This is a genomic window from Rothia sp. P5764, assembly GCF_048512965.1.
Classification (GTDB): domain Bacteria; phylum Actinomycetota; class Actinomycetes; order Actinomycetales; family Micrococcaceae; genus Rothia.
Window position 1 is genome coordinate 1 of the sequence record NZ_JBLXXQ010000002.1, and the last position, 57,671, is coordinate 57,671.

Below are 57,671 nucleotides of genomic sequence, written 5' to 3' on the forward strand. Positions count from 1 at the left end.
CGCAATTTTAGTTGCAGCTATCCTGGTCGTCGCTCAGGATGCCTTGATCAGCATGTTTAATAATGCTATGGCCATGATGAATCGCTAAGGCCGCGCCTACCATGCCATCACTAGCTCGAGAGAAGGAAAGAGGGAACGCCCCTGCTGAATTCGTGATGGTTTCAGCTATGGTGCTCATGCTCTTTTTGGGTGTTCTGCAAATAGCTTTTGCAATGTTTACCAAAAACGTGGTGCAGGACGCGGCCTCTCAGGGCGCACGGTATGGTGCCATGCTAGACCGCACCCCAGGTGATGGCGAAGAAAGAACTCGCGAGCTTCTCTATAGCGTTTTACCGGAGAGCTATTCCACAAGCGTGACTAGCTCTGTGACCCAGTGGCAGGGGGCAGAGGCTGTAGAAATCAGAGTTGCTGCGCCAATTCCTGTGATTGGACCTTTCGGTTTGGGCGGGACATGGGAGGTGACCGGACATGCTGTTCTTCAGGGTGACTGAATGTAGGCGCCGTGTGGAGCGAAGGTTAGGCCTGCTAAGAGAGGGCTGTTGTGCTTCTGGAACTGAGCGCTCCCATGAAGCCGGCAATGCACTGATCGAGTTCATCATGCTCGGTGCCCTGCTCATGGTTCCTACTGTGTATTTTCTACTGTCTGTTTTTGCCATGCAGTCAGCAGCTTTTGCGGCCTCTAATGCCAGCGCCCAAGCACTTCAGGTCATTCAGCAACTGCCTCCTGACCAAAGAAGTCAGGGCACCGCTAGCTCAGTTGCCGTCATGGCAGCAAGTGACTTTGGGCTGGACGGTAACCACATCACTACTAGGCTGGGCTGCGAAAACACCTGTGCGCAGGGCGAACGAGTCACGGTTGATGTTACGGTTCAAGTTGATCTGCCCTTGATTCCTTGGGCAGGGGCACCGACTATGGCTAATATGACCTCTCGGGCCATTAGCTGGGGAGGAAACTACTCATGATCGCTCTGCGCACTGTCAAAGTCTTGACCAGGGCAGCTTTCTGCTCAGGTAAGACCGGGGGCTTAGAAGAGGTGCATAGGGCACTAGCTCAGTATTTTCCATTTGTCAGATGCACCAAATCGGAATCTGAGCGGGGGAGTGTTCTCATCTTTATCGTGGGTTTATGCTTGGTGCTGCTCCTGGTGGCCTCAACTGTGGTGGGGGTAAGTTCTGTCTATTTGGAGCGGCATAGACTTCAGTCTTTGGCAGATCAGGCTGCAACGTCGGCGGCTCAGAGGGTTGAAGGGATCTCTGCGGCCTCGGAATCCGAGGCGCTTATCCACCTTAACAGCGCTACTGTCACCAGCACTACTCAGACCTTCCTCACCGAGAGCGGAGCGGCCGGTGATTTTTCTAATCTGGCGCTGAGCCCCGGTACCGGTGTATCGGGTAACAACACAGCTGTGGTGGTTCTCTCCGCAAGTGCCCACCCACCCTTGCTCTCCATTGTTGTACCCGACGGAGTGAATATAACGGTAACTGGTAAAGCGCGGGCAAGAGCTACCCAAGGGCAATAATCTATGAGGACTACTCATAAGGTATACCGGGCTTATGCTCTTTCTTGACCCTCTCCTCTGGTACGCTGGTGCTCACAAGGCACACCAGTCCTAAGCCAGCAACTTGGCTGTGTGACTGTCTGACCTACCCTGATGAATAAGCACCAATAAGTAGTAGACCGGGAGATAAATACCATCTGACCCCGCCGGCAGATATGCAGGATAAATTCATTCTCATATCATGTCTTAGAGAGAGATTATGGTTAAGGAAAATAATCCAATCCCATACAAGCTCAGGCTCAAGGAACTATTTTTCGACTATTTATTGATAGTTACTTACCTAGCCTTACTGTTGGCTGTGGCAATGACAGGCTACCTGCTGGTGTCTGGGGGCTTGCCCAGTAGGGGAGAGCTTGCATCTCAAGTCATCGCCTTTTTGAGCTCGGTTCTCCCGCTGATCCTCATTTTTTCCTACCTTGACTATTCCTCAGCTGGCAGCTGTGGTAAGCGAAAAGTCGGATTAAAGCTGGTTTACTGTAAAAAATCATTCAAGGCCAGTCTTATAAGGAACAGCGTGAAATTTCTACCCTGGCAAGTTGCCCATATGGGCATAATTCACGGAACATATTCAGAATTTGATGCTTTGTCAATCATCCTCATGGAGGCCAGCATAATTGGGGCGGCGGTGCTGTTCTTTATGGCCCTGTTCAGAAAAGATAAACGGCATCTGGGAGATTTTCTGGCAAAAACACAAGTTCAAATGGGCGTTGAATAAGCTTTGGCTCACCCTACCTAACAGCAGATAAATTCTAGGAACAGTGATCAAGTTCGGGGGCGGTATGACAGTCAGCTGGGGTTGTGACTTTTGGTATAAGCCTCGTACTACTGAGCCAAAGCAAGGGCAAAGAACCAAAAGCCTAGTTGAACACCCAGACTGGTTAAGGCAATGGAAAAGGAGCCGGAAGGTTCAGAGTAGCTGATAAGAGGTAGCAGCTGATAGGTTTTAGGTTCTGAGAAAGCTAGCCTTTTGCTACAAACTAGCCCCAAACCAAGCACCCGTTCAGGGTTTCCGATATTGTTAATAGCCATGGCTACTTTAGACTTCTCTGCCCAGATCAAAACCTTGCGCTCAACATACGCCTCCATCGAAGAGGTCAGCGATGTTGAGCACTTGCGTGCAAGCATCGCAGAACTCTCCCAAGCCGCCGGCGCACCCGAACTCTGGGACAACCCAGAAAGCGCCCAAAAAATCACCTCAGCCCTATCCCACAAACAGGCCGAACTCGATAAACTCATCAACCTCAAACAAGCCATTGACGACCTAGAAATCATGGTCGGCCTAGGCCAAGACGAAGAAGACGCCGAAGTCCTGGCCGAAGCCGAAACAGAGCTGCGCGCCATTGAAAAGAAGCTCAAAGAGCTCGAAGTTATCACCCTGCTATCGGGGGAGTACGACCAGCGCGAAGCCGTTATTACAATCCGCGCAGGAGCTGGCGGAGTTGATGCCGCAGACTTCGCTGAAATGCTCATGCGCATGTACCTGCGCTGGGCGGAGAAGAACGGCTTTGAAACAGCAATCATGGATACCTCCTACGCTGAAGAAGCCGGCCTGAAATCAGCGACCTTTGAGGTCAAAGCTCCCTACGCTTTTGGGCGGCTATCGGTTGAGGCAGGAACCCACCGACTGGTTCGTATCTCGCCCTTTAATAGCCAGGGCAAGCGTATGACTTCCTTTGCCGCCGTTGAGGTTATCCCGCTGATTGTCCAGACCGACCACATCGACATCCCTGACTCTGAAATCAAGGTTGATGTGTTCCGGTCATCGGGCCCAGGCGGCCAATCGGTGAACACCACAGACTCGGCTGTGCGCCTGACACACATTCCCACCGGAATCGTGGTCTCCATGCAGAATGAAAAATCACAGCTCCAAAACAGAGCCGCGGCTCTACGGGTGCTGCAGTCCCGCTTGCTCCTGCTCCGCAAAGAGCAAGAAGACGCCCAGAAAAAAGAAATGGCAGGGGATGTGAAAGCAAGCTGGGGCGACCAGATGCGCTCCTATGTGCTCAACCCCTACCAGATGGTCAAAGACCTCCGCACCAGCTACGAAGAAGGCAACCCCAGCGCTGTTTTTGATGGTGCCTTAGACGGTTTTATCGATGCCGGAGTGCGCTGGCGCGCCGGGCAACGACAGACACGAAAGAACGAAGAGTAAGACGTGGCAAAAAAGAAAAAAGTAACCAAAGAAGACCCCAATAACCATACCGTTGCCTCCAACCGCCGGGCCCGCCATAACTACAACATCGTAGAAACTTGGGAAGCTGGCCTAGTGCTCATGGGCACCGAGGTTAAATCTCTACGCGATGGCGGCGCATCAATCACCGACGGCTTTTGCCAGATGTACGGTGATGAGCTGTGGCTTGAAGGCATCCATATTGCCGAGTACGGGCGGGGCTCTTGGACCAATCACGCAGCCCGCCGCCGCCGCAAGCTCCTGCTTCACCGCAGCGAGATTAACAAGATTGCCCAAAAATTGCGCGAGAGCGGCTATACCGTGGTACCCCTCAAACTCTATTTCAGCAAGGGGCGGGCTAAAGTAGAAATAGCTCTAGCCACCGGTAAGCGCGACTACGACAAGCGCCAGGCTCTCAAGGAACGCCAGGATAACCTGGAAGCCCAGCGGGCTATGCGCTATAAAAACCTCGGCTAAAGAAAACATATTGGAGAGAACACCATGACAACCGGAAACAACAACAATTACAACCCCTACGGCCAGTACGGCAACAGCCAAGGCACCAACGGAGCTGACGCTGAACTCAATCAGCAAGCTACCAGCCAGCCCGCAACTGACTATGGTCAGCAAGCCAGCGGGGGGCAAACCTCCTCAGATAGTTATGGCCAAGCTCAGGCCAATGCACAGGGGGACACCGGCTACGGATCTTCCCAGCCCCAGTACGGTAATACCTCGGCAGCCAACCAGCAGCAGCCCAATTATTCTGCTCCGGGGTATGGCTATTCACAGTACCCTGCCGGTGGCTATCCTACGTACGCTGCTGCTGAGACCAACAAGCCAAAAGGGCTAGCTATCGCCTCTATGGTGCTGGGTATCATCGGCTTTATCTCAGGGTGGGCAGTAATCGGTGGCATTTTTGCTTTGGTGGCTATTGTCTTGGGTATTGTGGCCTTGGTCAAAACCAAGACCGGGGGTGGAGGAAAAGGGTTTGCAATTACCGGTATTGTTACCGGAGCCCTAGGTCTTCTCATCTCTATTCTCATGCTTATTCTTTTTGGATGGATGTTCGCTGCCATCGGACCAGCTATGGAGAATTGCTCGCAGTACACAGATAATGAGACCCAGCTAGAGCAATGCCTCAATGAACAGCTGGGTCTTGAATTCGACTATTCTAGCGGTGAATATCAGAACTCCTAGCATCTATCGAACCTTTACAGCCAGGTAATACCAGTGATAGTATGAGGACCCTGAGATTGGTGGCCTGTCATCGCTCATATGGGCTGCGGCCCGAGCGAAGAGCGGGAACATCAAACTTAGGGTTCTTTGATAAAAGAATATGGGGATGATCGGTTTCGACGATGTGAGTTGAGATGGATGAAGCGTGCCGAGGACGCAGGGTTATCTCGTAAACGCCCTCTGCAAAAAAATAAGTGCAGAATCTAAGCGCACTGACTTCGCACTCGCTGCCTAATTAACCCAGCGATGCAGTCTGGTAGCCTGAGCCTGCCTTTAGCTCAGCCCCTACCATCAGTTTAAAAGGCCACTGCTGGTAACTCTCTTCGTAGGGGTTGCCGGGACTTTTATACGAATAGGTTAGGCCTTGTAAGTGTTTGCGCAAGCAAGGTAGCCGAAAACACCGATTTCACAAACTGCGCACGGAGAAGACCCGTTGACGCCACATCGGACCGGGGTTCGATTCCCCGCATCTCCACCATTTGTACTACAAGCAAAAAAGTTTGGGTACAGCTGAAGCCCTTGAGCTAGGTTTTATGCTGACAAGCATTTGCCTAGCTTGAGGGCTTTTCTGCCCTGTGCTAGCGCCCGGTGCTAGATTTTTACCTTCATTTCTAAACTGTCATGATAGCCAGGGTCTCAGCCTAGCTGGCCGCTACAAAAGACCGCTGTTATAAACTGCAGAGCTGATAAGCTAAGTATGCCGGTATAACCAACCCGCGAAAGCGAGAAGCAAGCTGTGACTACTCAGAACCCTGCACCGAACTTGCCCCCTCAGCCGGGAGCAGTAGGGAACCTTCCTCCACAGGTACCGCTTGTGCCCGCTTTCGATATTGTGACCCCCGGCGAACCCCAAGAGTTTTTGGTACCACCCCAATTCCGCAAGCCCTACGGTGCTCTCGTCCGGGACAAGAGAGGCAAAGGCTACTACCTTGCGGTGATGTCTTTTTCTGCTGCCGTTACCAGCTATCTGGTTGTTTTCCTTGCCGGGATCCTGGCTCTTGCTGCCCTGATTCCGGCTGTGGGCGCTATCGTCCTGGGGATCCAGGCCCTGCGGTCTAAATCCCGCTCACCCCAGACGCAGTTAGCGGGCCAGACCTCCGGTTTTGCATGGGGCGGTATCGCCCTGGGTGCTCTTTGCCTGCCACTTACCGTGGGCATGTTCCTGCTTAATTCCTGGTTCCTGAGCTCAGCTGAGGCCGCTAACTGTGAATACCTCTACCGAGGCGACGAAGCAGCTATCCAGCGTTGTATAGAAGCTAACACCTATTAGAGGTTAAGCCATCTTGACAAGGGCCTGCGCGGTCCATTGCCCCAGGGGCGCTAGGGAAAAGATTTGAGCCTGTGTGATAGAACTCATTCGGGTTAGTATAGGAGATAAGCTGGCCCTATGACAGCGGGGCTAGAAGCTGACATGTACCCACCAGGAGCGCCCCATGACTACCAGCAGTGGCTTTACCCCTCTTGACCCTGAGCACCCTACCACCGATGAGATCCCCTTCATCTACCCGGCACACTGGGAAGCGGATGTGGTGTTGCGGGACGGTGCCACAGCTAACCTCCGGCCCGTGCTACCCACAGACCGTGCTGCCCTTGAGAAGATGTACGCAGGGCAGTCTGAGCGTACCATCTACCTTCGCTTCTTTACCCATAAGCCCAAACTCAGCGACAAAGAACTTACCCGCTTCACCACGGTAGATCACAATAACCGGGTCGCTTTTGTGATGATGCTGGGCGAGGAGATGATAGGTATCGGGCGGTACGACCGCACCAACGACCCAGCTGAGGCTGAAGTTGCCTTTATGATTTCCGATGCTCACCAAGGCCGGGGGATCGGGTCAATCCTCTTGGAACACCTGGCCGCTGCGGCTCACGAACGCGGGATTGATAGGTTCAGCGCGGAGGTCTTGCCGCAAAACCGTAAGATGCTTAACGTCTTTACGGATGCTGGTTACGAGATTACTCGCGAGTTTGAAGATGGCCTGGTCATGGTTCACTTCAATATTGACCCCACAGACCGTTCACGAGGTGTCATGGAAGCCCGTGAACACCGTGCAGAAGCCAAATCCATTGCTGAGCTTTTAGCACCCCAAGTTCTTGCTGTTGTGGGTTCTGCCGATAACTGGGAAAGAACCGGGCACAAAGTTCTTAAGACGCTGGTCAAAGGGGGCTTCAAGGGCAAAATTTACGGGGTCAACGAAGCCGCACACCCCGCCGGAGATATCCCTGTTCTGGAGAGTATCACCCAGGTACCTGAGCACGTGGACCTAGCCATTATTGCTGTGCCCATCAAAGATGTTCCGGCCGTAGTTGAGGCCTGTGGCCAGGCAGGAGCCAGGGGCGTTCTCATCTACACTACTGGCTATGCAGATGATGGCGTGCGTGGCCGTGCCCGCCAAAAAGCCCTGGTCAAACTGGCTAGGAGCCACGGGATGCGGGTTATTGGGCCTGCTTCATTTGGTCTGCTCAACAACAACCCCGCTGTTCAGCTAGATGCCACTATCAGTTCACAAGACCCTGGCCCGGGGAGCCTGGGGCTCTTTAGCCAGTCCTCAGCTATCGGTGCCGTTCTTTCTAACTCCGCAGTGCGGCGTAACATCGGTGTCTCGTCACTGATTTCTGCAGGCAACCGGGCAGATGTTTCTGGCAATGACATTATGCAGTACTGGGAAGATGACGACGCCACCGGCGTATGTGCGCTCTACCTTGAATCCATTGGCAACCCCCGAAAGTTCTCGCGTATTGCCCGAAGGCTCTCACGGGCCAAGCCGGTTGTGCTCGCCAAAAATGCGGTAACCGGCCAGCAACTGCCGCCCGGTCACTCCGGACGCACCGCCATAACACCACCCTCCGCCTTGGACTCTATGTTCAAGCAGGCCGGTGTTATCCGCGCTGAAACCATTGAGCGGGCGCTCGACGTCACCCAGATTCTGGTCTCTCAGCCTTTACCTGCTGGCAGGCGGCTAGCTATTCTTTCGAATGCCTCAGCCCTGGGGCAGATTGTCGCTGACCGGGCCGAAGAGCTGCGTATCGAGGTTACTCTCACCGAAACTATGCTCAGGCTAACCGATGAGGCAGAGGATGGCCTTGAGATTTTGGAGGCCGTGGCAACCAGCGCCCTTGAATCTGCTGAGGTTGATGCTGTCATCGGCGTGTTTATTACGGGTGAATCAATTGACCCGCAGGACGTGGCGAGAGTACTTCATCGGGCAGGTCAGCAGAGCGGTAAACCTATCCTGGCTTCTTTCCCTGGAGCACTGAGCGATCAATCGACGCTACGCGGTATTTGGAGTGAAACAGACCACAGCCAAGAGCAAGAGTCCGAAGGGGAGGGTGGCGCCTGCCTGCAGGAAGGGCTTGCCTGCTTTGAATCACCGGGTGAATCAATTCTGGCGCTCGGTGCGGTTATGGATTATGTGGAATGGCGAGATAAAGAAACCGGTGCTCTGGCGGTGCCCGAAGGTATCAGCCCCAAAGCCGCCGCCGCAGATATTGCCACCCACCTACAAGCTGAAGCTGGGGCAGGCAGCTCCGGACCGGTAACACTTGATGACCTTGCTGTTACCCGTTTACTCGGGCACTACGGGATTAGCGTTCTTCCGGAATACCGCTTTGATACCCCAGAGCAAGCAATTGCTGCTGCGGCCCAAGCCGGCGGCTACCCCGTAGTCCTCAAAACAACCGATAGCTTCCTGCGCCACCGGATTGACCTGGGAGGGGTAAGACTCGGCATAGAAAGCGACGAAGACCTGGTAAGCGAAATCGCCCAGATGCACAGAACACTTGAACCCTACGGACATTTTGACCTAGCCCTCCAAAAGCAGGTACCCGCAGGCCAAACTGCCGTCCTCAAAGCTGTGGAAGACCCGCTGATTGGCCCGGTTGTTTCTTTTGGTATGGCTGGTGATGCCACCGCCCTTCTCGATGACTGGGCCCACCGTATCCCGCCTTTGACCGAGCGGGACGTCTACAAGATGGTTCGATCGCCCAAAGCCGCCAGTAAGCTATTTGACCCCGAGAACAGGCACACCGCGAGAACCGACTTGCTAGAGGACCTATGCGCACGGGTAGCGCTACTCAAAGACAACCACCCAGAAATTGCGCACCTTGAACTCAACCCAATTCTGCTGTCACCCGATACGATGACGGTAGTGGGTGCCAGCATACAGCTTGCCCAGTCTGCCCAGCGTACCGACTCAGTACGGCGTGCCATGAGTAGCTAAAAACGGTCAGCCCTCCGACGACTGTATAGCTGGCATACCCTAGAATAGGGGGAGCAGGAACTAGGCTCACTGGAATAAGGACCACCGTGAATGATATGAGGGGTGCAACCGCGCTCACCCAAGATATTCAGAAGGCAGGGTTTTACCCCGAGCTTGTACTCGATACTGTTTCTGAAGCACTTGACGGACTAGAACCTACCGCCCACCTGGTGCAGGTGGAAACCCACTTCGATCAGAACGAAGTCCACCGGCATATTACGGTCTTAGTGGTTGCGGGGGAGCACCTACTTGTTGCGCATCTTGATGATCAAAACCTCGATGATGAGGGGCAACAGGTACTCGCCCACGTTTCGGTTGAGACCCTTCACATCAGCAAACTGACCACCTTGACGGTCAGCTACAGCTACCCCCAGCCCCAAGACTATGCACCTGGGCACCCTGTCTCGGAGGTATCACTCTTAATTGCATGGACGGGGTCGCACAGGCTGGATATCCAACCCGCCGAATGCGCCGAGCCGAGCTGCGACGCTAACCACGGCTACACAGGTTTAGTGCCTCGAGAAGATATGCTCATCCGCATCAGCACTTCAGCAGATGGGGCAGAAGCCACCGAAAAGGCTCGGCGCTTCGCGCGTACCCTGCGTTCAGCCCACCTGAACCTGGGAAGGGGGCGCTAAGGTGAAAGATTTTTGCGGCTATGAGTTACCCCCCACACCGGGCTACAAAAGCCACAACGTGGGCGACCTCTTCGAATCATGCGGCAGCCTCACAGGCCAGGGCTCCTTGCAACCTGATGACCACCCCCTCTACGGTCCGGGACGTCATGACTTATTGGGCCTTGCTGACCGCCTCAAAGCTGCAGGGGCAGACCCAAACCGTTACCGGAGCGTCTGCCTGGTTATGGTTGATGGGTTGGGGCAATCCCTGCTGAACCGGTATGGTTCTTACGCTCCCTTCCTTAAAAGTGCTAGGCAACTTGGGCCTCTTCACTCAGCGGTTCCCTCAACAACGGTGGCTTCGCTGACCAGCTTAGGCACCGCATGCCCACCTGGCTACCACGGTATGGCAGGCTATGAGGTCAAGAACCCCGCAAGCGGAAGGGTGATGAACCAGCTTTCTGGCTGGGATAAAGCTGTTTCACCCCGCGACTGGCAACCCTACCCCACAGTTTTTGAGCGCTACCAGAACCACCTTGACGTTGCTACGGTATCACTCAGCAAATACGCCGGATCGGGCCTGAGCGAGGCGGGGCTACGCGGTGGGCGCTTTGTGCATGCCGCCGGTTACGCGGCCCGCACCACCCTAGCGGCAAGCCTGCTGAACTCTCGCAAGCCGTCCTTGGTCTACCTCTACTGGGGAGAAATAGACCAGGCCGGTCACAAATACGGTACAGACTCTACCCAATGGCTTGAACAGCTTGAAGAGCTGAATCTAGCACTCAAATCCTTAGCCCGCCGCCTGCCACCCCACGTCCTGCTCTTACTCACAGCAGATCACGGCATGGTTGATATAGCACCAGAAGCGCGCATCGATTACTCGGGGGACAGCCAGCTCCTTGAGAATATTGAACTGACGGCGGGGGAGCCTCGCATGGTTCAGCTCTATCTCAAAGATAAGAGCCCAGCTGCAATCCAAGATACACTCGGGCGTTGGGGGGAATCTTGGGGAGAAAAAGCCTGGGTGGTTGAGACAGAAGAGATGTTCCAAGCCGGTTACTTTGGTGAGACTATCAGCGACACCGCGCGGGCACGTATTGGGGATATTGTGGTAGCAGCCCGGGAGCCCATTGCTCTCTACGATATGCGGCACTATAAGCCACACGCCCTGCAGATGGTAGGGCAACACGGGTCACTTACAGCAGAGGAAACACAGGTGCCTCTGCTTATGCTCCCCACCGGCTAAAGCTCCTACCAGAGCACAGTAAAGCCCCGTCCACCCCTAGCGAGAGGACGGGGCTTAATTCTTTTGGCTTTACACACTAAGGACTAGCAATCACAGTAGGTTCTTCCAAAGACGCCGCTGCAGTGGGGGCTTCAATAGGTGCGGTGGAGGGAGGCGGTAGCGGTGTCTCATCAATGACCTTGCCAGCGTCTGGGCCCGGCACCGTGGTCTCGATGGGGCGTTTGGGCTCATCGATAGGCGAAGCGTCGGCCGGAGGAGTAATCTCCGCTGGATTACTGGGGGACTCAGTAGGCTCTAAGGTAGCCTCTTCCGCCTCGGTGGGATCTGGCTCAAGCGTAACAGGGGGTTCAGGCGCGGTCTCCTGCACTGTAGCCTCGGCTACAGGCTCGGTGGTTGCGTACTGGACGGTACCGGGAGGGACAGCGTTTTCCTGAGCTTGCTGCTCAGTGACGGTTGGTTCCTGAGTATTAAAACTGGGGGTCGGTGCCGGGTAAGTACTGGTAGGAGTTGCGGGTGCCGAGGTCGTGGGGCTGTCACCGCTGGGAGCAACCGAGGTGCCTGAAGCCGGCTGCGAGCTGCTACCCTGGCCTGGCAACAGCAAAGCAAAAGCAAGGACCGCGGCGGCAGCGGTGAGAACCGCAGAACCTACAAAGAAAACCTTGGAACCAAGCTTTCGCTGAGCGGGCTCCTGAATCAGAGGGCCCACCGGGGCTAAACGGTCCCGCTCGGCGGCAAAGGCAAGCTTCTGCTGTTCCTTCTCAGCCTGCTCAAGGGCCGCTGCGCGCTCAGCAGAGCGGTCAGCACGGCGCTCGCGCCGGGTTAGCTTCTCGAACTCATCACCGTTCTTCATGAGGCCGAGGGCCAGTGAGTCGTCTTCAATATCAATTTCTGTACGCTGTGAGCCGCTGTCGGCCGTGACGTATTCGTAGCCATTGGCTAGGGTTAAGACATCAGTAGCGTCACCCGATGCAGCTGGCGGCTCAGAATCAAGACTCGGGGTAGTCTCACCAGGGTTTTCAACCTTGGGCAGAGGTTCGGTGATGCTATCGGGCTCACCGGCAGTGCTGGAATCTTTAGGATATGAGTTAGGCAAATTTTCCTCATCAAATATTTATGCCCCACCGAGCGCCTAAGTTGGGGTATGGGTGGCGTCGGGCGAACTCTGGGTACGGGTGTCTGTATAAGTCTACGTTGTCTTACGGGTTTTTGGGGCAGTGGCGCTTGTAACCCTTCACGAGCCATGCCGGGGTGGGAAACTATAAGTCAGCACAAAAAAGTCCTTGTGCCCTGATATTTAGGGCACAAGGACCATGCAAGATAAGGGTGACCTGGGCTAGCGGCGCTGGTTACCGAAGATAATGTCATCCCAGCTTGGAACGCTGGTCCTCTTACCGCGTGCAGGCTTAGCCTTAGGGCCAGAATCTGCATCGCTTTCATCGCTTGATTGCTCCGAACCTTCAGGGAGCGCCTGAGGGTCATCGCTTACTGCCTGAGAAGCATGGTCGGTATCTTCTGAATCAGCATTAGATTGGTGCTCGGAGGTAGCGCTCAGATCCGCCTCAGCCGATTGTTCTTCAGCAGCTGTATCCTGCTCCAAAGCTTCAAGATTCTCCTGCCCGTTTTCTTCTGGGGCACCGTTTTGAGGCTCAGCCACAGACTCATCTGCTATAGAAACTGCAGTGTGGTCTTTAGGTACCTTAGTTTCAGCGGCTTCCTGGGCATCGGGGGCAGGCAGGTCATGGAGCTCACCTACCGACTGAGAACCGCGTCGGGCTCGTTCCAACAAGTCTGCCAGCTTGCGCTCACTGGCTGGGTCAAAGGAACGGACACCACGGCGCGACGATAGCTCGTCAAGGAGCTCGTTCTGCTCCTTGTTCTGGGGCACACGAACAGGGGTGACCTTAGGAGGTGCTACCTGAACACCCAAACCGGGAGCCTTCTTCTCGTCTTCCTGAGCTGTAGTAGCGTCCGGTGCCTGAGGTGAAGAAGGGGTGAGTCCGGGAATGGGGGAGTCGTGCGAGTGGTCACGGCCCATGAGGAAGTAAGCGGCCTCGTTGGAGGCATAGATACTCTGGTTAGCAGGGTTAAAGTTCCAGCGTGCCGGGAACATAACGGCCCTCGGAAGCTCAGACAAAATATCATCGCTGAGTGAAATATCGAGGGAGACAGTCCACTGACCTGATTCCTGCTGCCAGGTGGACCAATCCATGGGTGCTTCTTCAAAGCCAAAGCGTGCCGAGACTTCTTCAATGTGCTGGTTAAGGCTCTGAGCGTTCTTGCCCTGGCCCGGAGCCGGCGAAATCATGACAGAGCGGGCTGTATGAATGATATTGGCACGTTCAGCCACAATAGGCCACTCGTAACGACGAACCCTGTTAGGTTCCCATCCTGATTCTGCGGCGATTTCTTCGACCGTTGCACCCTGGCGGAAACGGGTCTGAATCTCTCGGGGTCCGAAGGTGCCCTTGCTGCCCCCTCGGAGGGGATTAATACGGCGGGCGCGGGCAATGCTCTGGCGTAGGTTCTGATCAATAGGCAACAGATAGGTTGTGCCATCTGCTGATTCGAGGACCAGATTTTCTCCATCGTCGTGGATGCCAGTTAGGCGCAGTTCGGGCACTACACGGTCTCCTTTATGGGCAACTGGCGTTACCAGAGGGGTAACGCGCTTCTTCAATCTTTACACTTACTTGAAAGATTACCGTCTCAAGCTGTGCTTGAGGCAGAAAGTGGCCTTTCATGGGGCGGAAGATTGAAAAAACAGCCATATCTCAGGATTATTCTCTTAATCTCAAGCACAACTTGAGATGCCCTGAATGATGCGCCTGGCGCTTCTAGCCAGTTTGTGACTCGCTGGGCCAGAACATGAACGTTCTACTTGCAATCTGAGAACTAATGGTGAACAATTCTACCCGTCACCTCATCAACTCTGAGGGCCTATGGGATTTGCCTAGACCGGCGCTAACGGAGTGACCTAACGAGGTGCAGGTACCTCACCGACCCTGGGGTATCTACCCTTCGCACAGTTTACGGAGAAAATATGGCAACCGATTACGATGCACCTCGCAAGCAGGATGAAGACAGCAAAGATCAGTCTTTTGAGGAATTGCGATCACGCCCCTCAGAAATGCAGTCAGGCGCTGTTGATGAGGATGAGAACGCAGCAGCCGAAAGTTTTGAGCTCCCCGGCGCTGACCTCTCTAACGAGGAACTGAACGTGGTAGTTCTGCCCGCGCAGGAGGACGAGTTCACCTGCGGCTCCTGCTTCCTGGTGCGTCACCGTTCGCAGATTGCCCGCGAAGAGGGCGATTTCAAGTTCTGCATCGAATGCGAGAGCTAACCCTTAGCCTAAGAACGAGTAGCTAAAGAGCCGAATGCGCTGATTGCATCCGGCTCTTTCTGTATCTATTGACCTAGAAAGGTTAGTGCCTTGTATAACCCCAGACAAGCGCAGCTGAGCGCTTATGAGGCGTCTTGGTCAGCGGCTAGGCCCTGGTTCAGGATTTCTGCAATTTTTTCGGGGTGACGGCTTGAGGCGATCCAGTAGGGGGTGGGGTCAGCAGGATCGGTAATTTCCACCCGGATGACGGAAGTAATCCAGCCCCTGAAGCACATGTAGGCGCGGCCATCAAGCGCAGGCCCAGTGGCAACTCGCGCGTCTTCACCTCTGAAAGCCTCAGCGCGTCCTACAAATTCGCGTTCAATACGGGCACGGCCAAAGCGAACAGCCGACTCAGTAATTTCTAGAGTTGGCGAGGTCCCATAGAGTAGGGCACCTACCGACAGGGCAACAATGATACCCGCTACAATACCGGCGGCGATATTGATGGGAGCGCCCACCAGGAAGGAAGCAAGGCCAGCTCCTAGGCATCCCAGCCAGAGACCTACCCCGGGAGCAAGACGTTCTTTATAAAGCACGGTAGCGGGGCTAGCAGACATGGTTTCCTTTGCTAAATATTCGGTGGGGAGTCACCTATCCTGATGAATAAGTGCCGTTCACAAGTCTACGAGATAGAAGAGGAACTTGGGCTGATGTGCCTTTTTCAACCTGAAACCGGTCAAACCAATTTCTTGGTCAGTTAAGTCCTTGATCTCTGGGGAGAATCACTTTTAGCTCTATGCCGGGTACAGTATAGGGGTGATGAATCAGATACATGTTGAAATCAAGATGCTCGATGAAGGGCTTGAGCCTCCAGCCTATGCGCAGCCGGGAGATGCCGGAGCAGACCTGCGTTCGCGCATTGACCTGACCCTTGCCCCTGGGGAACGCGCCCTGGTCCCTACCGGTGTGGCTATCGCCCTGCCCGAGGGATATGTAGGGCTAGTGCACCCCCGCTCAGGGCTGGCTGCTAAGCACGGAATCACCATTGTGAATGCGCCCGGCACAGTCGATTCAGGGTACCGGGGTGAGCTGATGGTAAGCCTGCTCAACACCGACCGTGAGAAGAGCTTTGCGGTTAAGCGTGGTGACCGTATTGCCCAGCTGGTCATCCAGCGTTTTGAGACAGCCATCTTCAGCCTGGTTGATGAGCTTGATGAAACTGAACGCGGTTCTTCGGGCTTTGGCTCAACCGGCGTACAGTAGTTATCAGTAAAACTTTTACCCAGGAGAGTCAATGTTTGGTTTTGGCAAGAAAAAGCAGGAAGAGGTCGCGAGGGCAGATGCCGAGAAGGTAGAAGAGCCTGAGAACCCTTCACCCGAGCAGGAGGCTGCACTCGACGAGTCAGCTGACAAGGCTACCGGCCCGACGAGTGACGATACCCCTGTTGTTTTTAGCCGTGAGGACGGCCCCTGGGATATCTCCGAAAAGTCTACTGGCCATCAGTACATTGACTTAGGTGGCCTGTTCATCAAGAGCAACCCCGGTTTGAACCTGCGACTTGAAGCAGATACAAAATCTCAGCAGGTGATCGCGGTGACCCTGCAGATGGGCGAAGGCTCACTCCAGGTCCAGGCATTCGCTGCCCCCAAGAGTCGCGGTATTTGGGAGGATATCCGTCATGAGCTCTCCGAGAGTGTTCGGCAACAGGGCGGCCAGGTAGAATTTTCCGACGGTGCTTTTGGGCGTCAGCTCATCACACGTGTACCTGCCGAACTGCCCGACGGTCGCAAGGGCTTTAGAATTGCCCGCTTTGTAGGCATCGATGGCCCCCGCTGGTTTGTTCGCGGTGTTTTCTCAGGCAAGGCTGTACTTCCTGGGCAGGACGCTAGCGCGCTTGAAGAAGTGCTCCGGAATATTGTTGTTAACCGTGGCTCCAAACCCATGGCTCCCCGCGACCTGCTCCCCATGCGCGTTCCCCAGAATATTCAGGAAGCCGCAGCCCAACAGCAGGCGGCTGCCCATGAAGGGGACTCATCTAAGCCTTCATTGGAAGTTCCCCGCCGCGGCCCTGAAATCACCGAGATCGGTTAAGCACTGTGAGCGAGACTGAACACCAGGGCACGGTGACCCGTCTTGAAGACTACCCGGAGCGGTTCAGAGCACGCGTTGCTGGCCGGGTAGAACTCGTTCGCATATCCCATGCCGGGATGAGCCCCCGGTTTGAGGTGACGCTAGGCGTTGAACGTTCTAAGCCGCTTCCTCCGGCAAAAACACACCCTATGACGGGTATGCCCATTGCAGAAACCGGTGAAGACCTGGATGACACTGCCGATGTCAGCACCACAGAGGATACCCCAACCGGTGAGATTTCGGTGCTGGATGCCGAAACAGGCTTTACTAGTCGTTTTAGTGTGACTAAGGCTGTTTCACGTGTCCTTTTTCCTGATTTTCCGCCGCTGAAACCGGGGGTGAGGCTGACCCTGATTTGGCTGGGCCAGCACCAGGTCCCGGGTATCGAAGCGGGCGGCTATCTGCGGGTCTCCGGCATGCTTAGCACCAGAGAAGATACACCCACCATGTATAACCCTCGCTACGAGATTGTGCCCAACATGTAGGGCAAGTCCCCAAGCCAAAGGCCCCCGCTCTGACAGAGAACGGGGACCTTACTGGTAAGAGAAACTGCCTCTAGCTGAAGAGGGCGCGGATGTCGTCCTCACCGGCAGGGGTGGTCACAAAGAAGAGCTCATCACCTGCTTCTAGGACATCATCGCCGCTGGGCGCTATGGGGGAACCATCGCGGAGAATAGCGGTCAGGGTGGCTTCGTAGGGCCACTGCACGTTGTTAACGGTGTGCCCGATAATGGGATGATTGGCAGGTACGGTGTATTCGACCAGGGTGGCACTGCCTGATTTGAGGGTCAGCAGGCGAATCACGTCACCAACCTCTACGGCCTCTTCTACTAGGGCGGTCATCAGACGCGGGGTGGATACCGCAACATCCACACCCCAGGAATCGTCAAAAAGCCACTCATTCTTGGGGTTATTGACGCGGGCTACGGTACGGGGAACCCCGAATTCACTGCGAACAAGTAGGGAAACTACCAGGTTAGTTTTATCGTCGCCAGAAGCCGCGACCACTACGTCGGCGTTCTCTGGCTTGGCCTGACGCAAAACCGATAGCTCACAGGCATCACCGATAACCCAGTGGGCGTGCTGAATATCGCTCCGGCTAATGGCCTCGGGCTTAATATCGATAACAGTAACCGAGTGCCCGTGCGAAAGAAGTTCTCGGGCGCTCGATGAACCTACGGAACCTGCACCAATAACTATTACTTCCACTGCAGATCACCTTCGCTGTCTTGGGCAGGGGGCTCGCTTAAGATCCTCACGATATCGTTGATGTCTTCGGTGCGCATCATAGCGTGCAGAGTGTCACCCTGCTGGTAGGAGCTTTCTGGGGTGGGAAGCATACCCTCCCCAAAGCGGGTAATGTAGGCCATTCGCACGCCAGCTGCTTGTTCAATCTCGGTAATGGCATGACCAGCCCAGGCCTCGTGGAGCTGGAGCTCACCCAGCATGAGGCGGCCTGAGGCTTCACGGAAGTCACCAGCCATAGCCTGCTCCGGCAAGATACGGCGGAGCACCTGATCAGTGGACCACCGAACAGCTGCCACCGTGGGAACACCTAGACGCTGATAAAACTCTGCACGGTTGGGGTCATAGATGCGGGCAACAACGTGCCGAACGCCGAAGGTCTCACGAGCCACACGCGAGGCAATGATATTGGAGTTATCTCCAGAGGACACAGCCGCAAAAGCGTAGGCATGTTCAATTCCAGCTCGCTTGAGGGTTTCTCGATCAAAGCCGACACCGGTAACTTTCTTGCCCGCAAAATCTTTGCGCAGGCGGCGGAAAGAGCGGTCGTCTTGGTCGATAACAGCCACCGAGTGACCGGCGTCTTCCAAAGTATGGGCTAGCATGACTCCAACACGCCCCGCGCCCATAATTACAAAATGGGGCACACCGCACCTCATCACATCGTATAGGGAACACAAACTGGCTCCGCCACATGCCGAAGCCTCACCCTAGTCTACGCCCCTCAGAGCACCGAACCCATGGGCTAAGGGCTGTTCGCGGGCAATCGAGCTACTGTGTGCACAGAAAATGTGGTGTGTACGGCTGTTCTTTGAGGCGCCAAACGACTACGGTTACTACCTGTGAAGAATATTCGGAGTGTGTTCAGCCACCTAGTGCTTGGTGCGCCCGTCACCAGTAGACACGCAAAAAAAGGCAATCTGCCTAAGCGCCGTGCCCTGCCGCTCTTTGGTGCAGATGGGCTGTCGTCTGTTGCTTACGCACCCGATGAAATCTTGCTCACTCTGCTCATTGCCGGTCACGGTGCCCTCGTCTACTCACCCTTTGTGGGACTGGGAATTGCTCTGATCCTCCTGATCGTGGTGGGAACCTACCGGTACAACATCAATAGGGTAGGGGAGAAAGGCGACTTTGCCCTGGTTCACCAGAATTTGGGAACTGGTGCGGCAATGCTTCTGGGCGCGGCCCTCATGGTGGACTTTATCCTCACGGTCGCGGTATCTCTCTCATCGGCAGCCCAATACCTCGAGTCCATCACCCCCGCAATTCTGGGGCACCAAAGGCTCATTGCCTGCTCACTCATTGCGCTAGTAACCCTTCTGTGCTTGCGCGGGCTTAAATTTATGCTGGGAATCTCGCACCTCCCCTCCTATTTCTTCTTGATTCTTCTGACCGGCCTTATTGCTTGCGGCATAATTGCCGATAGCTCAGGTGACTTAGGCCTAGCTTCCTCAGCCTCCTACCGGCTAGTTAGCGATAAGGACGCAATGAACACTCTTACGACCCAAACCGGTATGGGGCTACTGCTGCTCCGGGCTTTTGCCTCCGGCTCTGTGGCTCTTACCGGTGTTAACACCATCAGCAACGCGGTGAACGCTTTTGCACCGCCACGCCAGCGCAATGCCGCAACCAGCTTGATGATTGTCGGTGGGCTTTCAGCGGTCTCTCTGCTGGGGGTGCTCTATCTAGCCCAAAAAACAGGTGTAGTTTTTGCGATTGACCCCAACCTCCTGATAATTGACGGTCAACCAGCAGGGGACGATTTCCACCAGGTCCCTGTTCTGCTCCAGATTACCCAAGCAATTTTTGCCCACCAGCTGGCAAGCGTCCTGATGGGTATTGCAACGGTAGGGGTATTGATTGTGGCCGCTATGACAGCCTTTACCGGCTTCCCCATGCTGGCAACAACTATCGCAGCCAAACAGTACCTACCGGTGCAACTTTCAGCTCGCAGTTCCAGCTCGCTTTACGCCAACGGTGTGCTTGCCCTAGGCCTTAGCGCTATGTTCCTGGTAGCGGTGGTCGGGCCCGATGTCCACACGCTTGTACAGATGTACATCGTAGGTGTCTTTACTGCCATGACACTGACCCAGTACGCTGTGCTACGGAACAGGTGGAAAGCCCAACGTATCACCCTGGACCGTAAAAAACGACAGCATATCTGGCGGGATATAGCTATCACAGCAATTGGCGCTAGCGCATCTGTCATCGTTCTTACCGTCATTATCCTGACTAAATTCACGCACGGAGCCTGGGTTACCACCCTTCTCATACTTTTCTTGACTTGGACTATGAGCAAAATCAACAAACACTACACGCGTATCGACCAGCAGCTAGACCTGGACGGTAACCTCCAAGAACTAGCGCGTGACTGCGCCCTACCATCCCGCGTCCACGCCCTGGTGTATGTTGAGCGGGTACGCAAGCCCGTTTTGCGGGCTCTGGCCTATGCACGGGCCTCGCGCCCGTCGTCTGTTGAAGCCCTGCTCGTCAATGTTGATGAGGCCCGAACCCGCGAAAACATCGATACCTGGAACGCTCTGCAACTACCGGTGAACCTGACCGTTCTTGATTCGCCCTACCGCGATCCCGTAGCAAGTGTGCTCGACTACATCCATCATCGGAGGCAAAAATCACCCCGCGATGTTGTGGTGATTTACCTGCCTGAATATGTGGTGGCACACCGCTGGCAAAGGTTCCTGCACCGCCGAACAGCTCACAAACTCAGGGGGCGGCTACGCCATGAGCCCGGAGTAGTGGTAGCGTCAGTCCCATGGCAACTCGAACAATAAATGACTGAGCCTGCCTTCCCCTTTTCTGGCTTACTGGCCACCTGCCATGAGCCCTATTCCTGATACGAGAACATATGAACACGCAAAATCCCACCACAGACACCGCCAGCTTCGACATAGGTAGCCTCGTGCAGGTAACACCCGAGCGGCCGGCACACGGCGGTGCCATGGTGGCTAGAGTTGGTGAGCGTGTTGTCTTTGTGCGCCACGCGGTTATAGGCGAGACCGCGCTGGCGCGGGTTACCGGGCGCGGTCCCAAGGGGCGGTACTTCTTCGCTGATGTTATCGCTGTTGACCAGCCCTCACCCCACCGCCGCCCCCACCCCTGGGAACCAGCCGATGCGCTCGCCCAGGAGAACCCTCTGGGAGGAATGGAATACGGGCACCTGCTACCCGCTACCCAGCGAGACTACAAGCGCCAGGTACTGGCTGAACAGCTGGTACGATTGGGCGGTCTTTCGGCTGAGCATCCACTCATCACCCAGCTTCAGGTGCAGGAGTTACCCCTTGAGGGTGAGGGCCCAGCAGACCTCGGTTGGCGGACCCGCGTTCACTACACCGTTGAACGGGAGAGCGGGAAAATCGCCATGTTTAGGCACTCGTCCTCCGAACCTGTCCCCCTTGAGAGTTTCCCCCTGGCCGATATGCGTCTGCAAGAGCTTGAGCTTCACAAGCTCACCCTGGAGGGCCTTGCTCGGCTCGATGCAGCAGTTTCCGCCAGCAACATGGTGACCCTGGTTTTCTGGGTATCTGCTCAGACAAGACCTACCGACGTCGCCCCTGCAATCGAAGACCAGTGTCGTAAGCTGTGGGGCTCGCTGGAAGACCGCCAAATTACTCTCATCTTCCGCCCCGAAAAGCAGGGTGGACGCAAACGCGGCACCAAGCCCCAGGAGGTAGTTCTGGGTGCTGGGAACACCGAGCTGCTTGAAACGGCAACTGTCTATGCCCAAGATTTCTACTGGCTGGTTGATGCCACCGGCTTCTGGCAGATTCACCGTTCTGCCCCCGAGGTACTGGGGAATGCGGTACTTGAAGCTACCAAGCTGAAAAAGGGCATGACAGTCTACGACCTCTACGCAGGTGCTGGCCTCTTCACCGCCCTGGCGGCTGATGCGGTAGGGGATAAGGGCACGGTTCTTTCAGTAGAAGGGTCAGCTACCACTCACCGTAACGCCCGCACCAACTTTGCTGCCCAAGGTCCCTCCCGAACCCACCGATCAGAACGTACCAGTGTGCGACTTGAACGCGGTGACGTCTCAGCCGTCTTGGGCAAGCTCGGCCCTCAGGCGCTGGCCGGACGTTTTCCCACACCCGATCTTGTCATCTGCGACCCCTCCCGCGAGGGCGCAGGTAAAAAGGTCATGGAGCAGGTGAACGAGCTCAACCCCGCCACCATTGTTTATGTGGCCTGTGATCCTGCTGCTTTGGGGCGAGACACCGGCTACCTAGGCCAGGCTGGGTGGCAGCTGGCCTCTGTGCAAGGGTTCGATATGTACCCCAACACCCACCATGTGGAAGCTCTTGCTGTCTTTACTCGCAAGTAAACTTATGGCGGGTATGTATCTCACCTTTTGAAGATAAGAAGATACATACCCGCCATAGGTACTTGGCTGGGGTGCGATACTGGTTCTCAAGGGATTGATCCACTTTCAGGCCAGCAAAATAAGCAGCTTCATGGGCACTTATCTGATTCTGCTTGTGGAGCCTTACCTGAGGCGCTCGGTCTGGTCGTCCCACTCTCTAGCTACCTCGCGCAGAGCATCTTCTTTCTGACGGGCATGATGGCCGCAGAAGAGAAGGTCGTTGCCCGATGCCAGTACTACTCGCAGATAAGCCTGGGCACCGCAAGCATCGCAACGGTCGGCAGTGGTGAGTTCACGGGCTTCAAGAGTAGTAGCCATCGATAGCTCCTTTTCAATATAAGTTGGTTTACTTCCCATACAACCACTTTCGGTGCCTTAAAGCTTGTCCTTTCGCCCACAGCACTTAAACGACACCCGCCCCGAAGCCAGCCCGCCCCTACCTGGGCGTGTACTAAACTAAATAGGCACGCCCCACCCGTAATCCCAGGAGAGTTCCGTGGCCGCTAACACCTATACCGCGCGCAACCTATCTGTGCTCGAAGGCCTTGAAGCTGTTCGTAAGCGCCCCGGCATGTATATTGGCTCTACCGATTCCCGTGGCCTGATGCACTGTCTCTGGGAGATTATCGATAACTCTGTAGACGAGGCACTAGCCGGGTATGGCCAGTCAATTCAGGTTGTTCTCTACAAGGACGGTTCCGTTGAAGTGCAGGACGATGGGCGTGGTGTACCCACCGATATAGAACCCCGCACGGGCCTATCTGGCCTTGAGGTGGTCTATACCAAGCTCCACGCTGGCGGTAAGTTCGGTGGTGGTTCCTATACTGCATCGGGGGGCTTGCACGGTGTTGGTGCATCGGTGGTCAACGCGCTGTCCTCCCGTCTAGATGTGCAGGTGGACCGTGGCGGTAAAACCTACCAAATGAGCTTTAGACACGGGGTACCCGGTATCTTCGAGGACGGACGGACCCCCAAACCGCAGGCTCCTTTCAAGCCCTCTGATCAGGCTCTTGAGATTATCGGTAAGGCCAAACGCGGTGTGACCGGTACCCGTGTGCGTTACTGGGCTGACCCCATGATTTTTACTCCGGACGCCCGTTTTAGCTACAGCGAACTGGCCGCCCGGGCCCGCCAGACTGCTTTCCTGATTCCAGGCCTGCGTATTGCCGTGCGCGATGAACGCCGCCTGCCCGGTACCCCCGGTGAGCACGAAACCCACGAAGAAGTATTTCAACATGACGGTGGTATCGCGGAGTTTGTGGACTACCTGGCCCAGGACCAGGCGGTTACCGATATCTGGCGCTTTAGCGGTAGCGAGACTTTTACCGAAACGGTCCCCGTCCTCGATGCAGAGGGGCACTCTCAGCTCACTGAGGTTGAACGGGAATGCGAGGTCGATCTTGCTCTGCGCTGGGGCACCGGCTACGAGACCAAACTCAGGACCTTCGTCAATATTATTGCTACCCCCAAGGGCGGTACACACCAGACCGGCTTCGAACAGGGGCTACTGAAAACTTTCCGCAAGCACATTGCCGATAATGCCCGCAAGTTTAAGGCTGGTAACGACAAGATCGAGAAGGACGACGTTCTTGCAGGCCTGACCGCCGTGCTGACTGTGCGCCTGGCGGAGCCCCAGTTTGAGGGCCAGACCAAGGAGATTCTGGGCACCCCCGCTGTGCGCCAGATTGTTTCTAAGGTTGTTGCCAAGGAACTGGCTAGCAAACTCAACTCAACCGCTCGCGGCGAAAAAACTCAGGCCGCCGCCGTCAGCGAGAAAGTCGTTGCCGAAATGAAATCGCGTATCTCCGCGCGAGTTCATAAGGAAACCCAGCGCCGCAAAAATGCCCTGGAAACTTCATCTATGCCCACCAAGCTGGTGGACTGCCGCTCCACCGACGTTGAAAAGTCCGAGCTCTTTATCGTTGAGGGCGACTCGGCTTTGGGGACGGCCCGCCTGGCCCGTTCCTCCAACTACCAGGCCCTGCTCCCTATTCGAGGCAAGATCCTGAATGTCCAGAAGGCTTCCCTGACAGATATGCTGGCCAACACCGAGTGCGCGGCCATCATTCAGGTAATTGGTGCAGGGTCGGGGCGTACCTTTGACCTGGAGCAGAAACGCTATAACAAAATCATTATGATGACCGATGCGGACGTGGACGGTGCCCACATCCGAACCTTGCTCTTGACACTCTTCTACCGCTATATGCGGCCTCTGGTGGAACAAGGGCATGTCTATGCGGCTGTGCCGCCCCTGCACCGGGTAGAGGTGATTAAGCGCGGGACCGCCAACGAGATGATTTACACATACAGCGAGAAGGAACTGCACGAGCTCCTTGCCCGGCTAGAATCTGAGGGTAAGAGCTATAAGGAACCTATCCAGCGCTATAAGGGGCTGGGCGAGATGGACGCTGACCAGCTAGCAGAAACCACCATGGACCCCCGCCAGCGTATGCTACGGCGCGTGCGGGTGGAAGATGCTGAAGCCGCCGAACGGGCTTTTACCCTGCTGATGGGTTCAGAGGTTGCGCCCCGTAAGGACTTTATTATCAGCGGCGCCCATAAGCTGGACCATACAGCAATCGACGCCTAAGCCTCTTGATGCCCGGCGCAGGGTAAAGTGTTATGCATGACACATACAATGAAGCACCCCGTTACTGTCACCGTTACCGGCGCAGCCGGTCAGATCGGCTACGCCAGCCTCTTCCGTATTGCGGCGGGGGAGATGCTGGGCGCTGACACCCCCGTCCGCCTGCGGCTACTTGAAATACCTGCCGGTCTCAAAGCGGCAGAAGGTACCGCGATGGAACTTGCCGATTGCGCCTTCCCCCTGGTGGAATCAATTGACGTCACCGATGACCCCAATACCGGTTTTGAGGGCGCAAACCTTGCTTTACTGATTGGTTCCCGCCCCCGCACCAAGGGAATGGAACGGGCTGACCTGCTGGAGGCTAACGGCGGTATCTTCTCCGTGCAGGGCCGGGCAATAAACGATCGTGCGGCCGATGACATTAAGGTCGCAGTCGTGGGCAACCCTGCTAATACCAATGCGCTCATTGCCGCCAGCCACGCTCCCGATGTGCCTCTGGAGCGATTTACCGCTCTGACCCGTCTGGATCACCACCGCGCCGTCGCTCAGCTGGCTTTGGCTACTGGCAGCCCTGTAGATCAGATTGAGGGAGTTGCTATCTGGGGTAACCACTCAGCTAGCCAGTACCCGGACCTCTTCCACGCGACTGTTGCCGGACGGTCTGCTGTGGACCTGCTGACCCAGCAGGGACTGGGCCAGGACTGGGTAGAGAACACCTTTATCCCCAAGGTCGCCAACCGTGGGGCTGAGGTTATCTCGGTACGAGGGGGCTCTTCTGTAGCTTCTGCGGCCCATGCTGCCCTCATGCATGTACATGACTGGGTGCTGGGAACGGGGGAGAGCTGGACCTCTATGGCTGTGCCCTCGGACGGCTCCTATGGGGTAGCCGAAGGGATTATTAGCTCATTCCCGGTACGTTGCACCGGTGGGGTGTATGAGATTATTCACGGTCTAGAACACTCAGATTTCTCTCAAAAGCGCATAGCGGCTTCTGTCGCTGAGCTGGTTGAGGAGAAACAGGCCGTGGCCTCCTTGGGGCTGCTGGGTCCTCGATAGAAGAAAGCTCAGGCCTGTGACTATGCTCCATACCCTCAAACCCTTGAAGAGGGATAAGTAGAAGGTTAGGCTCCCGCTGGTGGATTTCATACCAGCGGGAGCCTTAGCGTTTAAATGACCTTTTCATGCCCGTCAAATCACTGTTATTTCGGGTCAAATACACCCTAAGTTAGCGCTCATCAAGGTCAGTTATTCTAAAGCAAGTTACTCAAAGAGGGCCTACCTGCCCAGACTGCTGGGTTGTCTTTCAAACAGGGATAGTTCAGCCCTCCACCCACACCACCTTTAGGATTGTTCATGGACCCCCTCGAAATAGCGCGGTGGCAATTCGGTATCACCACCGTCTACCACTTCATGATGGTGCCGCTGACCCTGGGCCTGGGCGCGGTTGTCGCCGGCTTCTACATCGCCTACGTACGCACCCAGAAACACGAATACAAGCGAATGACCAAGTTCTGGGGCAAGCTCTACCTGATTAACTTCATTATGGGCGTGGCCACCGGCTTGGTCCAAGAATTCCAATTCGGCATGGCCTGGAGCGAATACTCACGCTTCGTAGGCGACGTATTCGGTGCGCCTCTGGCCATGGAAGGTCTGCTGGCCTTCTTCGTCGAATCCACCTTCTTGGGCCTCTTCATTTTTGGCTGGGACAAACTCAAGCCCAAAGTACACGCCACCTGCCTCTTCCTGGCAGTAGCCGCCTCCTGGCTCTCGGCCTATTTCATCATTGTGGCTAACTCCTGGATGCAGCACCCCGTGGGCGTCGAACTGGTTGACGGCCGCCCCGTCATGACCGACGTATGGGCAGTGCTCACCAACAACACTGCCCTGGTTGCCTACCCCCACGCTATCTTCGGCTCTCTCCAGGTAGCTGGTGGTTTTCTGGTCGGTATTGCCTGGTACAAGCTCTGGAAGCGCCGCCAGGACGGCATCGACACCATGGGCGAAAACGGTAGGGTTCTTGTGGGCGAGAGCGTCGAGGGCGCACGCGACAAAGCTGACTTTTCCGTCTGGTTCAAGTCACTACGCATCGGTGCAATCGTTGGTTTCGCGGCCTTTATCGGTACAGCTTTTACCGGCCACCACCAGGCCCAGCTCATGATTGAGCAACAGCCCATGAAGATGGCCGCCGCAGAAGCTGCCTGCCACGACGGGACAGGCTTCTCCCTGCTCTCCCTCTCCTCGCCCGGCGCCCAGGATTGCGATAAGGTACAAGCCGTTATCGAAATTCCCGGCCTGCTCTCCTTCCTGGCCTACAACAACTTCACTACCGATGTCGCCGGTATCAATACCCTGCTCCCTCAGTACCAGCAAACCTACGGCACTCACCTGCCCGATAACCCAGAACTTTACGGTGACCGTGCAGGCAACGAAATCAACTACCTACCCCTCATGGAAGTTACCTACTACGGCTTCCGCGGCATGATTACCTTCGGTGGTATCAGCGCCCTTTCCTTCCTCTACGTCCTATGGGTCACCCGCAAGAAAGGGGAAGGTACCGTGCCCGGAGCCCGCTGGATATCAAACCTGGCTATTGCCGGTATCCTCGCCCCTTTTGGTGCTAATGCTACTGGCTGGATCTTCACCGAAATGGGCCGTCAGCCTTTCGTCGTTGCCCCCAACCCCGAAGGTAACCCCGCCATCATGATGTTCACCGCCGCCGCCGTCTCACCGGGAGTATCCGGCTTTGAAGTGCTCTTCTCCCTGATCTCACTGGGCCTGGTCTATGGTGTGCTGATGGTGGTTGAAATCTACCTGCTAGCTAAGTACGTCAAGGCTGGCCTTGTAGCAGCCATGCCAGAGCTGGTAGAAGATCCTCACGAAACTGACCTCAGCCAGGACCGAGACGTCCTCGCTTTTGCCTATTAGGAAAGGGGCTTGCACACCATGTTTGAGCTTTTTGCTAACCAGCCTCTTCTACCCACCATCTGGTTCGCCGTCATTGGTTTCTTCTGGGTGGGCTACATCATTCTGGACGGTTTTGACCTGGGTGTAGGTATGCTCATGAGCCCTTTCTTTGCCAAAGACGAAAAAGAGCGCCGCCTGCTCCTGAACACTATCGGACCGGTCTGGGACGGCAATGAGGTATGGATCGTGACCGCAGGTGCCGCCACCTTCGCGGCCTTCCCCTTCTGGTATGCTGCTCTCTTCTCGGCTCTCTATATTCCCCTGACCCTTGCTCTTTTAGCACTCATCTTCCGCGCTGTGGCTATTGAGTACCGGGGCAAGAAGAAGAGTGAGCGCTGGATTGCCGGTTGGAATACCGCTATTACTCTGGGATCTTTCGTGATCGCCTTCTTAGTGGGGGCACTGCTGGCCACAACCTCAATGGGCTTACCCCTTGACGCTAACGGCGACCGTGTAGGCGGCGCCTTTGCCTGGGTCACCCCAGCCGTATTTCTGGGCGGATTCTCTATGGTCGGGCTGTCACTACTGATGGGCCTGGCATTTGTAGCCCTCAAAACCGATGGGGCTGTTCGCTACCGTGCTGGCTCAGCGCTGGTCAAGCTGACGCCCGTCCTAGCTCTCCCGGCTATCCTCTGGGTCCTGTACATGCAGGTAACCACAGGCAATATGGTGTCCTACCTGCTCACAGGCTTAGCCCTTATTGCGCTAGGGGCTGGCTGGCTGGGCGCTATTGGTGCTTATGAGGGGCGGGCATTTGCCGGGTACGCCAGCTTTATCGGTTTCGCTATTCTGGCGGTTTTCCTAGCTCTTTACCCCAAGGTCCTACCCTCAACCCTGGATTCAGCTTTTGACCTGACCATTACCAAGGCATCGAGCTCCGAGTACACTCTGAGAATCATGTCTGTGGTAGCGGCCTGTGGTATTCCTATCCTGCTGGTCTACCAGGGATGGACCTACTGGGTATTCCGCAAGCGTCTGCTGGTTGAGAGCATTCCTGCTGCGCACGATGTTACTGAACTCGCCCAGCAGCCTACCCGCACTAGTGCCCACACAAGGGGCCTCTAAAAAGAACTCGAACATCCACTCATATCTACACCCTTGCTACCACCTGTTGGGTGTTGACCAAGAGGGGGGCTGGGAGACTACCCCCAGCACACCCCCCCCTTGTGGGCGGAATCAGTCTTGATGTGTGCCTATACCCACTAGCTGTAGTCTAAAAAGCTTGCCGTGTAGCGGCATAAGAACGCACTAGAATGATGAACAAATGTTCGCGGCACCAAGGACACCACAGCCTATGAAGACTCCCGTTTCAAGCAAACGGCCCCCGCTGGGGCCCCACGCCAGGCGAAATCTCACTGTCTTCGCGGTCTTAACTGCGGTGAAGACTCTCGCACTGGTTATTTTTGCGGCGGTTTTGGGTACAGCACTGACCTTGCTGGCTCGCATGACCTACTCGGTATTTCACGAGGGTGCAACCTACTCAAGTGCGCACCAGGAACAGCTTGCCATTTTTGCAGGTAATGGACAGGCCCAACTCACGGGTATTCTCTGGGCCAGCCCTTTCATGGAACCCGGCTTGCTCTCCCTTTCACTCACGGGTCTGCTGGCTCTCTTGATTCGAGCTGGTGCCGACTGGTCACTGACCTTTTATGCTCAGAAAGCTGCCACCGGCGCTAAAACGGTCATCCGCCGTAAGATGATTCGACGTGTCCTGGCAACCGGCGGTATGGACACCCCCGATGGTACCGGCGCAACAGCAGTGCTCCTGTCACGCGGACTAAACTCCTTGGACGACTACTACACCAAGACTCTGACAGCTTTTGTTTCTAGCGCGGTCATACCGGCTCTGCTGCTGATCTTCATTGCTATCTACGACTGGGTTTCAGCCCTGGTCATTGTGTGCACTTTGCCCCTTATTCCGCTTTTCATGGTGCTTATTGGTCGCACTACTCAGGAGGACACCGCCCGCGCTCAGCGCGATTTGCTGCGCCTCTCCGACCACATTGTTGAGCTGGTCAAGGGCTTGCCCGTGCTCGTTGGCCTGGGCCGATCACGGGCACAGTCAAAGGCGCTGGGTGAACTGGGGGAGCGCTACCGGCGAGCAACCATGTACACCCTACGCAGTGCCTTCCTTTCCTCCCTTGCGCTGGAACTTATTACAACTATTTCCGTAGCTCTTGTTGCTGTACTCATTGGTCTGCGCCTGATTGAGGGCAACCTGGGCCTGGACGTCGCTCTCTTCGCTCTACTCTTAGCCCCCGAGTGCTACCAGCCCCTGCGTGATGTCGGCACCGCCTACCACCAATCGGAAGAAGGAATTGCTTCCCTCCGCCGAGCACAGGCCATTATCGACCAGCCGATAGCACCCGCCACGGTTGCCCCTGCTGGCGATGTGATTTCGGTTCGTCAGCTATCGGTTTCCTACCCGGGGCGCGCCAAAACCTTGACGAGTGTTAACTTCAGCCTGGTCCACGGAACAACGACTGCGATTACCGGCCCCTCAGGGTGTGGTAAAACCACGCTACTGTCCGTCTTGGGCGGTGCCCTGGGCAATGGGCTGGTCCCAACAGGCGCAACCGGCCCCGTTAAGGTGCAGGGCTTGGTTTCTGGCCTGGGTAACACCGTATGGATTAGCCAATCACCTACTTTCATTGCTTCTACAGCCTTGGCAGAAGTAGCCCTCTACGCAACTGTGACCCGTGGCGAGGGTGCCCTCGATGGCATCAACTACGCAGCTGGGCTACTTGATGAGTCAATCAAATTTACCGATGAGGACCGTGAATACTTTGGGCAGTACCTCGAGGCTGTCGGGCTGGGTAACCTGGCCGAACTTCCGCCCGAGTCCCTCTCTTCGGGCCAGATGCGCCGCCTGGCAATTGCGCGTGCGCTTGCGCGGGTAGCTATGCTCCAGACACAAGAGCAAGGTGTCACAGTCCTGATCGATGAGCCAACAGCTCACCTTGATCCAGTATCAGCGGCCAAAGTGAACGTCGCCCTTGCAGCGCTTCAGGAAACCGGAGCAACCCTGATTATTGTCACTCACGACACGGAACTTGCTGCCGCAACGAATCATGTCCTCGAAGCCACCCCCAAGCCGCACGGGGTGGATTGGGAACTCCGAGCGCAGAATGCTCATAGCCTCGGCAAATTTGCTCTGGCATCACTTGCGAGCGCTCTTGAGAACGGCCAGCTGGCTGACTCAGAGCCCTCTACTGTGCCGGTTGCGTCTGCCTCACCTCAGCTAAAGCGCCGCAAGCCCGGTATCTTCAAAACCCTGCGAACATTGGGCTCAATTACCGGCCTGAGCCTACCAAGGGCGGTAGTACCTGTACTTCTTTCGGTTCTTACCCTTGTTTTTGCGGTAAGCCTGACCGCCCTGTCGGGCTGGCTGATTGTTCGTGCCGCTGAACAGCCAGCTATGATGTATCTTCTTCTTGCCGTGACGGGTGTCCGTTTCTTTGGTTTGGGCCGAGCTTCGAGCCGTTACGCTGAGCGCCTGCGCACCCATAACCTGGTCCTCGATGCAGCCAATAGGCTCCGGGTCAGTGCCTGGGATGCCGCCGGGCGAACCGTCCTTTCAGTGCGTTCCCTGCTCCGCGGTGACAAGATTCTGGACCGTTTGGTGGGAGATATCGATGAGCTGCGTGATGCCATGCCTCGCGTTATCCTGCCCGTGGCATCACACCTTATCGTGATGGTACTTGTCGTGGGAGTAACCGCTTGGGCTACCCCGCAGGCAGTCGTTCCCGTTGTCCTCGCTACACTTAGTGCAACCTTGGTCATCCCTGCTTTCGTTCTCAGGGCCGATGCCCGCGCAGACTTTGTCGCGCGCCGGGAAACCTCAGCTATGCTCCGCTTGGGTGTTTCAGCACTTGATGCTGCCAGCGACCTGCACAATAACGGGCTAGACCAGACCGTTGCCCTGGCAATCTCTCGCCAAGATGGTGCCGGCACAGCTTCCAAGCTGAGAAGTTCACGAGCTGTTGGCTTGGGCCAGGGCCTGATGGTTGTCACCTGGTGGGGCGCTGCCCTCGCTGTGCTGGCTTCGGTATGGTCTGCTGTGGAAAGCGGTGAGGTCACCGCTCCTCTTGCCGCTCTTGTCGTTTTGATGATGACCGGGCTGTTCGAGACTACCTCTGGTCACCTTGAAGCGGTACGTTCATGGCCTGCCTTCGCGGCTCTTGTGGAACGTACTCGAGCTAACTTTGAAGTAGTTCACCACAAGGACGAGGTTGAAGCCGCTAGGTCCGGTGAAATCCGTGACATCCTGGGTGATCCAGGGGTAGGTGCAAAGAACAGGTCTGCACACAGCTCCATTACTTTGGAACTTGACTCGCTTTCTGCCCGTTGGCCCGATATGAATCAGCCGGTATTCAAGCAGCTGAGTGCTTCTGTATCCTCGGGGCAGTGGCTGGGTATTACGGGGCCGTCTGGCTCAGGTAAAACTACCGCCCTTGCTACACTCCTGGGCTTCCTGCCGGCGGAACAGGGGCAGATTCGTGTCAACGGCAAGATCTTTGATGCGCAGTCACTGCGTGGCTATGCGGCCTGGTGCCCGCAGTCAGCTTATATCTTTGAATCGACCATTGCTAATAACCTGGCGATTGCGCGGGCAGCCGATGAACGCCCCACCGAAGAAGAAATGTACGAGGTGCTGGACCGTGTTGGGTTAGGCGACTTTGTGCGTTTGCTACCTGCTGGTTTGAACACCCCGGTGGGTGCCGGTGGCTCCTACATGTCGGGTGGACAGCGTCAGCGTATCGCTATTGCCCGTACCCTGCTGGTGGACTCTCCTCTGCTCTTGATGGATGAGCCCACCGCTCACCTGGATGCCCCCGCTGCCGTGGCCCTGATCAATGAGGTAGCCAGGGGGACAAAACGCAACCCCGGACAAGCTCTCGAAGGCAAAACCAAGCTCCCCGCTGTGGTGCTGGTCTCGCACAGGGCAGAGGACATAGAGGCCTGTGACACCCTGGTGAGCTTGCGCTAGAGTCACTGAAGTTTAAGGAGCACAATCATTGGGCCTGCCAGCTGAAGTGGGTCTAGGAGGCTACTGCCCGCTTCTCTCCCACGGATTCTAGCAACTGCTCCTGAGCCACTCAATACCTTTGGGCCTATCTGGTATGAGATAGGCCCGGCCAGATGCTAAGTTTTGCTTCTTCTAGAAGAGCGGGTCGATAAGGGGGGTAGCCGTGGGCCTACCGGGGTCCTCAGCTACCTCCACTGGGTCTTGCTCAACCGATTGGCTGACGGCAGGCTGTGCCGGAAGCTTCTGTTCCGTGACAGCCTGGTAGTTAGGGCCAATCGCATCAATCCCCTGGGTCAGTAGGACACCGGAGCCATCTCGGGGCCCAAACTCTGTGGGCAGGGTGCGCGCAACACCGGCGGTAGAGACCGCCTTGGCAGGGCCAAGACCTACCCAGGCGAGGGCAAGAGCATCTTCACCCTTGAGGAATCGGTGGGCCCGTACACCCGCTGTAGCACGGCCCTTCTGCGGGAACTCGGTGAGCTCCGTAACCTTGGCCGTAGCGCCCTCGTCCCTGCCATTGGTAATAGTGACAACGTGCGCGGTATCCGTGGGGGCGGTAACACCTAAGGCAATGAGCTTATCGTCATCTGCAACCTTCATACCGGCCATACCACCACCGGTACGGCCCTGGGGGCGGACCTTGCCCGCATCAAAGGTCAGAAGCTTGGCCTGTTCGGTAACAAAAGTCAGCACAGCATCGTTGTAGTCGCATACAGCGGCTGCCACAACCGTATCCTTGGGCTTGAGCTTGATAATTTCAAACTCCGTGGCGTTAAGGGGGTAATCGGGGTTGACCCGTTTGATGACACCGCGTTCGGTGGCAAGAGCTACAACAGCGTTGAGGGGAACCATGCCGATGAGCTTTTCACCCCGTGCCAGAGAAATAGCCTCGGCGGCCTTAACACCGCTGGCAAGCTGGGGAGCGCCAGAACTTTCTTCCAGAACCGGGATATCAATGACCGGTACACGCACCAGGCGACCGCGAGAGGTCACCGCACCGATTTCACCCCGGGCGCTGGTGGGGACCACCGATAGGAAAGCATCGTGTTTGAGGCGCTTGCCGGGGTCAACAAGCGCTTGGCGCTGGCCTTTGACACCTCGAGTACGGCCCAGCTGGCCGGAGGTAGAGAGAATAACCCAGCAGGGGTCATCGGCAATTTCCAGGGACAGCGCGGCCTCTTTCTTGGCCTTAGAAGCGCTGGCGGCAAGAGCCGCAACAGCATCGGCCAGCTCGTCCTTGCTCACAATCTTGGTGCGGCGGTCGGTACCGTACTCATCGGCTACAGCTTGGAGTTCGTCGGAGACCAGAGCGCGGAGCTTGGTATCGGAGGCCAAGATTTCCTGGAGCTGGGCAATCTCAGCCAGTAGCTCTTCACGCTCTTTTTCAAGCTCAAGACGGGAGTACTTGGTGAGCTGGCGCAGGCGCAGCTCCAGGATGTGGTTGGCCTGAATCTCTGTCAGGTCGAAAATATCCATCAACCGGGTACGAGCCTGAGCGGTTTCGTCCGAAGTGCGAATAATCTGAATGACTTCGTCGATATCCAAAATGGCAACCAGCAGACCCTCCACCAGGTGCAGGCGGTCCTGGCGTTTGCCCAGGCGGTGGCCGGTGCGGCGGCGGACCACATCGATGCGGTGATTTACATAGACGTGAAGTAGGTCCATGAGCCCCAGAGTCTGCGGCTGGCCGTCAACCAGGGCAACGTTGTTGATGCCAAAAGAGTCTTCAAGCGGGGTGTGCTTGTAGAGTGCGGCTAGAACAGCCTGGGGGTTAAAGCCGTTCTTGATTTCAACGACCATGCGCAGGCCGTTTTTGCGGTCAGTCAGGTCAACAACGTCAGAGATGCCCTGAATCTTTTTAGAGTTAACCCCGTCCTTGATTTTTTCGATGACCTTTTCGGGGCCAACCAGGTAGGGGAGCTCGGTAATGACGATGCCCTGTTTGCGGGCGGTGACCCGTTCAATGGATACCTTGGCGCGGGTCTTGAAGATACCCCGCCCTTTTTCATAGGCATCCTTGATACCGCTGGTTCCCACGATCGTGCCACCGCTGGGCAGATCGGGCCCGGGAACAAACTTCATGATGTCTTTGAGGCTGGCATCGGGGTGTTCGAGCAGGTGCCGAGCTGCGGCAATGACTTCGCGGAGGTTGTGCGGGGCCATGTTGGTGGCCATACCCACGGCAATACCGGAGGACCCATTAACTAGCAGGTTGGGGTAGGCCGCCGGTAGGACGGAGGGCTGCATGAACTGGTTGTCGTAGTTGGGTACAAAATCTACGACGTCTTCATCGAGGTTGGCGGTCATGGCCAGTGCGGCGGGGGCCATGCGTACTTCGGTGTAGCGGGAGGCCGCCGGGCCATCGTCCAGGGAGCCGAAGTTGCCGTGGCCATCGACTACGGGTAGGCGCATAGCGAAGGGTTGGGCCAGGCGCACCATGGCATCGTAGATTGCGCTGTCGCCGTGGGGGTGGAGTTTACCCATGACTTCGCCAATGACGCGGGCTGACTTGACGTGGCCCTTGTCGGGGCGCAGACCCATCTGTTGCATCATGTAGAGGATCCGGCGCTGGACGGGCTTGAGGCCGTCGCGGGCATCCGGAAGCGCGCGGGAGTAGATGACTGAGTAGGAGTACTCCAGGAAGCTGGTTTCCATTTCGCTGGTGACATCTATGTCGACAATGTTTTCGGTGATGTCGGTGGGGTAGTCATCATGCACTGTTGCGGTGCGGCGTGCCATTCAAACCTCTTGGTATCAGTGACTGGGCAGGGTGCCCTCTATCTTACCGCCTAGGTTGTGGTCAGGGGCTTTTATAGGGCTGTTTCTTCTTCCCACTGCTGTGGCCGGTGGCTCCGTATGGGCTTGAATGTAAAGTACAGTGCGGATAGGAAAAGGACCATCAGGGCCAGAGGCATAAAGATTCTGGTGGGGGCGTAGTCACCTCCGCCAATACCGAAGGTGTCGGCTATGCCCATTGCCATGTACCAGCCCCAGCCAAACAACAGGTTGGTCAGGCTCAGCGTGGCAGCGGCAGAGCACAGACCAACAGCACGAGCTGGCGAATACGCAATATTCTTACGCAGACGCATGTGCAGGGGGACCAAAACGGCCAGGGGTATGGCCGATACAAGGCCCTGGAACACCACAACCCGCTGGGAGAACTCACCTGCTTCTTTCAGCTGGCGGTATATCTCATCCAGTTCTAGGCCGGGCCGAGCCACCAGCGGGTTCCACATAAAGACGTGGGCTGTATAGAAAACAGCTAGGGCCAGGGTAAGAGTAATAAAGAGCAAGGGAAGTTTTGCGCCGGGTACCGGGTTAACCTTGTGCCGACGCTCTAGAACCTCTACAGGGTCCTGTGGTCTGATTGCCTCTGTCACAGCAAATGTGATGAACGATATGGCTTCAGCCAAGATGCAGAGCGCTAAAAAAATCAGCAGAGCATCCGCAGCTTCTGTGGGTATAGGTAAGCCGCCGAAGGCAGCTCCGCCAGTCAGAGCTAGCGCGCTTCCGCAGATAATCGTTGCCCAGCGGGCAATTGTATTAATGCGGGTTGAAGGGGTGTGGAGATCTGGCATAGGTCTGATTTTACTGGGGGAGAGACCCCCACGGGTAGTTTCTTTCTCACCCAGATGCAAGGTTTAGGGGTGACCTGTCTGCTGGGCAGTCAGCATGGGGTGTAAATGGCCCATATAATCTGCAACTGGCTTGCCCCTCACGAAACATTTACTAACGCTTTGTCTTCAAAATATGTGAACAACGTGATACGGGGTACACTAAGATGCAGTGGCTTTACGCCTTCCGGCTCACACTGAGCATCACACACCCACTGCACGGACGCGGTGGTACCGGAAGCGGGGAGCCGATCATAAGACAGTGTCGAGAGGAGTCCCACATATGAGCACTGTGGACAGCTTCGGTTCAAAGGGCGTTTTGAACGTCAACGGAACCGACTATGAAATTTTCCGTCTAAAGGCAGTAGAAGGCTCGCAAAAACTGCCCTACTCTCTTAAGGTTCTCCTAGAAAACCTTTTGCGCACCGAAGACGGCGCCAACATCACCGAGGGCCACATCAAGGCTCTTGCAAACTGGGATCCCAGCGCCGAACCGGACACCGAAATCCAGTTCACCCCCGCCCGCGTTATCATGCAGGACTTCACCGGCGTACCCTGTGTCGTTGACCTAGCTACCATGCGTGAGGCTGTCAAGGAACTGGGCGGAGATCCCTCCAAAATCAACCCCCTGGCACCTGCTGAACTGGTCATCGACCACTCCGTTCAGATCGATAACTTCGGTACCGCTGATGCCATTACCCGCAACATGGATATCGAGTACCAGCGCAACGGCGAACGCTACAAGTTCCTGCGCTGGGGCCAGACCGCTTTTGATGACTTTAAGGTCGTTCCCCCGGGCATGGGTATCGTGCACCAGGTCAACATCGAGTACCTGGCACGCACCATTATGGCCCGCGAAGTAGGTGGCGTCCTGCGTGCCTACCCCGACACCGTTGTCGGTACTGACTCCCACACCACCATGGTCAACGGCCTGGGCGTTCTGGGTTGGGGCGTTGGCGGTATTGAAGCTGAGGCAGCCATGCTGGGCCAGCCCGTATCCATGCTGATTCCGCGCGTCGTTGGCTTCAAGCTCACCGGCTCTATTCCCGCCGGTGCTACCGCAACCGACGTTGTTCTGACCATCACCGAGATGCTGCGTCAGCACGGTGTTGTCGGTAAGTTCGTTGAGTTCTACGGTGACGGTGTTGGCCAGGTACCTCTGGCTAACCGCGCCACCATCGGTAACATGAGCCCCGAGTTTGGTTCAACTGCGGCCATGTTCCCCATCGACGAGCAGACTCTGGAATACCTGCGCCTGACCGGCCGCAGCCAAGAGCAGGTTGCACTGGTTGAGGCATACACCAAGGAACAGGGTCTCTGGCACGATCCCTCAGCAGAGGTCGAGTACTCCGAGTACCTGGAACTGGACCTGTCCACCGTGGTGCCCTCCATCGCCGGGCCCAAGCGCCCCCAGGACCGTATCCAGCTCACCGATGCCAAGGAACAGTTCGCAAACGATATTAAGAACTACGCGGCTTCTGGCGAAGACGCTAAGTCCGTTGCCGTTTCAATGGCCGACGGCCGCGAGTTCGAGCTCAAGAACGGTGCAGTGTCGATTGCGTCGATTACCTCCTGCACCAACACCTCGAACCCTTCGGTCATGATGGCCGCCGGTGTACTGGCTCGTAACGCAGCAGCCAAGGGCCTGACAGCTAAGCCCTGGGTCAAGACCTCTATCGCACCGGGCTCCAAGGTTGTCACTGACTACTACGAGAAGGCTGGCCTCCTGCCTGACCTGGAGAAGCTGGGCTTCTTCGTTGTAGGCTACGGTTGCGCTACCTGTATCGGTAACTCCGGTCCGCTGGAACCAGAAATCTCCGAGGCCATTCAGGAAAATGACCTGTCCGTCACCGCGGTACTCTCCGGTAACCGCAACTTTGAGGGTCGTATCTCACCTGACGTCAAGATGAACTACCTGGCTTCACCGCCACTGGTTATCGCCTACGCCCTGGCCGGTAGCATGGACTTCGACTTCGAGAACGATGCCCTGGGTACCGACGCAGATGGCAACCCCGTCTACCTCAAGGACATCTGGCCTGACCCCGCCGAAGTACAGCAGATTATCGACGCCTCTGTCGATACCGACATGTACACCAAGGAATACGGCACCATCTTTGACGGTGACGAGCGCTGGCAGGCCCTGGACACTCCCACCGGCTCCACTTTCGAGTGGGACCAAAAGTCAACCTACGTGCGCAAGCCCCCATACTTTGAGGGCATGACCATGGAGATCACCCCCGTAGAGGACATCAAGGGCGCTCGCGTTCTTTTGAAGCTGGGCGACTCTGTGACCACCGACCATATCTCACCTGCAGGTTCCTTCAAAGCAGATACCCCTGCTGGCCGTTACCTGATTGAGAACGGGGTAGAGCGTAAGGACTTCAACTCCTACGGCTCACGCCGTGGTAACCATGAGGTCATGATTCGCGGTACCTTTGCCAACATCCGCATCAAGAATCAGCTACTGGACGGTGTTGAGGGCGGTTTCACCCGCGACTTCACCGCTGGCGGCGAGCAGACCACCGTTTACGATGCTGCACAGAACTACCAGGCTGCGGGTATCCCGCTGGTTGTACTGGGCGGTAAGGAATACGGCACCGGTTCATCACGCGACTGGGCAGCTAAGGGCACCACCTTGCTGGGCGTCAAGGCTGTTATTGCTGAGTCCTTCGAGCGTATCCACCGTTCTAACCTGATCGGTATGGGTGTTGTTCCCCTGCAGTTCCCTGCGGGTGAATCCCACGCCTCACTGGGCCTGACCGGTACCGAAACTTTCGATATCACCGGCCTGACCGAGCTGAACGAGGGGACTACCCCCAAGACCCTTAAGGTCACCGCTACTGCCGAAGATGGCACCGTCACCGAGTTCGACGCTGTAGTACGCATTGATACCCCAGGTGAAGCCGACTACTACCGCAACGGCGGTATTCTGCAGTATGTTCTGCGTAACCTGGTGCGCGGATCCTAACCAGCGCGCAACCTAGGCTGGCTCTAGCCAGTTAGTCTGGAGGGCCTGCTCTACCTATCGTGGGGCAGGCCCTCCTCTATATCCAAACTGCGGGTAGCTACTGTAGCCTATCGGTATGACCCAGAATAATTCACAGTACAAAGTGAGCGCAGGTCCCGCATCACGAGAAGGGCCGGCTGTCGTTCTGTGGCTGGGGCTTGTCTTGATAGTAGCGGGGCTTGTGGATGCCTTCCTGCTGGTACCGCTCACCGGTGGGGTAGCTAGCGGATTGTCGGCCTATCTGATATTCGTAGCCCTGGGCTGGGTCTTCTTTGCGCTGTGTCTTGTGGCCCTTGCCTGGTATCTTGTCAGCGGTACTCGGCTTCTCAACAGGCCTCAAGCCGGTGGAGCACTGGGCGCAGGGCGCTATCTGGCTAAAGTGGGGATTGCTTCTTGGATGTCGGCCTGGATAAGCCTGACCTATATTTTGCCCGGGATGCTAGCCAGGGAACCCTCGCGTGATGCTACGGGTGACCACGATGCCCTGCAACATTTTCTCCTAGGGGATTTTCTGGTTTCGCTTGGTATGCCCGCACTGCTTCTAGGTCTTATTGCCTTCTTGAGCGCCGCTGTGTGTTTTGCTTTGGCAAGGATAAAAGCCTCCTAGGCGCTATATGCCCCGCCTACTGGTTCTCTTTAAAAATTAAAGAGGCTGTTTTCCTCCCGCCTGGGGAGGAAAACAGCCTCTACGGTTGTAGCCGGCTTGGAGCCTACTTCTTCTGAACCGGGATTGCACCGGTTTTCACATCGTAGTAGTTCTCCCAGAAGTCGGCGTTTCTAATGTCAAGAGCCCGCGGATCAAACAGGGGATCCTGGCCCTGCTTGCGTTGCTGTTCGTAGTCACGCAGGGCCTGCAGCGCAGGCTTCTGAATGACCAGAATACCGACGACGTTCAGCCAAGCCATGAGCCCTACACCGATATCGCCTAGGGCCCAGGCCTCACCAGCACTATTGACGCAACCTACTACTGTGGCAACCAGAATGAGGAGCTGTAACAAGCGTAGGAGACCATTAGAAACTGTTTCATTTTTGAGGTTCCTGGTCAGGTAACGCAGGTTGGTTTCAGCCATGTAGTAGTAAGCAATGATGGTGGTGAAGGCAAAGAACCCCAGCGATACAGCGATAAAGATGGTGCCGGCTCCAGGTAAGAGAGTATCAAAGGCGGATTGCGCAAAGGCTGGCCCCACAGTTGCCTCTGGATCTAGCGTCCCCGATCCTTCTGCAAGCACGGGGGTATCTGCTGATCCCCCCTGGTAGACCCGGTACATGCCGGTTGAAAGAATCAGGAAAGCAGTAGCAGAGCAGACGAAGAGGGTGTCAATGTAGACGGCCATAGCCTGAACAAAGCCCTGGGATGCGGGGTGCTTGACCTCGGCGGCAGCTGCAGCGTGGGGGCCGGTGCCCTGGCCTGCTTCGTTGGAGTAGATGCCTCGTTTGACGCCCCATTCAACAGCAGTACCCACAATGGCACCGAAGGTTGCATGCAGGCCGAATGCTGAGCTAAAGATGAGGTTAACGACGTCCCCCAGCATGCCAATATTAATGAAGCAAACAATGACTGCGAGAATGATATAAATAACGGCCATGATAGGAACGACCACTGAGGCAAAGGCCGCGATACGCTTGACGCCACCCACCACGATAAAGGCAAGAAGAATGGTGATACCGGTTGCAGTCATCCAGGGGTGAACCTGGGGGAAAGCGCCCTGCATGGAGGTAGCGATACCGTTAGCCTGAACTCCGGGCAGGAAGAAGCCGCAGGCTAGCACGGTAGCGCAAGCAAAGAGAGAGGCGTAGACCTTGAAAAGCCCCGCGTACTTGCTGTGCCGGTAGGCCTTTTCGAAGTAGTAGGCGGGGCCGCCGCGGTATTCACCGGTGACCTTATCGCGTTCTTTGTAGATCTGCCCTAGGGTGGACTCGATAAAGGAGGTTGCAGAGCCCAGGAAGGCAACCGCCCACATCCAGAAGACGGCACCCGGGCCACCAAAGGCGATAGCAGTTGCCACGCCTGCGATGTTACCTGTACCCACACGCCCTGCCAGCGACAGGGCTAGTGCTTGGAAGGAGGAAACGCCATCTTGCGAAGACTCGCCCTTGAAGGTAGCTCGAAGCATAGAGGGAATCTGGCGAATCTGGAGGAGCCGGGTTCTGATGGTGAAGTAGACGCCTACGGCCAGGCACAGATATACCAGCACTGGAGACCAAATGATCTCGTTCAGCCAGGTGATGAATGCGGTCATGATGTGTACAAATCCGTTCGTGCGGGGTCAGCTGCTAGCTAACTGCGTAATGATTCACCCCAAATATAGCAAGTAATGTGTGCTGTCACACATTTGGGTCTTGAGTAATGATACTAATACGCCCCCTGGTCTCTTAGGGTGTAATGACGCGGCCTGTAACTTAGCTGAAATGAAAACGGCACTTTTGCTCTCACAATGCGAATCGCTAAACGACCACCAAGCGGGTAAAGTTACTTAACTGCAAGACACCAGAGACTGTAACCACTGGCTCGCTCCGTGGCTCCTTACCAGGAGACTCAGCCGGCCGGTCAGGTTGTGAGGGAGACATCGTGGGATTACTAGAAACTATCCGGGAGCCGGGGCACCTGAACTCCTTGAGCTCGCAGCAGCTGACGGAGCTGGCTCAGGAAATCCGCGATTATCTGGTTGCCAATGTCTCTCAGACCGGCGGGCATCTTGGCCCCAACCTCGGTGTTGTTGAGCTGACTCTTGGGATTCACCGGGTCTTCGATTCACCGCAGGACTCCATCATTTTTGATACCGGGCACCAGTCTTATGTCCACAAGCTGGTTACCGGTCGGCAAGATTTTTCGACCCTGCGCCAGAAAGGCGGTATCGCTGGCTACCCTGAGCGGGCTGAGTCTGAGCACGATATCGTTGAGTCCTCACACGCTTCGTCGTCTCTGTCATGGGCTGACGGTGTTTCCCGCGCCTACCAACTCACCGGCCAAAAGGACCGTTACACTGTTGCCCTCATCGGCGATGGTGCCCTAACCGGTGGCATGGCCTGGGAAGCTATCAACAATATAGCGGCTGATAGGTCCCGCAAGGTCGTCATTGTTGTTAACGACAACGGTCGTTCCTACGCGCCGACCGTGGGTGGGTTCGCTAACCACCTGGCTGCCCTGAAACATGAACTTCAGAATAAGGTCGATAAGGTTCGCCTGGACTCGCGCTACGAGCGCACCCTCGATATTGCCCGCACCAAACTTCAGAAGAGCGGCCCCCTGGGACAGATGGTCTACCGTGGGTTGCACGGCATGAAAGCGGGCATTAAGGACGTCATGGTGCCCGGTGGCATTTTTGAAGACCTGGGGATGAAATACGTGGGACCGATTGACGGCCATGATCTGCAGGAAATCGAGCAAGCCCTAGAATCAGCTAAAAACTATGGTGGCCCCGTTATCGTTCACGCTATGACCGAGAAAGGCCACGGTTACGCCCCGGCAGTAAGCGATAAAGACGATATGTTCCACGCTGTGGGGGTGATTGACCCTGATACCGGTGAAGCCCTAGCTAAGTCCTCTGGTAAATCCTGGACCAGTATCTTTGCTCAGGAAATCAAAGATATTGCCGATGAGCGCGAGGACATTGTCGGAATCACCGGCGCTATGCTCATTCCTGTTGGGCTCAAACCTATGGCTATGGCCCACCCGGGCCGCGTGATTGACGTAGGAATCGCTGAACAGCACGCTCTTGCCATGAGCGCGGGTCTGGCCTACGGCGGCCAGCACCCTGTCATTGCCCTCTACGCCACCTTCCTCAACCGTGGTTTTGATCAGCTCCTCATGGACGTTGCCTTGCATAAGGCTGGTGTAACCCTCGTCTTGGACCGTTCCGGCGTGACCGGCCCCGATGGCCCCAGCCACCACGGCATGTGGGATTTGGCTCTTCTGCAGTTTATTCCGGGCCTGCATCTTGCAGCTCCCCGTGACGCAGTGACCCTGCGTGAGGAACTGCGAGAAGCCGTGGCTATCTCTGATGCTCCTACGGTTGTGCGCTACCCCAAGGGCTCAGTAGGCCCCGATATTCCCGCCCTTGAACGGACCGCAGACGGGGCCGATATTCTCAGGCGGCTAGGGGAGCCTCACGCTGAAAGCGGTCAGCGCGACGTGCTTTTGATTGGCGTGGGTGCTTTTGCCCGCCTAGCGCTTGATGTAGCCGAACTGCTGGGTAGCCAGGGGGTGAGCCTAACGGTGGTAGATCCCCGCTGGGTCATGCCTGTACCTGCCAGCCTTATTGAGCTGGCAGGGGAGCACCGCATCGTGGTTTCCCTTGAAGACGGCGTCCGAGCCGGTGGCGTAGGTTCCCGGATTCGCCAGGAAATGCGCGCAGCTGGTATCGACACAGCACTGAACGAGCTGGGTCTGCCCGCCGAGTTCATCAAGCACGCTGAGCGCGGTGAAATTCTTGAGGAAGTGGGGCTGACACCTCAAAAAATTAGCTCCGATATTCTCGCTCAGCTTTCGGGCGATATGGTGCCTTTCGCGCGAACAGAGGGCGAACGGCCTAAACACACCTCCTAACCCTCCAAATCCCAGCGCAGGGACACTCAAAGCGGCTCTTCTTCAGCAGAAGAAAGAGCCGCTTTAGTTTTTCTATTGACTACCGGTAGCCTTAGCCGACCCAGATACGTCCGTCTTTAACCTCGACCGGGAATTCCGCGATCGGAGTCTCAGCAGGACCACCAAGGACAGATCCATCCTCCAGCGAAAAAACTGAGGAGTGGCAGGGGCAGGAAATACTTTTATCTTTCAAGGCCTTGAGCTGGCACCCCTGGTGGGTGCAGACCGATGAGAAGGCATGGAAAGCGCCCTCGGTGGGCTGGCTAATCATGACGACGCTCCCCTTTGCTGTAGCCTGAATTACCCCGCCGACCGGTACGTCGCTGGTGGCGGCCATGTCGGTTGGTTCGGCAGGGCGACCGTCGCTTTCGGTGAGTGTTTGGCCATCCTTGGAGCCGCAGGCAGAGAGCAGAACCGCGCCTGCCCCCAGGCCACCAGCACCAATAATCGCTGTGCGGCGGGAAAACCCTGAAGGGTTACTCGCGGCTAGCTCCTGGGGAGCATCAACAATGGGTTTTTCTTCTTTATTCTGACAGCCGCATGTGGTGCACATGGGTACAATCCTTACTGTGAGTGTTGGGCTCTGACCCGGGTGAATACCCTGGCCAGATGCCCCGCTACACGTTCAATCTGCCACTGACGCGCCCCAAGTTCAAGCAGGGCTAACCTAAGTTCTTGCTCACCCGAACCCGCAGGCGGGTCCCAGCACAGCCTCCGCAGGATATCGGGGGTCAGCAGGTTTTCTTGAGGCATACCGAGTTGCTCACTGATCTCAATAACAAGGGGCTTAGCTTCTGCAATCAGTTCAGCGGAAAGCGGCCTCTTAACCTCCCAGGCCTTCAGCGGCGGCGGCCCAGACGCAGGCAGAGTGAAAGGAACCGGGCTGGGTTCCTTCTTCGCCTCGGTAATGGCCTTGACCCAGCGGGGAGCCTCTCGTTTGAGGGAACGAGTCTGAAAACCCGGTATCGCCAACACCGCTGGAACTGTCTGCGGCATGATACGCGCCGCAGCAATCAAGGACGAATCGGGAAGCAGCCGCTTGGGGGCCACATCTTTTTTCTGCGCAAGGTGATCACGCTCGTACCAAAGATTACGCAGAGCGGTGAGCTGGCGGCGGGTTTTCAAATCCCTGATGCCCTTGGTCTTGCGCCAAGGATCAGGTTTCTGCTCAAACCCGGTGCGCTCGCGAACCGCGTTGAATTCTTCCCGGGCCAGCTCGAGTTTGCCCTGTGCCCTGAGCTCAGACTCAACGGCATCGCGCAAATCAAGCAGAATATCAACGTCAAGAGCCGCATAGTTGAGCCACTGCGCGGGCAGGGGCCGATGGGACCAGTCCACCGCTGAGTGCTCCTTGGCGAGCTTATAACCCAGCAAATGCTCGACCATATAGCCCAAGCCAACCCGCTCAAAGCCAGCAAGACGACCGCCCAGTTCGGTATCGAAAAGCACATCGGGGCGCATCCCCAGCTCTGCCAGGCAGGGAAGGTCCTGGCTTGCGGCGTGGATAACCCACTCAGCGCCGGCTAAGGCCTCGTTGATGGGGGAGAGATGGGGGAAGCTCTCCGGGTCAATGAGGATGACCCCGGAGTTACCTCGTTTGAGCTGTACCAGGAAAGCTCGCTGACCGTACCTGATGCCCGATGCTCGTTCGGTGTCGACTGCTACCGGACCGCTCTGGGAGGCAAGGATGTCGGCAACTCTCTGCAGGCCACGGTCGGTGGTAATAACGCTGGGAGTGCCACCGTCGGGTTCATCGAGAAAGACAACCTCGGGAATCGTGATTCCCTCGGGTATCTCAAAACCCCCGGTGGAGGCGCTTAAAGGTGCTGCCACCTTGTCAGTTTGCGCCACAATAAAACTCCCTCCCGGTGGAAAACTACCCCACTATTATGTCAGCTAACCCTGTTACCCGGTTATGTCGCGAGTGTGAGATTGAACGGTAGAAGATTACCTCATGCTTAAATATTTCTTGCTGTCCTGTTTCTCAAGCTAGGGCTCAAGCGGTTTCTCATTCAGAGTGAGGCAGACAGAATTGATGCAGTAACGCAGGTCTGTGGGGGTATCGTAGCCCTCACCCTTAAAGACGTGGCCAAGGTGAGAATCACAGGCGGCACAGCGCACTTCAACACGAACCATTCCCAAAGACCGGTCCTCTATATAAAGCACTCGGTTTTCTGCCAAGGGCTCGAAGAAGGAAGGCCAGCCGCAGTGGCTCTCAAACTTCTCGCTGGACCGGAAGAGCTCGGTGCCGCAAGCCCTGCAGGAGTAGATACCCTCGGTGGTGGTATCCCAGTATTGGCCGGTGAAGGCAGGCTCGGTACCGCCCTCTCTGAGCACAGCGTACTCAGTAGGGGTCAGAACCTCTTTCCAGTTTTTTGCGATTTTTCCTAGGCCCGGTAGATGCTCAGACATTTTGTATAGTCCTTACCCATATCGATAACACAGTATGTATATTCAGCCAGATTACACCCAGTGGAATAAGGCATCAGCCTTGTCCCTGATATTCCTTACAAGGTTACTGGTTGGTAACATCACGGGTGTGCCGTTCCCGCTAGTAGCAATACCTCCCCTAGACTGGTCATTATGAATACAGAGCAGGACACATCTTCAACGGCGCGCACCCTCACTCTAGCTACCGTCGCAGGAGTTGCTGGTGCCGCAGGTGCCACCCTTGCTATGGCTGGTGCACTGGGGGCGGCAGGACTGGCAACACACTTTGCCCGCAAAATTGTTGTCCCGCCCAAAGCACCCCACGAAGATGTTCGTGTTTATTCGGTGGGCTACGGAACCGCTGAAAATATAGAAGACCAACAGCCCACCAGTATCTGCCTAGACGCGACGGAACGGACTCAGGCTCCAGGCCGCTACGGGTTTTATTTTGCCGGGGGAGCAGGGTTCGCCCTGCTGGGCGAGGTAATCTCCTACCTGCCGACCGAGCAGACCGTAGTACGGTCCATCGAAGGGGTCTATCGAGGCGACATCACCACCTGCAAACGCGGCAGACTCACCGGTGTTGTAGCCACCGACCCCCAGATGGCTGGCTACCGCTACCAAGACATCGAGCTTAACCTGCCTGTTGGTCCTGCCCCCGCCTGGGTAGTGCACCCTAATGCCTGGCTTGATAGCGCTACTGAATCTGATTCATCAGCAGTTCCCAGTAGCACTTGGATTGTGATGGTTCACGGCATGGGGTCAACACGTGCAGAAACCCTGCGCTCACTGACAGTGACTCAAAAGCTAGGGCTTACCAGCCTGCATGTTAGCTACCGTAACGACCGTGAAGCTCCGGCCAGTGAAGACGGCCGCTACGGCCTAGGCTTTACCGAATGGCGCGATATTGAAGTTGCTATCGACTACGCACTTTCTCATGGTGCTGAAGATGTAGTGCTCTTTGGCTGGTCTATGGGTGGCTCTATCTGTATGCAAACAGTTGACCTTGCCTCTAACCGCCGCGCTATCCGGGGCCTTGTGCTTGATGGGCCCGCCCTGGACTGGCTTGAACTCATCCGTTACCATACTCAGCTCAACAAGATTCCCCTCTCGATAGGAAAGCTGGGTGTGCACATGATTTCTCACCCTGCACTGACCGGGTTTACCGGCTTGCACGAGCCGATTCGGCTTGAACAGATATCCTGGCCTAACCGTGTACAGGACATTGTTCTACCCACCTTGATTCTGCATTCCCGCGATGACACCTACGTGCCCTATCAGCCATCAGAACAGTTAGCGCAGGCTTCACCGCTGGTGGATTTTGTTCCCTTTACAGGGGCACCCCACACCCGCGAGTGGAACGTGGACCCTGAGCTCTGGGAGAGCACCGTGGAAAAGTGGCTGGGGGATAAGCTGGGGCTGACCCTGCCAGTACATCAGGCTAAGTCGGCAGAATAAGCTCAGGCAGTGATGGGGGCAGCGGCTGGCTGCCCCCTCCTATCTCTTGAGGTGTTAGGGTGCCGCAATATCGGCGTAGGAGCCGCCGGTTAGCCTGACCAGATCATCAGCAGCCAACTCAAGATCGAGGCCACGCCGCCCACCCGAGACCAGAACGGTGTCAAAAAGCTGGGCTGTTTCATGGATCAGGGTGGGGTGGGCTGTCTTTTGGCCCAGGGGAGAAATGCCGCCCACAACATACCCGGTACGCTTCTCAGCTACTTTAGGTTCGGCCATCTTGGCGCTCTTCCACCCTAACTGGGCGGCGGCGGCCTTAGTGTTGAGTTTGCCTGCTACCGGAACCAGGCAGACCGCAAAATCTTTGTCGTGATTAATCATGAGTGTCTTGAAAACCTGTTCGGGGGAGCGGCCTAGCTTCTGAGCGGCCTCCAGACCAAACTGGGTTTCACCCTGGACGTGCTCGTATTCGCGCATGGTGAAGGCAACCCCGCTTTCTTGCAAGAGAGCAAGTGCGGCAGTAGATGCTCCGGCTTTCTTTTTACCCTTGGCCACGAGAAACCCTTTCTTTTTGCTTCCGATTAACCTTTACTAGCCTAAAAGGAACACGCCAGCGGAAACTGCCGGACAGCGGAAAACGCTACGAACTGTGAAGAATTCAACCGCCTTAGTGTCATCACCCCCCAAAGTCTTAACCGCTACCGGCCCTTACCTCCCGCACCCATTACACTGGTGCTGTACATGTAACCCGCGCACCCTTGCGCTCAAGGAAAGTTAGGCACGTGGCCACCTACACCCACCTCACCGAACGTACCCCCCAGGTTTCTGCTGATGAACTTTTGGCGGGTTTTCGCCCCTCAGAACGCTTTGGTGAGGTGTCCTTTGATACCTACCGCCCGGACCCAGCGCAGCCCTCACAACAGGCGGCAGTCGATGCCTTACGAGCCTTCGGGGATAGTATCAATGGTGGCGTCGCTAGTGGCGGTGGATTTTTAAGCAAGCTCTTTGGCGGGGGCAAGAAAAAGGACGTCAGTAAGCCAGGTCTTTACCTAGACGGTGGTTTTGGTGTGGGTAAAACCCACCTGCTTGCCTCCCTCTGGCACGCAGTAGAGGGCCCTAAAGCTTTCGGTACCTTTGTCGAATACACCAACCTGGTCGGTGCACTCACCTTCCGCAAGACGGTTGAAGCCCTCTCAGGCTACAAGCTGGTCTGTATTGACGAATTTGAACTCGATGACCCCGGTGACACCGTGCTGATGTCCCGACTCATGCGTGAGCTGGCCGAAGCAGGGGTGAAGCTGGTCGCCACCTCCAATACTCTGCCCGGCTCACTCGGTGAGGGGCGCTTTGCCGCCGCAGACTTCAAGCGTGAAATTCAGGTACTCTCAGACCAATTTGATGTGATTCGTGTAGATGGCGAGGACTACCGCCACCGCGGGCTTGACCCGGCACCGGACCCCCTTGCACCTGAGCAGTTTGATGCCGCTGTTGAAGCAGGTTTTGGTGCACTTGGCACCGTTGCAATCGATAGCTTTGAGGACCTCATTGAGCACCTGTCCAAGGTTCACCCCTCTCGTTACCGCCAATTTATTGAAGGGCTTGATGCTATTGCCTGGCGCAATGTCACAACCATTACCCAGCAGGCCGTGGCCCTCCGCTTCGTGGTGCTTGCTGACCGTCTTTACGATAAAGACCTGCCGATTATCGCCTCCGGACTTCCCTTTGACAGGGTCTTCACCGAAGAAATGATGACAGGCGGCTACCAGAAAAAGTACTTCCGAGCCGTTTCTCGTCTAACCGCTCTTGCCCGCGAAGGCCACACAGCAGGGCAGAAGTCAGCTTCCTAGAAGAGCACACTTTAAACACCAGCCCCGGTTCCTTCTGGCGGCGAAGGAGCCGGGGCTTTTGCTCTTGAGCGCCTAGGGCAGGGGCCGCTTTAGCCGGGGAAACCAACCTCAGCCCACCGCTGGCGAGTCAGCTCCGCCTGACGCGCAGTCTGCATGAGGGCAACTCCATCAAAGCCTGGGCGACCGGGCGTGCCCTCAGGAAGAGTGCGGAAACCCTCAAAGCCAACCTTGCGGGCAACCTTCTCCGAGGAGCTGTTCCCCTGCAGGGCAGTCCACACTAGCCTATCCAAGCCCAAGCCCAGAGGATCCAGTGCAAAACCGGTGACCGCTCCCAAAGCCTCAGCCATAAAACCTTGACCTCTGCTATCGGGAGCAAGCCAAAAGCCAACCTCGGCTGAAGACCTCGACACATCGAATAAGCTGACCACCCCGGCGAAAACACCACTGGCATCAATAGCCCAAATGAACTCAGCCTCTGCAAGGGCAGCATCATGTGAGTAACTGATAAAATCCAGGGCATCCTGCTCCGTGTATCCCAGCGGAATTGACACACACCAGCGGACAATCTCCGGGTCCCTGCAGGCTGCAACCAGGGCAGACAGATCCCCTAAACGTAAAGCCCTCAAGGTCAAACGCTCTGTCAGAAGACTGGGTAGCACAGCTCAAACCTCCCTTGGCACCACCACAACAATGCAACATATCCTAACCCGCCAATAACTGTGGCACAGTCCATAGAATAAAAATAATAAAGCGCCCCCATGAAAACCGGCCCAAAACCCCTATAAATCAAGGAAAAACCGGCCAAACAACACCACAAAATAACAATTTTGCGTAAACCAAAACACCGTGTATAGTATTTACTCGTTGGTTCGGTTCCCCAAGGAATCAGCAAACATGCGGTTGTAGCTCAGTTGGTAGAGCACCACCTTGCCAAGGTGGATGTCGCGAGTTCAAGTCTCGTCAACCGCTCGCTAACCCTCAGGCGAGGGTTCTAGCGCGATTGGCGCAGCGGTAGCGCACTTCCTTGACATGGAAGGGGTCACTGGTTCGATCCCAGTATCGCGCACGCAAGATACATTGCGTATCCAGCACAGGGTGAAGCCCTGCATAGAAATGCAACTGCGGTTGTAGCTCAGTTGGTAGAGCACCACCTTGCCAAGGTGGATGTCGCGAGTTCAAGTCTCGTCAACCGCTCCAGACAAACCCCCGGTTATGGCCGGGGGTTTTTCCATACCCCTCTCCATTACAAGCCAACCCAAACACCCCAGGTTGAAACAGGCCCTGCCCTTGTGTATAGTTGTTCAAGTTGCGGTTGTAGCTCAGTTGGTAGAGCACCACCTTGCCAAGGTGGATGTCGCGAGTTCAAGTCTCGTCAACCGCTCTCTCGGAAACACTAGTTTTCGCAACTCAGGCCCCGGCCTGAGCGTGTGGTGGGGTGGTCGAGTGGTTAGGCAACGGTCTGCAAAACCGTGTACGCGGGTTCGAATCCCGTCCTCACCTCCACGCGCGATTGGCGCAGCGGTAGCGCACTTCCTTGACATGGAAGGGGTCACTGGTTCGATCCCAGTATCGCGCACAAAGAGAAGCCCGGCCTCCTAGGAGGTCGGGCTTTTTGATGCCCAGTGATCAACAGGGGACTTAGCCAGAAGACAGCAGCAAAGCAGTATAGGGGTAGCCGAGCTTACCTACGGGTGCCCTCGTATTGAGGTGACCAGGCGCGTATAATCGATAGAGCGCCGGCAGCCCAGATTGATGCAAGGTACCCGGCGCCTGAATCTATCGCCAACCCCGCCCCACCACGTCAGGACGTTTCTTTGACCACTCCCATGCTCGCGCAGGCCACCGACCACGGTCGAATGTATGCGCGCACCGTGGGCGGGGAGTTGCTGGTGCCTTCCATTACTACAGTTATTGGGCAACAGGCCAGTGACTTGAGTGGTTGGCATGGCTACATGGCAGCCAAAGCTGCTCTTGAAGATCAGCGAGCCTACCGAGCATCAAGTAGCGCTGGGCTCAAATTTGCCATTATCCGTGACGCGGCGAGCGCATCGGAGCGCTACCGAGACGATGCCGCAGCCCGCGGGGACCGTGTGCACAACTATGCGGAGCAGGTCGCCCTACGAGCCATGGGCCTGCCTCATGAGCTGGAAGGCTTCCGTGAAAACCTGATAGCCCACGGTGAGCAGGCCTACGCTGACCGTTTTGATGAGTGGTGGGAACAGTACCGCCCTCAACCCTTAGCTACCGAGGTCACTATCTGGAACCAGACAGTGGGTTATGCTGGCACCCTTGACCTGGTAGCAGAAATAGCGGGCCACACCTGCATCATTGACTATAAAACCAAGGGCACCGACCGCAAAGGTCGGGTCAAGCCTCTGGACGATAAGGTCGTTATGCAACTGGTGGCCGGGCTCAAAGCTGAAGAGGCTCTTATCGACGCTGAAAACGGTGAGTGGGAGCCTTGGAAACACGGTGGAGCTAGCATCTTGATGGGGGTAGCCGTGGGCCAGACCCAGGTTGTTCCCCAGCAAGCCAACCCACAGGTACTCAAAAGCAACTGGTTCAAATTCTGTGCCCTCAAAAGAGTATGGGATCTGAACCGAGAGCTGACTGAGAGTACCGAAGAGTCACTGATGCCTCTGGTGCCGCCACCGTTTGCTGATTCTGCCGAGCACCCCGGTAAAGCTGCCTCATAGACCCCTGTACCCTAGCCCAAGAGAGCTCATGACCATTCTGACTATCCGCACCGTAGGTGACCCGGTTCTCCGCACTCCCTGTGACCCCATTACCGTTTTTGACCAGGACCTGTGCAGGCTGGTCCATGACATGCTCGAAACCATGTACGCCGTTGAAGGCGTGGGATTAGCTGGCCCCCAGGTGGGGATTGCCAAGCAGATTTTTACCTTTGGCAACATTGATGGGCTTGAAGGGCACGTCATTAACCCGGTGATTGAGATAGGGGACGAACCCCAGGAGGGTGGCGAGGGGTGCCTTTCCGTTCCCGGTTTATCTGCTGCGACTCCGCGCAAGAACTGGGCGCGAGTTACGGGTCTTACCTGTGAGGGGCAGCCTGTGACTTACGAGGGCCAAGGCCTTTTTGCTCGCATGCTGCAGCACGAGACTGACCACCTGCATGGCACTATGTTTATTGATCGCTTGGTGGGCGAAGACAAGAAAAACGTCTGGCGTAAGATCCGCCAGTCTAGCTACAACGAGGTAGCCGCCGCCGTCCAAGGGGAGAGGGCCGCTCAGGCCTCATCGGTTTTTGGTGCCCTCGGCGGTTCGCTGGGCGCAGGCCAAGGAAAGGCCGGGCGCAAGCCGGGTTCCTTTGGTATCTAGTCGGTCCTCACAAGAAAGTTGATATGAAGGTTTTATACGCTGGCACGCCTGAACTCGCGGTTGCCCCGCTTGATGCCCTGCTCCAAGCTGGGCACGACGTTGTTGCTGTGCTGACCCGCGAAGATGCTCCGGTGGGGCGTAAGAGGGTTCTTACTCCCTCACCCGTAGCCCAGCGTGCTCAGGAGCTGGGACTACCCGTTATTAAGGCCAGCCGCTGGCATGACGAGATTCACGCTGCTGTAGCTGACACCGGGGCGGAGATTGCGGCTGTTGTTGCCTTTGGAGTCCTGCTCCCTCAGCGAGCGCTGGACCTTCTTCCCCACGGCTGGATTAACCTCCACTTTTCTGCGCTTCCTAACTGGCGCGGTGCCGCACCGGTTCAGCGAGCGCTGATGGCCGGGGAAAGCGAAATCTTCTCGAATACTTTCCGTATTGAGGCAGGCCTGGATACCGGCCCGGTCTTCCGTCAGGAGTCAACACCTGTGGGCGAGTTTGATACCGCCGGTGATATCCTGAACCGGCTCGCGGCTACCGGTGGAGCCCTGCTCTCTGCTACCTTTGCAGATATCGCTGAGGGCGCTACCGGCCAGCCCCAAACCGGGCAGGCAACACACGCTGCCAAGCTTACCATCGCCGACGGAAAAATTGACTTCAGCCGCACCACCGGCCAGATTCTAGCTCAGGTAAGCGGCGTGACACCCGAACCTGGGGCATGGGCGGAGCTTGGCGGTGCCCGCTTCAAGATTGGCATGCTTCGCCGCTCAGAAGCTCCCACTCGAGGGACACCAGGCACAGTCCACCTTGCGGGCAAGAAACCCGTTGTCACCTGTGGTGACGGTAGCCTTGAACTTACCCAGGTCCAACCTGCCGGGAAGAAGATGATGAACGCCGCCGACTGGGCACGAGGCCAAAGCGCGGCTATCAATGATCAGAAAGTAGTTTTGGTATGAGTGCCCATGACGCACCCCGCGCAGCACGCGGTCACGGTAAAGGCCGTCCTAGCTCAGCCAACCGAGGCGGCACCCCCAACCCGCGCGGCTCCCGCGGCAAACGAAGTGCCGGGCCCCAGACCGGTAACACGAGTGGTTCCTACCGTGGGCGTCCTGCACAGGAAAACAGCGCACACGACAAGGAGAGCCGCCGTAATGCTAAGGGCCGTGAACGCAACCGGAAGGCCGTCAAAGACCGCGTCTTTTCTGATGCCGCGCCCTCACAGCGCGCCCGCAGAGCTGATAAGGCCCGCGCCGTCGCCTACCAGGTATTGCTGGCTGTAGCCCATGAGGACTCTTACGCTAATCTGGTTTTGCCCAAAGCTATCCGCACTGCACGGCTCGATGCCCGTGATGCTGGCTTTGCCACCGAGCTGACCTACGGAACCTTGCGTAATCAGGGAACCTATGATGCGATTCTGGCCCACTGTGTTGACCGTCCGGTGGAAAAAATCGGTACCAAGATTCTCTTGGTCCTCCGTTTGGGAGTTCACCAGCTCATGGCCATGCGAGTGCCCGATCATGCCGCTCTCAACCAGACCGTTGCACTGGCCCGTTCCGAAATCGGTACCGGCCCTGCCAACTTCGTCAATGCGGTCTTGCGCCGGGTCTCAGAACGGAGCCCCGAGCAATGGCACGAACTGATTGCCTCTCAGGCACCCGATGAGCTGACCCGTCTGGCCCTGGAGAAGTCCCACCCGGCCTGGGTCGTCCGGTCCTTCCGTCAGGCCCTTGCTGCCCACGGCCGTGCGCCCAGTGAGGTAGAGCAACTGCTTGAAGCCGATAACCTCTCACCGGTAGTGAACCTGGTTGAGTTACCCGGGCTGGGGACCCTAGACGAGGCCCGCGCCGCCGGTGCGAGCGACGGTGAGCTCGTTCAAGGTTCTGCCCTCTACGCTTCGGGCGACCTAGCCCGGTTAGAGACAGTGCGCAGTGGTGTGGTTCGGGCCCAGGACGTCGGCTCACAGTTGGTAGCTCGTGCTCTGGCTGATGCCCCACTGGAGGGCCCAGACAGTCGCTGGCTTGACCTCTGCGCAGGTCCCGGCGGTAAAGCCGCCCTACTCGGTGCCCTGGGGGCCCAGCGCGGGGCTACCCTGGTGGCTAACGAGTCTGCTGAGCACCGGGCCGAACTGGTCCGCCGTTCTCTGGCCCCGCTTCCGGAAGGCACCTACACGGTACTCACCGTTGATGGCCGGGAAATTGCCAGCACACTGAGCCAGCAGAAAAAAATGCCCGGTAGCGCAGAAGCCAGTGCACTTTTTGACCGTGTTATGGTCGATGTTCCCTGCTCAGGTCTAGGTGCCTTGCGCCGCCGTCCCGAGGCTCGCTGGCGTAAGAACCCCCGCGATATCGCTGAGCTTCTGCCCCTTCAGCTCTCGCTCTTCCAGGCCGCAGCAGAAGTCACCCGACCCGGTGGTCTGATTGCCTACGTCACCTGTTCTCCACATACCGCAGAAACCCAGAGCATCGTGCACGATATTCTGCGTAAGACCGACGTGACCCTGCTCGACTCGGGGGCCGCACTCACCTCGGTAGCCCTGACCGATGACCGGGGGCAAAGCCTACTGGCAGGGGAGAAAGACCCCTCCTTTAGCCCTGATGGAGCAGGCCAGGGCGCAACCACCGCTCAGCTCTGGCCCCATATCCACGGGACTGACGCTATGTTCTTTGCCCTCTTTCGCAAAAACTAGGTCTGTAAGCCCTCACTTTAGAAAGCTATAATCTATGTCCTCTTTACTAGACCCCCAGCATCTCATAACCACGTTCGGCCTCATTGGCATTGCGCTGGTTCTTTTCGCCGAGACCGGCCTGCTGATTGGCTTCTTCCTGCCCGGCGACTCGCTCCTGTTTATCGCAGGGCTCATGACTAGCGGCGAGACCAAAATTGCACCTCTATGGGCCCTACTTTTGGTGACCGTCACCGCAGGTTTCGTGGGTGACCAGACCGGGTACCAGATCGGAAAGAGCACAGGGCCGGCAGTCCTGCGCTCACGGGCTGGTCGCATGATTGGCGATGAACGCATCAACAAGGCCCACGAGTACTTTGCAAAATACGGTGCCCGAACCGTAGTCATCGCCCGTTTTGTCCCCATTGTCCGTACCGTCGTCCCCGTCTTAGCAGGCATCAACGAGATGCCCCGCACAACCTTTGTTAAGTGGAACCTGATCGGAGCATTCCTCTGGGGCACCCTGCTGCCCATCGCAGGTCACTACCTGGGAGGAATCGCCTTTATCCGTGAGCACGTTGACCTGATCGTTGTGGGTATCATTCTGCTCTCTTTGATTCCTGTCCTGATTCAGGTGGTCACAACCCGCAAGTCAGCCAGCTCTTAGAGACTACAGCAGGCATGGCAAAGGGGCCGCTGCTACCCGGAATGGTAGCAGCGGCCCCTTGAGCTCGTGAGGTAAGGTTTTTACAGAATCATGGCCGCGACCCAGCCGGCGCCCAGTAGTGGCAGGTTATAGTGCAAGAAAGTGGGAATGACGGTGTCTCGAATATGGTCGTGCTGACCATCAACATTCAGACCGGAAGTGGGTCCCAGGGTTGAGTCAGAGGCTGGGGAACCGGCATCACCAAGCGCACCTGCGGTACCGATGATAGATACCGTCGCAAGTGGCGAGAATCCCAAGGCAAGGCACAGCGGCACGTAGATGGTGGCGATAATGGGCAAGGTTGAGAAAGAAGAACCAATACCCATGGTCACAATAAGACCGACAACTAGCATAGCTAGAGCAGCCGCGGCCCTGTTACCTGCGAAGACATCGGCAACAAATGAGACCAGTGGCTCAACGTCACCGGTTTCTGAGATAACGGAGGCAAAACCCTGTGCTGAAATCATGATGAAGCCGATCAGCGCCATCATGCGCATACCGGACGTAAAGACATCATCAGCCTTGCGCCACTCAACCGCGCCGGTCACCATGAAAATTGTCAAGCCAACAAGTGCTCCGACCAGAAGTGAGTTAGCCTCGGTCTCCATGCTCTGCATAAGAACCTGCACTGCAAAGGTCGCAACAATAGCAATCAGAGCAACAAGGACCTTGAATGTGCTGATCTCCTGGGAAGCCTGTGATGCAGAATCAATGTCAACATCACGGTAGATTCGGGGTTTGCGGTAAGAGAAGAAAATAGCAAGGAGCAGACCGAAAACCATACCGGCGGCAGGAATCATCATCGCTTGCATGACATTAATACCGTTTGTGGACATACCTGCCAACTTGATATTGCCCAGCAGAATGTCATTGAGGAAGATAGCGCCAAAACCAACCGGTAGGAACATATAGGTTGTCACCAAACCGAAAGTGATCACACAGGCCAGCAGACGGCGGTCAATATGCAGACGGTTAAAAACAGCTAAGAGCGGCGGAATAACCAGAGGGATAAAAGCGATATGCACGGGAATAAGATTCTGAGACATTACGGACATGGCCAAAATCCCCGCGAGAAGGAACCACTTGACGGCAAATTCAAGGCCGTTTTTTCCTTGAGCGCTTTGGACACCCACCCGGTTAATAATTGATCCAGCAAGTAACTGGGGTAGCCCTGAGCTGGACACGGCCATAGCGAATGCACCCAGTAGGGCATAGGAGAGAGCAAGCATGGCTCCACCGGAGAGGCCCTCCTGATAGGCCACCATGGTTCCATCGAAACCGAGCCCGCC

At 56.4% G+C, this 57,671-nt stretch carries 47 protein-coding genes, 6 tRNA genes and 1 other RNA gene (1 of these 54 running past the window's edge); 39 read left to right on the forward strand and 15 right to left on the reverse strand.

Going from position 1 to position 57,671, the window contains the following annotated elements; translation table 11 throughout:
• Positions 1-101 precede the first annotated feature (101 nt).
• The 12 genes from ACN08Y_RS03685 (at position 102) to ACN08Y_RS03740 (ending at position 11,087) form a co-directional block, all read left to right on the forward strand.
• Positions 102-491, forward strand: a complete 390-nt coding sequence (locus ACN08Y_RS03685) for a TadE/TadG family type IV pilus assembly protein (protein WP_419100522.1) — start codon at positions 102-104, stop codon at positions 489-491.
• A gap of 13 nt (positions 492-504) precedes the next feature.
• Positions 505-963: a hypothetical protein gene (locus ACN08Y_RS03690; RefSeq protein WP_419111873.1), complete on the forward strand. Its 459-nt coding sequence runs from the start codon at positions 505-507 to the stop codon at positions 961-963.
• Entirely contained in the window at positions 960-1,520 is a 561-nt protein-coding gene (locus ACN08Y_RS03695; protein WP_419111874.1) for a pilus assembly protein TadG-related protein, read from the forward strand. The genes ACN08Y_RS03690 and ACN08Y_RS03695 overlap by 4 nt, the downstream gene beginning before the upstream one ends.
• A 238-nt stretch (positions 1,521-1,758) precedes the next feature.
• Positions 1,759-2,274 carry an RDD family protein gene (locus tag ACN08Y_RS03700; RefSeq protein WP_419111875.1) on the forward strand — a complete coding sequence of 172 codons (516 nt, stop codon included), beginning with the start codon at positions 1,759-1,761 and terminating at the stop codon, positions 2,272-2,274.
• 312 nt (positions 2,275-2,586) lie between these two features.
• Positions 2,587-3,711 carry a peptide chain release factor 2 gene (gene prfB, locus ACN08Y_RS03705; RefSeq protein ID WP_419111876.1) on the forward strand — a complete coding sequence of 375 codons (1,125 nt, stop codon included), beginning with the start codon at positions 2,587-2,589 and terminating at the stop codon, positions 3,709-3,711.
• A gap of 3 nt (positions 3,712-3,714) precedes the next feature.
• On the forward strand, positions 3,715-4,206 hold the full coding sequence (smpB, locus tag ACN08Y_RS03710; RefSeq protein WP_419100518.1) for an SsrA-binding protein SmpB: 492 nt from the start codon (positions 3,715-3,717) through the stop codon (positions 4,204-4,206).
• A gap of 24 nt (positions 4,207-4,230) precedes the next feature.
• Positions 4,231-4,926, forward strand: coding sequence for a DUF4190 domain-containing protein (locus ACN08Y_RS03715; protein WP_419104292.1), 696 nt, complete (start codon positions 4,231-4,233; stop codon positions 4,924-4,926).
• Between the two features lie 141 nt (positions 4,927-5,067).
• Positions 5,068-5,443, forward strand: a transfer-messenger RNA (tmRNA) gene (gene ssrA / locus ACN08Y_RS03720).
• 258 nt (positions 5,444-5,701) lie between these two features.
• The gene (locus ACN08Y_RS03725) at positions 5,702-6,235 is read left to right on the forward strand and encodes a hypothetical protein (protein WP_419111877.1); all 534 of its coding nucleotides are present in this window, start codon (positions 5,702-5,704) and stop codon (positions 6,233-6,235) included.
• A 163-nt stretch (positions 6,236-6,398) separates the two neighbouring features.
• The gene (locus tag ACN08Y_RS03730) at positions 6,399-9,185 is read left to right on the forward strand and encodes a GNAT family N-acetyltransferase (RefSeq protein WP_419111878.1); all 2,787 of its coding nucleotides are present in this window, start codon (positions 6,399-6,401) and stop codon (positions 9,183-9,185) included.
• Positions 9,186-9,280: 95 nt separating this feature from the next.
• On the forward strand, positions 9,281-9,862 hold the full coding sequence (locus ACN08Y_RS03735; protein WP_419104343.1) for a DUF5998 family protein: 582 nt from the start codon (positions 9,281-9,283) through the stop codon (positions 9,860-9,862).
• A gap of 1 nt (position 9,863) precedes the next feature.
• Positions 9,864-11,087: an alkaline phosphatase family protein gene (locus ACN08Y_RS03740; RefSeq protein WP_419111879.1), complete on the forward strand. Its 1,224-nt coding sequence runs from the start codon at positions 9,864-9,866 to the stop codon at positions 11,085-11,087.
• 76 nt (positions 11,088-11,163) lie between these two features.
• Here the strand turns inward: ACN08Y_RS03740 and ACN08Y_RS03745 are convergent, their stop codons facing one another.
• Both ACN08Y_RS03745 and sepH read right to left on the reverse strand, forming a co-directional pair.
• Positions 11,164-12,180 (reverse strand): hypothetical protein, encoded by a 1,017-nt coding sequence (locus ACN08Y_RS03745; protein WP_419111880.1) that lies wholly within the window; start codon positions 12,178-12,180, stop codon positions 11,164-11,166.
• Between the two features lie 240 nt (positions 12,181-12,420).
• A complete protein-coding gene (gene sepH, locus ACN08Y_RS03750; protein ID WP_419111881.1) occupies positions 12,421-13,707 on the reverse strand; it encodes a septation protein SepH in 1,287 nt (428 codons plus the stop codon).
• Between the two features lie 420 nt (positions 13,708-14,127).
• On the opposite strand from sepH, the gene ACN08Y_RS03755 reads away from it, so the two are divergent.
• Complete coding sequence (locus ACN08Y_RS03755) at positions 14,128-14,427, forward strand: DUF4193 domain-containing protein (RefSeq protein WP_419100511.1); 300 nt, start codon at positions 14,128-14,130, stop codon at positions 14,425-14,427.
• A gap of 122 nt (positions 14,428-14,549) precedes the next feature.
• Here the strand turns inward: ACN08Y_RS03755 and ACN08Y_RS03760 are convergent, their stop codons facing one another.
• Positions 14,550-15,026: a DUF3093 domain-containing protein gene (locus ACN08Y_RS03760; protein ID WP_419104298.1), complete on the reverse strand. Its 477-nt coding sequence runs from the start codon at positions 15,024-15,026 to the stop codon at positions 14,550-14,552.
• A 202-nt stretch (positions 15,027-15,228) separates the two neighbouring features.
• Here ACN08Y_RS03760 and dut point away from each other — a divergent pair, with 202 nt between their 5' ends.
• From dut to ACN08Y_RS03775, 3 genes are read left to right on the forward strand one after another with little or no spacing between them, the layout of a single operon-like run.
• Positions 15,229-15,672 carry a dUTP diphosphatase gene (gene dut, locus ACN08Y_RS03765; protein WP_419100509.1) on the forward strand — a complete coding sequence of 148 codons (444 nt, stop codon included), beginning with the start codon at positions 15,229-15,231 and terminating at the stop codon, positions 15,670-15,672.
• A gap of 31 nt (positions 15,673-15,703) precedes the next feature.
• Entirely contained in the window at positions 15,704-16,501 is a 798-nt protein-coding gene (locus ACN08Y_RS03770) for a DUF3710 domain-containing protein (RefSeq protein WP_419100508.1), read from the forward strand.
• Between the two features lie 5 nt (positions 16,502-16,506).
• Entirely contained in the window at positions 16,507-17,025 is a 519-nt protein-coding gene (locus tag ACN08Y_RS03775) for an asparaginase (RefSeq protein ID WP_419111882.1), read from the forward strand.
• Positions 17,026-17,095: 70 nt separating this feature from the next.
• Here ACN08Y_RS03775 and ACN08Y_RS03780 read toward each other — a convergent pair whose 3' ends face one another.
• Together ACN08Y_RS03780 and ACN08Y_RS03785 are read right to left on the reverse strand one after the other, a co-directional pair.
• Entirely contained in the window at positions 17,096-17,749 is a 654-nt protein-coding gene (locus tag ACN08Y_RS03780; protein WP_419100506.1) for a potassium channel family protein, read from the reverse strand.
• Entirely contained in the window at positions 17,740-18,432 is a 693-nt protein-coding gene (locus tag ACN08Y_RS03785; protein WP_419100505.1) for a potassium channel family protein, read from the reverse strand. Before ACN08Y_RS03785 ends, ACN08Y_RS03780 begins: the two co-directional genes overlap by 10 nt.
• 213 nt (positions 18,433-18,645) lie before the next feature.
• On the opposite strand from ACN08Y_RS03785, the gene ACN08Y_RS03790 reads away from it, so the two are divergent.
• Positions 18,646-20,577: an APC family permease gene (locus ACN08Y_RS03790; protein ID WP_419104300.1), complete on the forward strand. Its 1,932-nt coding sequence runs from the start codon at positions 18,646-18,648 to the stop codon at positions 20,575-20,577.
• Between the two features lie 74 nt (positions 20,578-20,651).
• Positions 20,652-22,124, forward strand: a complete 1,473-nt coding sequence (locus tag ACN08Y_RS03795; protein ID WP_419111883.1) for a class I SAM-dependent RNA methyltransferase — start codon at positions 20,652-20,654, stop codon at positions 22,122-22,124.
• A gap of 162 nt (positions 22,125-22,286) precedes the next feature.
• Here ACN08Y_RS03795 and ACN08Y_RS03800 read toward each other — a convergent pair whose 3' ends face one another.
• A complete protein-coding gene (locus tag ACN08Y_RS03800) occupies positions 22,287-22,481 on the reverse strand; it encodes a DUF7455 domain-containing protein (RefSeq protein ID WP_419100502.1) in 195 nt (64 codons plus the stop codon).
• A 178-nt stretch (positions 22,482-22,659) separates the two neighbouring features.
• Between ACN08Y_RS03800 and ACN08Y_RS03805 the strand changes: the two genes are divergently transcribed.
• From ACN08Y_RS03805 to cydC, 5 genes are all read left to right on the forward strand, one after another.
• Positions 22,660-24,753 carry a DNA gyrase/topoisomerase IV subunit B gene (locus tag ACN08Y_RS03805; protein ID WP_419111884.1) on the forward strand — a complete coding sequence of 698 codons (2,094 nt, stop codon included), beginning with the start codon at positions 22,660-22,662 and terminating at the stop codon, positions 24,751-24,753.
• 36 nt (positions 24,754-24,789) lie between these two features.
• Entirely contained in the window at positions 24,790-25,806 is a 1,017-nt protein-coding gene (locus ACN08Y_RS03810) for a malate dehydrogenase (protein WP_419104304.1), read from the forward strand.
• A 297-nt stretch (positions 25,807-26,103) separates the two neighbouring features.
• Complete coding sequence (locus ACN08Y_RS03815) at positions 26,104-27,675, forward strand: cytochrome ubiquinol oxidase subunit I (RefSeq protein WP_419111885.1); 1,572 nt, start codon at positions 26,104-26,106, stop codon at positions 27,673-27,675.
• 18 nt (positions 27,676-27,693) lie between these two features.
• Positions 27,694-28,779, forward strand: a complete 1,086-nt coding sequence (cydB, locus tag ACN08Y_RS03820) for a cytochrome d ubiquinol oxidase subunit II (RefSeq protein WP_419111886.1) — start codon at positions 27,694-27,696, stop codon at positions 28,777-28,779.
• 229 nt (positions 28,780-29,008) lie between these two features.
• Positions 29,009-32,704 (forward strand): thiol reductant ABC exporter subunit CydC, encoded by a 3,696-nt coding sequence (cydC, locus tag ACN08Y_RS03825; RefSeq protein ID WP_419111887.1) that lies wholly within the window; start codon positions 29,009-29,011, stop codon positions 32,702-32,704.
• Positions 32,705-32,875: 171 nt separating this feature from the next.
• Here cydC and ACN08Y_RS03830 read toward each other — a convergent pair whose 3' ends face one another.
• Complete coding sequence (locus ACN08Y_RS03830; RefSeq protein WP_419111888.1) at positions 32,876-35,482, reverse strand: DNA gyrase/topoisomerase IV subunit A; 2,607 nt, start codon at positions 35,480-35,482, stop codon at positions 32,876-32,878.
• Positions 35,483-35,553: 71 nt separating this feature from the next.
• Positions 35,554-36,321: a hypothetical protein gene (locus tag ACN08Y_RS03835; RefSeq protein ID WP_419104309.1), complete on the reverse strand. Its 768-nt coding sequence runs from the start codon at positions 36,319-36,321 to the stop codon at positions 35,554-35,556.
• Between the two features lie 319 nt (positions 36,322-36,640).
• Between ACN08Y_RS03835 and acnA the strand changes: the two genes are divergently transcribed.
• Positions 36,641-39,325 carry an aconitate hydratase AcnA gene (gene acnA, locus ACN08Y_RS03840; protein ID WP_419100494.1) on the forward strand — a complete coding sequence of 895 codons (2,685 nt, stop codon included), beginning with the start codon at positions 36,641-36,643 and terminating at the stop codon, positions 39,323-39,325.
• A 115-nt stretch (positions 39,326-39,440) separates the two neighbouring features.
• Positions 39,441-39,971 (forward strand): hypothetical protein, encoded by a 531-nt coding sequence (locus tag ACN08Y_RS03845; protein ID WP_419111889.1) that lies wholly within the window; start codon positions 39,441-39,443, stop codon positions 39,969-39,971.
• A gap of 103 nt (positions 39,972-40,074) precedes the next feature.
• Here ACN08Y_RS03845 and ACN08Y_RS03850 read toward each other — a convergent pair whose 3' ends face one another.
• On the reverse strand, positions 40,075-41,604 hold the full coding sequence (locus ACN08Y_RS03850; protein WP_419111890.1) for an alanine/glycine:cation symporter family protein: 1,530 nt from the start codon (positions 41,602-41,604) through the stop codon (positions 40,075-40,077).
• 329 nt (positions 41,605-41,933) lie between these two features.
• Here ACN08Y_RS03850 and dxs point away from each other — a divergent pair, with 329 nt between their 5' ends.
• Positions 41,934-43,910: a 1-deoxy-D-xylulose-5-phosphate synthase gene (gene dxs / locus ACN08Y_RS03855; protein WP_419111891.1), complete on the forward strand. Its 1,977-nt coding sequence runs from the start codon at positions 41,934-41,936 to the stop codon at positions 43,908-43,910.
• A 91-nt stretch (positions 43,911-44,001) separates the two neighbouring features.
• Here dxs and ACN08Y_RS03860 read toward each other — a convergent pair whose 3' ends face one another.
• The 3 genes from ACN08Y_RS03860 to msrB all read right to left on the reverse strand — a co-directional run bounded on the left by ACN08Y_RS03860 (position 44,002) and on the right by msrB (position 46,361).
• Complete coding sequence (locus tag ACN08Y_RS03860; RefSeq protein WP_419104312.1) at positions 44,002-44,502, reverse strand: Rieske (2Fe-2S) protein; 501 nt, start codon at positions 44,500-44,502, stop codon at positions 44,002-44,004.
• Between the two features lie 11 nt (positions 44,503-44,513).
• Positions 44,514-45,800: an HRDC domain-containing protein gene (locus ACN08Y_RS03865; protein ID WP_419110586.1), complete on the reverse strand. Its 1,287-nt coding sequence runs from the start codon at positions 45,798-45,800 to the stop codon at positions 44,514-44,516.
• Positions 45,801-45,938: 138 nt separating this feature from the next.
• Complete coding sequence (gene msrB, locus ACN08Y_RS03870) at positions 45,939-46,361, reverse strand: peptide-methionine (R)-S-oxide reductase MsrB (protein ID WP_419104314.1); 423 nt, start codon at positions 46,359-46,361, stop codon at positions 45,939-45,941.
• A 171-nt stretch (positions 46,362-46,532) separates the two neighbouring features.
• Here msrB and ACN08Y_RS03875 point away from each other — a divergent pair, with 171 nt between their 5' ends.
• A complete protein-coding gene (locus ACN08Y_RS03875; RefSeq protein WP_419111892.1) occupies positions 46,533-47,837 on the forward strand; it encodes an alpha/beta hydrolase family protein in 1,305 nt (434 codons plus the stop codon).
• Positions 47,838-47,891: 54 nt separating this feature from the next.
• Here the strand turns inward: ACN08Y_RS03875 and ybaK are convergent, their stop codons facing one another.
• On the reverse strand, positions 47,892-48,389 hold the full coding sequence (gene ybaK / locus ACN08Y_RS03880; protein WP_419111893.1) for a Cys-tRNA(Pro) deacylase: 498 nt from the start codon (positions 48,387-48,389) through the stop codon (positions 47,892-47,894).
• A 227-nt stretch (positions 48,390-48,616) separates the two neighbouring features.
• Between ybaK and zapE the strand changes: the two genes are divergently transcribed.
• A complete protein-coding gene (gene zapE / locus ACN08Y_RS03885; protein ID WP_419110582.1) occupies positions 48,617-49,681 on the forward strand; it encodes a cell division protein ZapE in 1,065 nt (354 codons plus the stop codon).
• An 89-nt stretch (positions 49,682-49,770) separates the two neighbouring features.
• Here zapE and ACN08Y_RS03890 read toward each other — a convergent pair whose 3' ends face one another.
• The gene (locus ACN08Y_RS03890) at positions 49,771-50,340 is read right to left on the reverse strand and encodes a GNAT family N-acetyltransferase (protein WP_419100484.1); all 570 of its coding nucleotides are present in this window, start codon (positions 50,338-50,340) and stop codon (positions 49,771-49,773) included.
• A gap of 237 nt (positions 50,341-50,577) precedes the next feature.
• On the opposite strand from ACN08Y_RS03890, the gene ACN08Y_RS03895 reads away from it, so the two are divergent.
• The 11 genes from ACN08Y_RS03895 to ACN08Y_RS03945 all read left to right on the forward strand — a co-directional run bounded on the left by ACN08Y_RS03895 (position 50,578) and on the right by ACN08Y_RS03945 (position 56,343).
• A tRNA-Gly gene (locus ACN08Y_RS03895) sits at positions 50,578-50,650 on the forward strand.
• A 25-nt stretch (positions 50,651-50,675) separates the two neighbouring features.
• Positions 50,676-50,747, forward strand: a tRNA-Val gene (locus ACN08Y_RS03900).
• Positions 50,748-50,802: 55 nt separating this feature from the next.
• Positions 50,803-50,878 (forward strand) — tRNA-Gly (locus ACN08Y_RS03905).
• Positions 50,879-50,989: 111 nt separating this feature from the next.
• Positions 50,990-51,062, forward strand: a tRNA-Gly gene (locus ACN08Y_RS03910).
• 48 nt (positions 51,063-51,110) lie between these two features.
• A tRNA-Cys gene (locus ACN08Y_RS03915) sits at positions 51,111-51,184 on the forward strand.
• 1 nt (position 51,185) lies between these two features.
• Positions 51,186-51,257 (forward strand) — tRNA-Val (locus tag ACN08Y_RS03920).
• A gap of 238 nt (positions 51,258-51,495) precedes the next feature.
• Positions 51,496-52,377, forward strand: coding sequence for a cytochrome (locus tag ACN08Y_RS03925; protein ID WP_419111894.1), 882 nt, complete (start codon positions 51,496-51,498; stop codon positions 52,375-52,377).
• A gap of 28 nt (positions 52,378-52,405) precedes the next feature.
• Positions 52,406-53,020, forward strand: a complete 615-nt coding sequence (gene def, locus ACN08Y_RS03930; RefSeq protein ID WP_419111895.1) for a peptide deformylase — start codon at positions 52,406-52,408, stop codon at positions 53,018-53,020.
• A 23-nt stretch (positions 53,021-53,043) separates the two neighbouring features.
• The gene (gene fmt / locus ACN08Y_RS03935; RefSeq protein WP_419111896.1) at positions 53,044-53,970 is read left to right on the forward strand and encodes a methionyl-tRNA formyltransferase; all 927 of its coding nucleotides are present in this window, start codon (positions 53,044-53,046) and stop codon (positions 53,968-53,970) included.
• Positions 53,967-55,700: an RsmB/NOP family class I SAM-dependent RNA methyltransferase gene (locus tag ACN08Y_RS03940; RefSeq protein WP_419111897.1), complete on the forward strand. Its 1,734-nt coding sequence runs from the start codon at positions 53,967-53,969 to the stop codon at positions 55,698-55,700. The genes fmt and ACN08Y_RS03940 overlap by 4 nt, the downstream gene beginning before the upstream one ends.
• Before the next feature lie 34 nt (positions 55,701-55,734).
• Complete coding sequence (locus tag ACN08Y_RS03945; protein ID WP_419111898.1) at positions 55,735-56,343, forward strand: DedA family protein; 609 nt, start codon at positions 55,735-55,737, stop codon at positions 56,341-56,343.
• A gap of 80 nt (positions 56,344-56,423) precedes the next feature.
• Here the strand turns inward: ACN08Y_RS03945 and ACN08Y_RS03950 are convergent, their stop codons facing one another.
• On the reverse strand, positions 56,424-57,671 hold the 3' portion of the coding sequence (locus ACN08Y_RS03950; RefSeq protein WP_419111899.1) for a Na+/H+ antiporter family protein. 108 nt of this gene lie beyond the right edge of the window; only the last 1,248 of its 1,356 coding nucleotides appear in the window; its start codon lies off the right edge, out of view; it ends in the stop codon at positions 56,424-56,426.

What these genes read in the sequence shown, in the direction of transcription:
- ACN08Y_RS03835 (WP_419104309.1), bottom strand. Translation starts at nt 36,321, where the DNA reads ATGCCAGATCTCCACACCCCTTCAACCCGCATTAATACAATTGCCCGC.
- ACN08Y_RS03700 (WP_419111875.1), top strand. Translation starts at nt 1,759, where the DNA reads ATGGTTAAGGAAAATAATCCAATCCCATACAAGCTCAGGCTCAAGGAA.
- ACN08Y_RS03875 (WP_419111892.1), top strand. Translation starts at nt 46,533, where the DNA reads ATGAATACAGAGCAGGACACATCTTCAACGGCGCGCACCCTCACTCTA.
- ACN08Y_RS03755 (WP_419100511.1), top strand. Translation starts at nt 14,128, where the DNA reads ATGGCAACCGATTACGATGCACCTCGCAAGCAGGATGAAGACAGCAAA.
- ACN08Y_RS03800 (WP_419100502.1), bottom strand. Translation starts at nt 22,481, where the DNA reads ATGGCTACTACTCTTGAAGCCCGTGAACTCACCACTGCCGACCGTTGC.
- ACN08Y_RS03860 (WP_419104312.1), bottom strand. Translation starts at nt 44,502, where the DNA reads ATGTGCACCACATGCGGCTGTCAGAATAAAGAAGAAAAACCCATTGTT.
- acnA (WP_419100494.1), top strand. Translation starts at nt 36,641, where the DNA reads ATGAGCACTGTGGACAGCTTCGGTTCAAAGGGCGTTTTGAACGTCAAC.
- ACN08Y_RS03945 (WP_419111898.1), top strand. Translation starts at nt 55,735, where the DNA reads ATGTCCTCTTTACTAGACCCCCAGCATCTCATAACCACGTTCGGCCTC.
- fmt (WP_419111896.1), top strand. Translation starts at nt 53,044, where the DNA reads ATGAAGGTTTTATACGCTGGCACGCCTGAACTCGCGGTTGCCCCGCTT.
- cydB (WP_419111886.1), top strand. Translation starts at nt 27,694, where the DNA reads ATGTTTGAGCTTTTTGCTAACCAGCCTCTTCTACCCACCATCTGGTTC.
- ACN08Y_RS03730 (WP_419111878.1), top strand. Translation starts at nt 6,399, where the DNA reads ATGACTACCAGCAGTGGCTTTACCCCTCTTGACCCTGAGCACCCTACC.
- ACN08Y_RS03810 (WP_419104304.1), top strand. Translation starts at nt 24,790, where the DNA reads ATGACACATACAATGAAGCACCCCGTTACTGTCACCGTTACCGGCGCA.
- ACN08Y_RS03830 (WP_419111888.1), bottom strand. Translation starts at nt 35,482, where the DNA reads ATGGCACGCCGCACCGCAACAGTGCATGATGACTACCCCACCGACATC.
- msrB (WP_419104314.1), bottom strand. Translation starts at nt 46,361, where the DNA reads ATGTCTGAGCATCTACCGGGCCTAGGAAAAATCGCAAAAAACTGGAAA.
- ACN08Y_RS03770 (WP_419100508.1), top strand. Translation starts at nt 15,704, where the DNA reads ATGTTTGGTTTTGGCAAGAAAAAGCAGGAAGAGGTCGCGAGGGCAGAT.
- ACN08Y_RS03685 (WP_419100522.1), top strand. Translation starts at nt 102, where the DNA reads ATGCCATCACTAGCTCGAGAGAAGGAAAGAGGGAACGCCCCTGCTGAA.
- ACN08Y_RS03695 (WP_419111874.1), top strand. Translation starts at nt 960, where the DNA reads ATGATCGCTCTGCGCACTGTCAAAGTCTTGACCAGGGCAGCTTTCTGC.
- ACN08Y_RS03795 (WP_419111883.1), top strand. Translation starts at nt 20,652, where the DNA reads ATGAACACGCAAAATCCCACCACAGACACCGCCAGCTTCGACATAGGT.
- ACN08Y_RS03850 (WP_419111890.1), bottom strand. Translation starts at nt 41,604, where the DNA reads ATGACCGCATTCATCACCTGGCTGAACGAGATCATTTGGTCTCCAGTG.
- ACN08Y_RS03845 (WP_419111889.1), top strand. Translation starts at nt 39,441, where the DNA reads ATGACCCAGAATAATTCACAGTACAAAGTGAGCGCAGGTCCCGCATCA.
- ACN08Y_RS03715 (WP_419104292.1), top strand. Translation starts at nt 4,231, where the DNA reads ATGACAACCGGAAACAACAACAATTACAACCCCTACGGCCAGTACGGC.
- ACN08Y_RS03735 (WP_419104343.1), top strand. Translation starts at nt 9,281, where the DNA reads ATGAGGGGTGCAACCGCGCTCACCCAAGATATTCAGAAGGCAGGGTTT.
- def (WP_419111895.1), top strand. Translation starts at nt 52,406, where the DNA reads ATGACCATTCTGACTATCCGCACCGTAGGTGACCCGGTTCTCCGCACT.
- cydC (WP_419111887.1), top strand. Translation starts at nt 29,009, where the DNA reads ATGAAGACTCCCGTTTCAAGCAAACGGCCCCCGCTGGGGCCCCACGCC.
- dut (WP_419100509.1), top strand. Translation starts at nt 15,229, where the DNA reads ATGAATCAGATACATGTTGAAATCAAGATGCTCGATGAAGGGCTTGAG.
- ACN08Y_RS03760 (WP_419104298.1), bottom strand. Translation starts at nt 15,026, where the DNA reads ATGTCTGCTAGCCCCGCTACCGTGCTTTATAAAGAACGTCTTGCTCCC.
- prfB (WP_419111876.1), top strand. Translation starts at nt 2,587, where the DNA reads ATGGCTACTTTAGACTTCTCTGCCCAGATCAAAACCTTGCGCTCAACA.
- ACN08Y_RS03815 (WP_419111885.1), top strand. Translation starts at nt 26,104, where the DNA reads ATGGACCCCCTCGAAATAGCGCGGTGGCAATTCGGTATCACCACCGTC.
- ACN08Y_RS03940 (WP_419111897.1), top strand. Translation starts at nt 53,967, where the DNA reads ATGAGTGCCCATGACGCACCCCGCGCAGCACGCGGTCACGGTAAAGGC.